We start from the raw sequence: 45,240 nt of genomic DNA, 5'->3' as shown, positions 1-45,240 counted from the left end.
GTTTATAAGGGAGGATTAGCTCAGCTGGGAGAGCACTTGCCTTACAAGCAAGGGGTCGGCGGTTCGATCCCGTCATCCTCCACCACGGTTGTATATAGAAACACCAAGCGATGCCTCGACATATTGAATATCCATGAATCATCTGTCATGGGAAATACAGCAAGGTTTACATAAATTTGTTTATATGACTGATTCGGCTCGGTAGCTCAGTCGGTAGAGACAAGCATAAGCATCGATGGATTCGCTCCGAGTTGCCTCGACGCATCCAGCATCTCCGAAGTTGCTGGTAGAGGAAGAGGCAGAAGAATTCCTATTTATATGTTGAAATTGTAAAATTAGGGCTCGGTAGCTCAGTCGGTAGAGCAAAGGACTGAAAATCCTTGTGTCGGCGGTTCGATTCCGTCCCGAGCCACCACCTACTTCTTCTCATGTGCCGGCTTAGCTCAATTGGTAGAGACGAGCCTAAGCTTCTGTGAATTTGCTTCGAGTTGTCCCGACGCATCCAACATCATTGAATGAGCTAGAAGAGGAAGGGACACAAAAACTAAGCATGTATGTCATACTTCTCGTGCCGGCTTAGCTCAATTGGTAGAGCAACTGACTTGTAATCAGTAGGTTGCGGGTTCAAGTCCTGCAGCCGGCACTGCTACAACAATGCGCGACCCATTAACTCAGCAGGGAAGCGACGAGCTAAACATCCATGAATTCGCTCCAAAGTTGCCTCGACGCATCTAACATCATTGAATAAGCTAGAAGAGGAAGGGACAACGAAAATACGGAGTGTTTTGATTCATCGCACGAGCCATTAGCTCAGTAGGGGAGCAACGAGCTTAGACTTCGTCGAATAAGCTCCGAGTTGTCCCGACGCATCCAGCATCATTGAATAAGCTAGAAGAGGAAGGGACAACGAAAATACGGAGTGTTTTGATTCATCGCACGAGCCATTAGCTCAGTAGGTAGAGCATCTGACTTTTAATCAGAGGGTCGGAGGTTCGAGTCCTCCATGGCTCACCACCTTGCGGGTGTGGCGGAATTGGCAGACGCACCAGACTTAGGATCTGGCGCCTCACGGCGTGGGGGTTCAAGTCCCTCCACCCGCATGCATAAGTGTACGCGGAAGTAGTTCAGTGGTAGAACACCACCTTGCCAAGGTGGGGGTCGCGGGTTCGAACCCCGTCTTCCGCTCCACCATTCGCCGGGGTGGCGGAATTGGCAGACGCACAGGACTTAAAATCCTGGGGTAGGTAACTACCGTGCCGGTTCGAGTCCGGCCCTCGGCACGTGCGCTCGTAGCTCAATTGGATAGAGCATCTGACTACGGATCAGAAGGTTAGGGGTTCGAATCCTCTCGAGCGCGCCATAGCGGGAAGTAGCTCAGCTTGGTAGAGCACATGGTTTGGGACCATGGGGTCGCAGGTTCGAATCCTGTCTTCCCGATTTTGGTCATATGGGGCCTTAGCTCAGCTGGGAGAGCGCCTGCTTTGCACGCAGGAGGTCATCGGTTCGATCCCGATAGGCTCCACCATCTGGTTTAAATGATTTGTAATTCATGGCGGCGTAGCTCAGCTGGCTAGAGCGTACGGTTCATACCCGTGAGGTCGGGGGTTCGATCCCCTCCGCCGCCATTGTAATGGACCTTTAGCTCAGCTGGTTAGAGCAGACGGCTCATAACCGTCCGGTCGTAGGTTCGAGTCCTACAAGGTCCACCATATTTTCAATTTGCTGGAGGAGTACCCAAGTCTGGCTGAAGGGGTCGGTCTTGAAAACCGAGAGGCGCCGCAAGGCGCGCGGGGGTTCGAATCCCTCCTCCTCCGCCATAGAGTTTGTCAATTATTCCTTTTTATCGTCGCGGGGTGGAGCAGTCCGGTAGCTCGTCGGGCTCATAACCCGAAGGTCGCAGGTTCAAATCCTGCCCCCGCAATCTGTATAGGTCCCGTAGTGTAGTGGTTAACATGCCTGCCTGTCACGCAGGAGATCGCGGGTTCGAGTCCCGTCGGGACCGCCATTCCTAAAAATTAAGCAACGAAATAATTGAAGTATAGACAAATTCCCTATGTCGGTGGTTTAGCTCAATTGGTAGAGACGAGCCTAAGCTTCTGTGAATTTGCTTCGAGTTGTCCCGACGCATCCAACATCATTGAATGGGCTAGAAGAGGAAGGGACACAAAAACTAATCATGTATGTCATACTTCTCGTGCCGGCTTAGCTCAATTGGTAGAGCAACTGACTTGTAATCAGTAGGTTGCGGGTTCAAGTCCTGCAGCCGGCACCAGACTAGATTGTGGCGACTATGGCGAAGTGGTTAACGCACCAGATTGTGGCTCTGGCATGCGTGGGTTCGATTCCCACTAGTCGCCCCATGCTATGCGGGTGTAGTTTAGTGGTAAAACCTCAGCCTTCCAAGCTGATGTCGTGGGTTCGATTCCCATCACCCGCTTCTCGGGCCTATAGCTCAGCTGGTTAGAGCGCACGCCTGATAAGCGTGAGGTCGGTGGTTCAAGTCCACTTAGGCCCACCATTATTGCATTTTATCTTATCATGAGTTAAACTATAATTAGACTGACTTTATCTTGCAATTGTTTCTCGACGAGGAATACATCAATAAATCCATTTCAAATTGCTTCAACGCATCTAGCTTCCTGAGACGGCTGATAGAGGAAGAGGCAGTAAGCATACCGAAAGACGGCTTTTTATTAGGTTTTATTGTTCCGCAATAGCTCAGCGGTAGAGCAACCGGCTGTTAACCGGTAGGTCGTAGGTTCGAATCCTACTTGCGGAGCCATACGGAGAAGTACCCAAGTGGCTGAAGGGGACGGTTTGCTAAACCGTTAGGTCGCAGTTTTGCGGCGCGCGGGTTCAAATCCCGCCTTCTCCGCCATTGAATATGGCCCGTTGGTCAAGTGGTTAAGACACCGCCCTTTCACGGCGGTAACACGGGTTCGAATCCCGTACGGGTCATCAAAAGCACCGGAATAACTGGTGCTTTTCTTCTTTTATGCACAAAAAATATTGATAACAGAGAAAAACGAAATTTGTCGAATTTTGCGTTTTATCGTTGCAATATCATATATTGTCTGCTATAATTAATACTGTTAGTTCCATTTGGCAAGAAAAAAAGTATAAGCTGTACGCAATGGGATTTATTATCATTACTCGCTTCATTGTCAATAACGGTTATGGGGACAACGCAGTGTTTCGTTTCTAGGAAGAACGAGGCATTGCGTTTTTATTTTTTATGTTAATAATTGAAACGCTGCCTCTCCTCCATGAATTTGGAAAAACATGTTTTTCATTGATTCCAATATTTTTTCACACTGTTCTCGTTGCATGGAAGGCAGTAAATAGACAATTTGTATGGCGTTTTTGGTTTCTTTGGTGACAGCAGTTCGCTTGGAATCGACAATTGGACTGCCGAAAGGTCCATGCATATCTTTCGACACAAGCTTTTGGGCAAAATTAACGGTACGCCCGTTGATTGCCATATATTCGTCTTGTTCGGTTCCGATATCAATCGTAATCGGTTCCTCCAGTTTATCGAGATCATAAATACCGATTGGAATTTTATAATACAGTGAAAAGAAATTATTGACGTCAGCTGCGGAATGAATCGTTGAGATAAAACTTTTCTTCTGAATCCGCCGGTACAAACTCTCAGAGGAAGGGCGGTATCTGCTTGGATCTGTTCCTATGGTTTTAAAGATTTTGCGCCATTCTGCCAGTTCAGGAATATCGGCAATGGCAGTTTCCTGAAGGTCAAAGTAAATCGATTCTTGAAATAATTGGAGTCTTCCTTTTAGCATTTGCGGAGAATCGTCGACAACGATATGATGATAAAGGATAATTCCTAATTTAAATGAAGGGATCATTTGTTTAAGAGCGTCGGCAACAATCGCTTCCATGTATTTCTCACCTCGGATTTTTTCTTTCATTGTAACATATATTGCGAAATTTGAGGAAAGGAGGGATTGCGATGGATGTGATGGCACTTAAACAGGAAATTATTGAATATAGCAAAACAATCGGAATTGATAAAATTGGCTTTGCCAGCGCGGATCCGTTTGTGGAGCTAAAGGAGCGATTACGTCGGCAGCAGGAGTTAGGATATCAATCGGGGTTTGAAGAACCGGATATTGAAAAGAGAACAACCCCTTCCCTGCTTTTGCCGGAAGCAAAATCGATCATTGCGATTGCTTTAGCATACCCGTCGAAAATGAGAAACGCTCCCCGCGGTACGAAAACGGAACGAAGAGGGATTTTCTGCCGAGCGTCATGGGGCAAGGACTATCACGATATTTTGCGCGAGCGCCTGGAGAAATTAGAAGCGTTTATTTTGGAAAAAGTGCCGCAAGCCCGTGTCAAATCGATGGTAGATACTGGGGAGCTGGCGGACCGTGCTGTTGCCGAGCGCGCAGGAATCGGCTGGAGTGGTAAAAACTGCTCCATTATTACTCCTGAGTTTGGCTCTTTTGTTTATTTAGGAGAGATGATTACCAATATTCCATTTCCTCCCGATGAACCGATTGAGAGCCGCTGTGGTACGTGCACGAAGTGTATTGATGCCTGCCCAACAGGAGCGCTTGTGCAAGGTGGACAGTTAAATGCGCAGCGATGTATCTCATTGTTGACACAAACGAAAGGCTTTTTAGCCGATGAGTTTCGCGATAAAATCGGAAACCGCTTATATGGCTGTGATACGTGCCAAATGGTTTGTCCAGAAAATAAGGGGAAAGATTTTCACTTACACCCAGAGATGGAACCAGATCCGGAAGTGGCAAAGCCAAAGCTGATTCCGCTTTTGCATATCAGCAACCGCGAATTTAAAGAGAAATTCGGCCCGGTGGCGGGATCGTGGCGCGGGAAAAAACCGATTCAGCGCAACGCCATTTTAGCTTTGGCACACTATAAGGATAAAACAGCGATCCCTCATTTGTTAAAGTTATTAAAAGAAGACAGACGTCCAGTCATTCGCGGTACAGCGGCATGGGCGCTCGGAAAAATCGGTGATACAAGTGTAATTACGGATTTACAAAAAGCGAGCCAAACAGAAAAAGACCCGGAAGTTCTTGCTGAAATAGAAAAAGGCCTGCAATTGTTGCAAGCATCGAAAGAATAGGGAAAGTTTCGCTCTTTGCCACATAAGGTAGTAACAAAAAAGAAAGTGGGGAGCGACGTGAAAAAGCAACTGCAACATTTGCTGAAAACGCAGGCGCAACTATTTGTTTCTACCAGGGACGATATGATGGAGGAAGCGGTAGAGAGAAAAAGGCGGCTGTGCGAAAAACGCGGGGCGGAAATAGTTCGTTGCACGATCCATTGCCAAGTTGTAGGCAAGCATGTAATGGAAAACGAAGCAAGGCTTTCTTATTGCGCTCATTATCAGTTTTTGATCAAGCATGGCCGTGAGATGTACGTCGAGGAGCAAATAGAGGAAAGACAGGCGTATTTTTTGGATGGAGAGTTAGTAAAAGATGAAAAGGTAAGCAAAACGGATGGGGAAATGGATTCCCCGCGTTTAGAACGCGAGATGCCAGTCGATGAGCGAATTTCCTATGAATATAATCGGGCAAAGGCGGTGCGTTATGCGGAAATATGGTGGAACAGCTATAATCCGGCGTTTCCGAAGTTTGATGTCGATTGCACTAATTTTGTATCACAATGTTTATATGCCGGCGGAGCGCCGATGACCGGATATCCGAACCGCGCTAAAGGATGGTGGTGCAAAAACAACAGTTGGAGCTATAGCTGGGCGGTGGCACATTCGTTCCGCTGGTATTTAAGCGGATCGCGCGTTGGATTGCAGACTGTGGAAGTATCATCGCCAGAACAATTGATGGCTGGGGATGTTATTTGTTATGATTTTCAAGGGAACGGCCGTTTTGACCATTCGACGATCGTCGTGGCGAAGGATAAAGATGGGATGCCGCTCGTAAACGCGCATACTACCAACAGCCGCATGCGTTACTGGTCGTACGAAGATTCTAGTGCGTACACGCCGAATATCCGTTATAAGTTTTTTCATATTATCGACCGAAAATAATGCTATCGTTTGGGGTGAAGCAATTATGCCATTACATGTCGTATTGTACCAACCAGAAATTCCAGCAAATACAGGAAACATCGCCCGCACTTGCGCGGCGACCGATACGGCGCTCCATTTGATTCGTCCACTTGGCTTTTCTACAGATGATAAAATGTTAAAGCGCGCGGGGCTGGACTACTGGCCGTATGTCAATATTTCTTATTATGACTCGCTAGACGAGTTATTTGAGCAGTACCCGCACGGAGAGTTTTACTTTATCACGAAGTTTGGCAAAAAATATTATGATTCCTTTGATTTTAGCGATACCGAAAAAGACCTTTTTTTTGTGTTTGGCCGGGAAACAACGGGATTGCCGAAAGATTTGCTCGAGGCAAATATGGACCGTTGCCTGCGCATCCCAATGAACGACAAAGTCCGCTCCTTAAATTTATCGAATACGGCGGCGATTTTGGTGTATGAAGCGCTGCGCCAGCAAAAATTTAATGGTTTATCTTAATAAAAAACGACCTTCTGAAAAGGAGGTCGTTTTTTTGGCATTAATTTTTCACGCCCGGTTTATCTTCATAACCAGCTGTAAAGATCGCGCTTAAAAAAGCGATGATCACGCCTAATACAAGCAATGTACGCATCGCGATTCCTCCTTTACGAAATGATGGCTCTGTCTCCTTCATTATAGCGAATATGACAAGCCTTGTGAATGGAGGAGCGGTTGGAACAATGAGACAAAATTTTTTTTGCAACGAATGATACAGGACATCCTTGCATACATTGTAATAATCTTGCTGTTAGACATCAAGGATAAGGAGGTCCTTTATGGATATTTTAAAGAAAATTGCACAATATCGTGAAGAAGAAGAACGGTTAAGATGGGAAGGAACGTTTGCGGAGTATTTAGAGATTTTGAAAGAAAAACCGTGGGTTGCTCAGTCCGCACATTCACGTGTTTATAATATGATTAAAGATGCAGGAGTAGAGGAGGTAAACGGAAGAAAACGGTATAAGTTTTTTAGTGATCACTTGTTTGGATTAGAAGAAGCGCTTGAACGCCTGGTGGAAGAATATTTCCACCCAGCGGCAAAACGTCTCGATGTACGCAAACGGATTTTGTTGTTAATGGGACCTGTTGGCGGCGGAAAATCAACGCTTGTTACATTGCTAAAACGGGGGCTAGAAGAATATTCGAAGACAGAACGGGGCGCCGTGTATGCGATTAAAGGCTGCCCGATGCATGAGGATCCGCTTCATTTAATTCCCCATCATTTACGTGACGATTTTTATAAGGAATATGGCATCCGCATTGAAGGAGAACTTTCGCCGCTGAACATGATGCGATTGGAAAAAGAATATGGCGGGCGCATTGAAGATGTAATGGTGGAGAGAATTTTCTTCTCGGAAAATAAACGCGTCGGCATTGGGACGTTCAGCCCGTCGGATCCGAAATCGCAGGATATTGCGGATCTTACAGGAAGCATCGATTTTTCCACCATTGCTGAATACGGTTCAGAATCAGATCCAAGGGCTTACCGATTTGACGGAGAGCTAAATAAAGCGAATCGCGGAATTATGGAATTCCAAGAAATGCTAAAATGTGATGAAAAGTTTCTCTGGCACTTGCTTTCTTTAACGCAGGAAGGCAATTTCAAAGCAGGACGGTTTGCGTTAATAAGCGCTGACGAATTAATTGTCGCCCATACGAACGAAACGGAATACCGCTCGTTTATCGCCAATAAAAAGAATGAAGCGCTTCATTCGCGGATTATTGTCATGCCGATTCCGTATAACTTGCGCGTTTCGGAAGAAGAACGCATTTATGAAAAAATGATTCGCGAAAGCGATGTCGCCGATGTGCATATTGCCCCGCATACGCTGCGAATTGCCGCTATGTTTACGATTTTGACAAGATTAAAAGAATCGAAACGGCCAGATGTGGATCTTATCAAGAAAATGCGCCTGTATGACGGGGAAATGATCGAAGGCTTTAATGAGGTCGATGTCGAGGAGTTGAAAAAGGAACACCCGGATGAAGGAATGAGCGGCATCGACCCACGCTACGTTATTAACCGGATTTCCGCGTGCATTATTCGCAAGGAAGTTCCATCGATTAATGCGCTCGATGTACTGCGTTCGTTAAAAGAAGGGCTTGATCAGCATCCATCTATTTCCAAAGAAGATAAAGAGCGGTATTTGAACTTTATTTCCCTTGCGCGAAAGGAATATGACGAAATCGCGAAGCAAGAAGTGCAAAAAGCATTCGTCTATTCGTATGAAGAATCAGCGAAAACATTGATGGACAATTACTTGGATAACGTAGAGGCATATTGCAATAAAACGAAGCTGCGCGACCCACTGACAGGCGAGGAAATGAATCCAGATGAAAAGCTGATGCGTTCCATTGAAGAGCAAATCGGCATTTCGGAAAATGCAAAAAAGGCATTCCGAGAAGAAATTTTGATTCGTATTTCCGCCTATGCACGGAAAGGACAAAAATTTGATTACAATTCACATGAGCGGCTGCGGGAGGCGATTCAGAAGAAATTATTTGCTGATTTAAAAGACATTGTAAAAATCACCACTTCCACCAAAACTCCGGATGAGCAGCAGTTAAAGAAAATTAATGAGGTTGTGGCACGCTTGATTGACGAATACGGTTATAATTCCACGTCTGCCAATGAACTGCTCCGCTATGTCGGCAGCCTATTAAACCGCTAGCATGCCTAAAGCCGTTAGGCATGCTTTTTTACTCCTCATTTGGGCACAAACGCAGAAGAAATCAGGCTTGTCCACTTAAAATTGAGTTTGTAACTCTCGTAATAATTTGTCAATTATTTTGATTTTTTGCATAGGATAGAGTAAACAAACTGTCATTTATATAAATATGTTTTTTGACGCCAACATAAGTATATGCTGAAAAGAAAAAAGTGTGAAAATTATTTTAGATGAGGAGGGGAAAAATGAAAGGAAACTTTGTTATATCGAAAGAAGACTGGTCCCTCCATCGGAAAGGACATGACGACCAAAAACGTCACCAGGAAAAAGTAAAGGAAGCGATTAAAAATAATTTGCCGGATTTAATTACCGAAGAAAGCATTATTATGTCAAACGGACGCGATGTGATTAAAATTCCGATCCGTTCTTTAGATGAATATAAAATTCGTTATAACTATGAGAAAAATAAACATGTCGGCCAAGGGGATGGAGACAGCCAAGTTGGCGATGTGGTGGCAAGAGAAGGAGCTGGGGAGGGACAGGGACCTGGAAAAGGGCAAGGAGCCGGTGACTTGCCTGGCCAAGACTATTATGAAGCAGAAGTATCGTTGATGGAATTGGAAGAAGCACTATTCAGCCAATTGGAGCTGCCGAATTTACAAAGAAAAGAAGCAGACCAAAATGTTGTGCAACATATCGAATTTAATGATATTCGCCGTACTGGTTTAACGGGGAATATTGACAAAAAACGAACGATGCTCGCCGCATTTAAGAGAAATGCGATGAATGGAAATCCAAGTTTTTATCCGATTTATCGCGAAGATTTAAGATTTAGAACGTGGAATGAAGTAGTCAAGCCAGAGTCAAAAGCCGTGGTACTGGCCATGATGGATACGAGCGGTTCTATGGGATTATGGGAAAAATATATGGCTCGCAGCTTCTTCTTTTGGATGACACGTTTTTTACGTACAAAATATGAAACGGTGGAAATCGCCTTTATTGCTCATCATACGGAGGCAAAAGTAGTTTCCGAAGATGAATTTTTCACCAAAGGGGAAAGCGGCGGCACGATTTGTTCCTCTGCCTATCGAAAAGCGTTGGAGCTGATTGAAACGCAATATTCACCATCGCGCTATAATATTTATCCGTTCCACTTCTCTGACGGCGATAACTTGACATCGGACAATGCTCGCTGCGTAAAGCTTGTTCAAGAACTAATGAAAGTGTCGAACATGTTTGGATATGGAGAAGTCAATCAATACAATCGCCATTCTACACTGATGTCCGCTTACAAAAATATTAAAGATGAAAAGTTCCGTTATTACATTTTAAAACAAAAGTCTGATGTGTTTCATGCGATGAAAACATTTTTTCGGAAAGAAGAAAATAAGGCATACGTATAACCCTTTGTTTCAAATAGGGTTTTTTTTTGTTTGCTGACATAAGAAAAGGTCCCGTTTGCGTGCAGAAACAGGACCAATTTTCTTCTTCAAATGGATAGATGATGAAGAAAGTATTCTAATTGGAGGAGCTGACAGATTCATTCGGGTCTGCCGCTTCTTTGTCCAGCTTTGCCGAATCCGTTTTTCGTATCGTTTCAATCATTGCTAAAATAGGAGCAAGCTCTTCCTTATCTTTTGGCGTTTGAATTATCACCAGCATAGGAACAGGGCTGCTTGTACCGATGACATGAACCGTCATGTTTTCCGAGTGTGCGGTATACCAAGCGGCTCCTTTCAATGATTCTGGAAGATTTGTGCTGTCCTGGCGAACAGCGTCGGAAGACACTGCTTGTGCGTGTTCTTCAGCTAGTTTCCCATAATCTGTTCCGTTTCCTTCCACATGAAGGAGGCGGATTCTGACGAAGCTGTTATCGTGCAGCAACACATCGGAATGAGGCTCTTCGGCATCAAGATTCCAGCCTTTTAGTACATATAAGGAAAAACCTTGGTTGTCGCTTGTTTTTAAAGAAGCAGTTTCTTTCACTTCTTTTCCATCGGCCATATAAGGTAATTGAATTTCGGAAGGACGCGTTTCTTGTTGGTTGTTTTCTTCTGCGCTAGTGGTGCCGTTTTCTGAGACGCCGCTCGAAGGTTGCGATGCCTCTGATTGCCCTGTATGATCCGATTGCGTCGTTTCCGTTTGGTTTGTGTCGTTATTAGAAGAATTCGGTTGTTTTCCTCCGTTTGTTTCTTTCGTTCCGCACCCTGAAACCAGAGCGATGACCATGATGGCAGTTATCAATGGCTTCCAAGCTAATTGCATCACCATTCCTCCTTAAGTTTATACACTTTATTATATCAGTTGAAACATGAAGGAGAAATGTTTCGATGATAAATGTTTTTGTTACAATAGTTACTGGACGATTAGCAGCGTAAAGGGAGAACATGTTTGTGGCAAGAAATAATTTTTGAAAAGTCATGATCTCCCAACATCACTTCTTTTATTTCATACGTCTGTCAATCGTTTTTTGCGAAGTTCTACCGTTGCATGAACGGTCGTTTTTATGATAATCTTCCCGCTTTGCTTGGGGATTGGCTTCTAAAGCTATATAAGCTCCAATCCATTCAACCGCACATAGAAACAAAATCAACAATATTCCGCTTATCATCGATTTATTCCTCCTTTATGTTGTTTGAGGATACAATAATGTATGAAACGCGTTTCAATGCAATAGTTTTTTGAAAAAAGGTGATACGATGGCAAATATCCGTGAAATCGCCAAAGAAGCAGGGGTCTCCGTGGCAACGGTGTCAAGGGTGCTAAACGGCTATCCTTACGTGCGAGAAGAGAAAAGAAATGCAGTATGGGAAGCGGTAGAAAAATTAAATTACACGAAAAACATTAATGCAGTTCATTTAGCAAAAGGAAAAACGTCGATTATCGGGGTCATGCTTCCCTACGTGAATCACCCATATTTCGGCGCCATATTGGAAGGGATATCAAAAGAGGCGCTTCGCCACCGGTACCATCTTTTGCTATTTCAAACGAATTACGATGTGGAAAAGGAATTAGAAGCGTTGGAAATGATGCGAATGAAACAAGTCGACGGGCTTATTATTTGTTCGCATGTGGCGGGCTGGAATGTAATCGAGGAGTACAAGGAAGATGGGCCAATCGTGTTATGCGAGAATGTCGGGGATAAAGATTTTTTATCTGTCTACATTGACCATTACGAATCGTTTGCTAAGGCGTTGCGCTATTTAATTCGGAAAGGGCATCGGCACATTGGTTATTGCATCGGAAGAACGACAGGGACAAATAGCAAAGCGCGGGAAACGGCCTATTATGACACGCTGCGGCAAATTGGTGTTGAACCGCGAAAAGAGTGGATTTTTGACCATTGTTTATACGTCGAAGACGGAAAGCGGGTGATCCATCAATGGATGGATCTGTCCGAAAAGCCGAGCGCGCTGCTTGTATCGAGCGATCAAGTGGCGGCGGGCATCGTGTTGTGGGGGAGAAAAGAAGGGGTGAAGATCCCTGACGATCTTGCGATTGTCAGTTTCGATAATCACCCGATTTCAGAACCGCTGCAAATTACGACGATGGAGCTGCCGCTTGCGCTGATGGGAACGAAGGCCTTTCGTCTTATCTATCATTACATCGAAACGGGGAATATCGTGAAGAAAAAGGAAAAACTGCCTGTTCGTTTCATGGAACGCTCATCGGTATAAGAACATGGCAGCTGTTTTTCTTATATGTGTTTCATCATGTACCGGTTTACCGGGCGCCCGATTCCGCCGTATTGAACGTCGAGAGTGACTTCCCCTTTCTTTTCTAAGTATTCTAAATAGCGGCGGGCAGTTACCCGGGCGATGCCGACCCCTTCGGCAACTTCTTCGGCGGAAACGGGGCTTGCCTGTTTCCGGAGATAATGTACGATTTTTTGCAATGTCACTTCGTTTAATCCTTTTGGTAGCCCGTCATGCGACAATGTTTGCTGTTCCGGCGTTTGCAAAAGAGCATCTAGTTCTTTTTGTGTTAGCGTTTCTTTTTCGGCTAACGTTTGGCGAAATGCATGGTAATTTTCGAGAGCCTGTTTGAGGCGTTCAAATTTAAAGGGTTTCATAATGTAATCAAACGCGCCGTTTTGCAGTACACGGCGTACGGTATCGATGTCGCTTGCTGCGGTGATGGCGATGACATCGACTTCATACCCTTTTGAGCGAATTTCTTTTAATGTTTCCAAGCCGTCCTGCTCGGGCATATAAATATCGATAATGGCTAAATCGGGATGAAGTTCGCGGATCAGTTGTATTCCTTCGATCCCGTTTCCGGCAACGCCGATTACTGTAAATCCTTCTACTTGTTCGATGAACTGGCGGTTCACCTCCTGTACCATCGGATCGTCTTCAATGAGCAGTACGCGGTACAATCTTCTTCCTCCTTACATGTCAAAAGTAATCGTAAATATTGTTCCTTTTCCTTTTTCCGACTTTACATCCATATGCCCTTTTCCTTTTTCCACAATGTGCTTGACTAAGTACAAACCGATGCCTCGTCCATTTTTGCCTTTGGTGGAGAACCCCTCCTCGAAAATGCGGTCGAGATGCTCCGGATCAATGCCTTGGCCGTTGTCTTCCACCGAGAGAGAACAAATTTCCTCATTTTGCTCGATGCTTACATATATTTCTTTTTCCCGATCCGTAATGCCTTGAAAGGAGTCAAAAGCGTTTTCAATCAAATTTCCAAGAATGACGACGAAATCATGATGGTCCAATGCAGGCGGAAAAGCATGCAGACGACTATGACGGTCGATAATCACATGAATGCCCAGCTCTTTGCCGCGACGGACTTTACTTAGAAGCAGACCGGAAATGCTTTCGTCTTTAATATGTTTGCTTAAAAAACGGGTTAACCCTTTTTGTTCTTCCGTCACTTGAAAGACGTATTCAAGCGCTTTTTCTTGGTGCCCTAATTGAATTAATCCGGCGATCGTATGAAGTTTATTCATATATTCATGATTTTGCACACGCAAAGCGCTGACGAAAGCTTTAACACCTGTCAGCTCTTCGGCCAGCTTCTTTATCTCTGTGCGATCTTGGAAAATAGCGATGGCACCGACGATTTTGCCATTGACTTTAATCGGAATGCGATTGCTCCAAATCGTCAAGTTTCCTATCTGCAATTCTTTATTATAAATAGGCTGGTTAATTTCTAATATTTCCGGCAGGTGCGTGTCAGGAATAACAGAACGAATCGGTTTGCCGATCACATCCCCTTTAACGCCGAGCATCTGTTTTGCCCGGTTATTAAAAATGGTGATTTTTTCATCACTGTCAATCGCAATGACCCCTTCGTGCATCGCGTTAAAGGCTTCGGTACGTTCGACAAGCAGTTTGGCAATTTCATGAGGCTCAAGCTGAAACATTTGCCGTTTAATATGGGAAGCAAGCAGCCAAGCCCCGATTCCGCCGATGAGTAAAGAAAGACTTATGGCAATCAAAATTTCTTCTTTTAAAGCATCGATCACTTCGAAAAAAGTTGGCAATCGATATGCCGCGATAACGACGCCGATTTGTTGGTGGTCTTGGTTCATAATTGGAACGAATGCGCGAATGACAGTGCCAATTTCGCCGCGCGCTTTCGACGTGTAAGTATGTTCCGCAAAGGCCGGACCTTCATCGGCGCCGCGGGAAACACTCCCAATCATGGATGGGACCGGATGGGAAAGGCGAATTTTATTCATGTCAAGAACAACAACATAGTCGGCGTTATGAATAATGCGAACACGTTCGACAATGATGTTGATGGAAGATCGTTCTTTTTGGGTTCCGACAATATGTGATTTGATTTCAGGAAGCTCGGATACCGTCCGTGCCGTCAACAATGCCCGCTGCCGCAATTCCTCTTCTTTTGTGTGAAAAAAGTCGCCGATGACAAACATTCCGCTTAACAATAAGGAGAAGCTAACGATAAAAAAAATTAAGATGGTGATTTTCCAGCGAATGGATAGCCGATGCATCACAACGAATACCTCGTCTTCATGAAAAATAATATAATTTTGTTGATTATTTTAGCATTTTTCGACAATATGATAAAATTTGATTAAAAAACTTATTCATAAATGGTGTGGAACATGAAAAAGCAATGGTGGGTGTTATCTCTTGTTTTGCTTATTTGTTTAGGATGTGCAGCGTTTTTACTAAAACAGCATTTTCGCAATGAAAATATGGTATATGATGATGAGCAACAAGGGCTAAAAAAGCAAATTGTTATCTATTTTAGCCATGTAGTAGCGGAAAATACGCCAAAAGGATTGGCGGCGCAAAAGTTTGCCGATCTTGTCGAAAAAAAAACAAATGGCCGTGTAAAAGTAGAAGTATTTTCGAACGGTTCTTTATATTCCGATGGCGAGGAAATGGATGCACTATTGCGTGGTGACGTGCAAATGATTGCGCCGACGTTTTCCAAAGTGACGGAATTAATTCCTGAATGGCAAGTATTAGATTTGCCCTATCTATTTCAAGACTACCACGATGTGGAGCGGACGTTTACAGGAAGTGTAGGCAAACAGCTTTTAGCGATGTTAGATTCAAAAGGAATTAAGGGATTGGCTTTGTGGAGCAACGGTTTTAAACAAATGACGAGCACAACTCGTTTGCTGGTCCGCCCTGATGATTTTCGCGGATTGCGCTTTCGTATTATGCCAAGCGAAGTGATTGAAGAGCAATTTCGCTTGCTGGGCGGCGAACCGATTGTCGTTTCGTTTGATCATGTATATCGTTCCTTAGAAAAGCATGAATTTGATGGACAGGAAAATACGATTTCTAATATTTACTCGAAAGGCTTTTACAAATTTCAGCCATATATAACGATCAGCAACCACGGATATCTTGGCTATGCGGTGATGATGAACAAATCGTTTTGGGAGAGTTTGCCGAGAGATATCCAGCAAAAAATAACGGAAGCGATTCAGGAAACAACCATGTGGAATTTACAGCAATCGAAAAATCAAAATGAACAGGAATTAGAAGAAATAAAGCAAAACGAAAATATTCATATTTATGAACTATCTGAAGAAGAAAAAAAGCGATGGGAACAGAAATTTGCGCCTTTGTATGACCAGTTTGCAAAAGAGTTTGGCGACAAACTGCTGCGCGAAATCAAACAAAGATAAAACAGAAAGCGGCCTTAAAATAAGGCCGTTTTTTCTTTGCAAGACCAAAAAGAACAAAAAGACCATTATTAACATAATATTTTTATTTTCTGAACATTGCGGTAACATGGTGATTGAAAGCGTTATCAGGACGACGAAAGGAGAGGGGAGAAATGCGGAGCAAGTTTAAAAGCTTAACCGTGCAAGTAATTATTGGAATTATATTAGGAATTATCGTTGGTTTTTTATTTCCTGAATTTGGCTCGAAATTGAAAGTGCTTGCTGATGCATTTATTAAGTTAATCAAAATGGTGATTGCACCGATTATTTTTTTCACGGTTGTGATTGGAATCGGAAACATGGGGGATTTGAAAAAAGTTGGCCGCATCGGAGGAAAAGCGCTTATTTACTTTGAAATTGTTACTACATTTGCCTTAGCAATCGGAATTATTGTCGTTAATTTGGTCAAACCAGGGGTAGGGTTTAATACTGATGCCGTAAAAGGCGGCGATGTGTCGCAATATACGAAACAGGCAGAAGAAGTAAATCACGGTGTCATTGAGTTTTTACTTAGCATTATTCCAGATAATGTTGTTGGGGCGCTTGCGAAAGGCGAATTGCTGCCGATTTTATTCTTTGCCGTGTTATTCGGACTTGCTGCGGCAGGGTTAGGAGAAAAAGCAAAGCCGGTTATTACATTATTTGAACGTTTGGCGGACATTTTCTTCGGTGTTGTGAATATGGTTATGAAAGTATCGCCAATTGCTGCGTTTGGTGCGATGGCGTATACGATTGGCACGTTTGGAATCGGTTCATTATTGTCGCTAGGAAAATTAATGGCTTCTGTATATATTACGATGGCATTGTTTATTTTTGGTGTGTTAGGTGCGATCGCTAAGTTTTATGGATTTAATATTTTTAAATTTATTGCTTATATCAAAGAAGAAATTTTGCTTGTGCTTGGCACTTCTTCTTCAGAATCGGCGCTGCCAAAGTTGATGGAACGCCTTGAAAAATATGGATGCTCCAAATCGGTTGTCGGGCTTGTTGTGCCGACGGGATATTCATTTAACTTGGATGGAACGTCTATTTACCTTTCGATGGCAGCTATGTTTATTGCGCAAGCCTACGGCATTGATTTAAGCATTTGGCAAGAGCTTACGTTACTCGGCATTTTAATGCTCACTTCCAAAGGAGCAGCGGGAGTAACGGGTTCAGGATTTATTACACTGGCTGCCACGCTGGCCGCCTTCCCAATGATTCCAGTAGAAGGCATCGCTTTGTTGCTTGGCGTTGACCGTTTTATGTCGGAGGCGCGCGCCATTACGAACATCATTGGTAATGCAGTAGCAACGGTTGTTGTTTCCAAAATGGAAAATGAATTTCATCCTTCTGCAGAGCAAAATGTAGAAAAAACGAATATCAGTATTGCGAACTAAAATAGACGAGTAGGGAAGATGCTTTTCTGCCGGCGTATTATTTTCTCCGCTGCCATGTCATAGCGGGGAATAGAAGGCGGGGGGGTTTTTCCCGCCAAATGGCAGGAAAGCATTTTTTTGTTGACAATGAAAGCCAATGTTTTATATAATAAATCTTGAATTCGAGATTTAAGAATTAAATATTTTGGCAGCCTTAAAGGAAGTAATGAATGAAAGAAAAAAATCGGACAAATTACCATTTGGGGAGTTCTGGGAATACTGTCAAAATGAACATGGAAAAATTTGTGCAAAGGAGAGAAGAATCATGGCAAATGTAAAATTGGCGATCATTTATTACAGCTCTACAGGTACGAACTACCAATTAGCAAGATGGGCGGAAGAAGCAGCAAAAGAAGCAGGGGCGGAAGTAAAAGTAGTCAAAGTTCCTGAACTTGCGCCAAAAGAAGCAATTGAATCGAATCCGGCATGGAAAGCGCATGCAGAGGCAACGAAGGACGTTCCGACCGCTACGTTAGCGGATTTAGAATGGGCGGATGCCATTATTTTCAGCGTGCCGACTCGCTTTGGCAATATACCTTCCCAATTAAAGCAATTTTTAGATACAACTGGCGGATTATGGGCGCAAGGAAAGCTTGCTAATAAAGTGGTTAGCGCCATGGCATCTGCAGGAAACGCACATGGCGGTCAAGAACAAACCATTTTGCAACTATATACAACCATGTACCATTGGGGTGCCATTGTCGTAGCGCCTGGATATACGGATCCATCTATTTTTGCCGCAGGAGGAAATCCGTACGGAACGAGTGTAACGGTGGATCAAAATGGAAAAATAGTGGAAAATGCAGAGGCAGCCGTGAAACACCAAGCGCGCCGTACCGTTCAAGTCGCACAATGGGTGAAAAACGGAATGCAACAATAAAAGATGAGGCTTTTCCTCATCTTTTTTATGCATATGCTTTGCTTTTTTCTCTTTGCGCCAACATAATAAAAGTGGAAAAATTTTAGAAAAGGAGAGAAAATATGAAACATTTACAAGATCGGGTGACATTACATAATGGGGTGCAAATGCCGTGGCTTGGACTTGGAGTCTATAAAGTAAAAGAGGGAGAGGAAGTAATCAACGCGGTGCGTACTGCGTTGGAAATCGGCTACCGCCATGTAGATACAGCAGCTTTTTATCAAAACGAAGAAGGGGTAGGAAAAGCGGTTCGTGAATCAGGAATTCCGCGTGAAGAAATATTTATTACAACAAAAGTGTGGAACTCTGATCAAGGATACGAAACAACGTTGAAAGCGTTCGAAACAAGCCTGAAAAAGTTAGGTCTTGACTATGTTGACTTATATTTAGTACACTGGCCGGTCAAAGGGAAGTATAAAGAAACGTATAAGGCGTTGGAAAAGCTGTATAAAGACGGTCTTGTGCGGGCGATCGGCGTCAGCAACTTCCAAATCCATCATTTAGAAGACTTAATGGCCGATTGCGAAATTAAACCGATGGTCAACCAAGTGGAATATCATCCGCGGTTGACGCAAAAAGAGCTCCATGCATTTTGCAAGCAGCATGACATTCAGCTTGAAGCATGGTCGCCGCTGATGAGAGGGGAAATTTTACAGGAGCCGACGATTGTTGAAATTGGCAAAAAGTACGGAAAAACGCCTGCTCAAGTCGTGCTGCGCTGGGATTTGCAAAACGAAGTCGTCACGATTCCAAAATCCGTAACCCCGGCGCGTATTAAAGAAAACGCCGATATTTTTGATTTTGAACTAACGCCGGAAGAAATGGCAAAAATTGATGCGCTTAATTTAAATAAACGAATTGGGCCAGATCCAGATAATTTCAATTTTTGATGGCATAAAATAAAGGGGCCTTTCCGTCGGGAAGGGCCCCTTTTTGCCAAAATAAAGTTTGCATTTGTGATTTCGCTTTTTTGTATCCAACGAAGACCATTGCTTTCTTTCGGCAAAAGGATGGTCGTCCACGTAATGACAAATTGTATGATTTGACGTATGAAATAACCATAAAGTACAATAAATATTAGTATACACATTTCTTAATATGGCGCAGAAATAACGGAGGGAGCTGTCATGCTGCTATTCCATCCGATGGATTTTCTTATTATCATCGCCTTTGGCATTGCGCTATGGGCGCAATTGAAAGTGTCAAGCAACTTCAATACTTGGTCGCAAGTTCCTGCTTCTTCCGGCTTATCAGGCGCGGAAGTGGCGCGGATGATTTTAGATCGCAACGGTCTTTATGATGTACCGGTCGAAGTGATTCCAGGAAGATTAACGGATCACTATGATCCGATCTCGCGTGTGGTCCGCTTGTCGGAACCGGTATATTATGGCCGGTCGATTGCTGCCATATCGGTAGCCGCACACGAAGTCGGACATGCGGTGCAGCATCAGCAAGCATACGGCGCGCTAGTGCTCCGTCATCGCATGTTTCCAATCGTAAACTTCACATCAGGAGTGGCGCCGTTTTTATTGCTGATCGGATTTTTGCTTCACCAACTTTCGCTGATTGGTTTAGGGATTATTTTCTTCTCCTTTGCCGTTGCTTTTCAAGTCATTACGCTGCCGGTAGAGTTTAACGCCAGCTCGCGGGCGAAAAAATTTATGCTGGCGGAAGGGCTTATTTATCCGGATGAAAAGCGCGGCGTCAACAAAGTGTTAGGAGCGGCTGCATTGACATATGTAGCAGCGACGCTCATTTCCGTATTAGAATTGTTAAAATACGTGTTAATTTTTACGCAAAATAATAATGAAGAATAACGGCATAAACTTAAACTTATCTGTAGGAGGTGTGATCCGGGCGCATGACCCGCGCCCGGAAACCAGTTGGACATAGCCAGTTTATTTTTAGTGGCAGTGCTTATTGCATGTACCGCTTTTTTTGTAGCTTCAGAATTTGCGATTGTCAAAGTTCGCAGCTCGCGCATTGATCAGCTAGTGAGTGAAGGAAATAAACGAGCGATTGCTGCCAAAAAGGTTATTTCCAACCTTGACGGTTATTTATCTGCTACTCAATTAGGTATTACCATTACTTCATTAGCTCTTGGTTGGCTTGGTGAACCAACTGTAGAGCATATATTAACGCCGCTGTTTGAACGTCTCCATTTGTCGGATTCGATTGCGCAAGTGTTATCTTTTGTGATCGCATTTTCGTTGATTACTTTTCTTGAAGTAGTACTTGGAGAGTTGGCTCCGAAAACGTTCGCTATTCATAAAGCGGAGTCGCTTGCGTTATTCACGGCGCAGCCGCTCATTTTCTTTTATAAGGTGATGTATCCAATTATTTGGACATTAAACTCCGCATCCCGCTTCGTCACGAAACTGTTTGGGCTGCAACCCGCATCAGAGCACGACCTCGCTCATTCTCAAGAAGAGCTGCGCCTGATTTTATCGGAAAGTTATAAAAGTGGCGAAATTAACCAGTCGGAGTACCGCTATGTCAATAATATTTTTCGCTTTGACGATCGCGTGGCGAAAGAAATTATGGTGCCGCGCAAGGAAATAGTCGCCTTGGATATCAACAAAAGCGTAAAAGAGAATTTGGAAATCATCAAGGAAGAAAAATATACGCGCTACCCGGTTATTGATGGCGATAAAGACCATGTGTTAGGGCTGATTAACGTTAAAGAAGTGTTTACGGACTTGGTGACAAATCCGTCAGAAGAAAAACAGATGAAAGACTATATCCGCCCCATTATTCAAGTGATCGAATCGATTGCTATTCATGATTTACTGGTCAAAATGCAGAAAGAGCGCATCCATATGGCGATTTTAGTCGATGAATACGGTGGTACATCAGGGCTTGTCACGGTCGAGGATATTTTAGAAGAAATCGTCGGCGAAATTCAAGACGAATTTGATGTGGATGAAATTCCATTGATTCAAAAGATAGATGAAACGCATACGATTATTGATGGAAAAGTGCTGATCAGCGAGGTAAATGATTTGTTTGGTCTTTCGATTGATGATGATGATGTCGATACGATCGGCGGCTGGATTTTAACGAAGCATTATGATATTAAAGCAGGCGACAGCGTGGAAATTGATGATTATTTGTTTACCGTAAAGGAAATGGATGGACACCATGTGAAGACGGTAGAAGTGGTGAAACAGAAGAAAGAAGAGCAGGCGGCAGATGAGGAATTGAATGAAAAAGAGGAATTGCATTTGTAAGGCAGACGTCAGGTGCAGGACGTCTGCCTTTTTTCTAATGATGATAAAACGGTGTGAGATCAACGGGAAAGTCATCAGCAGGGGCGAGGCAGGAAACCGGTTCATTGATAAAAGGATGGAAAAACGATAATTTCACCGCATGCAGAGCTTGGCGATGGAATGTCTCCCTTCCGCCGTACAACACATCTCCGACCAGCGGATGACCAATGTAACTCATATGGACGCGAATTTGATGGGTGCGTCCGGTATCCAGGGAAAGCTCTACGAGCGATGTTTGTTCATTAGGAAACGTATGTAAGACGCGGTAGTGCGTTACCGCTTTTGCCCCTGTTTTAGAGACGCGCCGTCTTGTCGGGTGATGGCGGTCGCGCCCGATCGGCGCGGATATCGTGCCGATTCGCTTTTTTATGATCCCATGGACGAGCGCTACGTATGTCCGTTTAATTTCTCGTTTTGCCAACATGCGATCAAGCGTTGTTCCGGCAAGCATATGTTTGGCAAACAAAATCGTTCCTGATGTATCGCGGTCAAGCCGATGAATGTGCCGGATTTTTGTTAAAATTCCTTGCGATTGTAAATGAAAGGCCACAGCATTCGCTAATGTCCCGGTTTGCGAAGGTTCGGAGGGATGGATGTCGATGCCGGCGTCTTTATTAATAATGAGCAGATGCTCATCTTCCCATAAAACAGAAAGTTCCCGATACTCAGGAAGAATGGTGGAAGGTTCAGGATTATAAAGATGCAGCTGAAGGCGGTCCTTTTCTTGTAATGGCGTTTGCCATGATACTTCTTTTCCGTTGAGCTTGATTCCTTTTTCCATGCGTAGCTGGTGGGCAAATTTTTTCGATGCATACCAGACTTCTTTTAGCAGCATTTCAATGGTGAGTCCCTGCCAAAAAGACGGAATGACACATTCCAGCCAGTCACCTTTTTTCGACCACATCATGACTTCACTCCAAATTTTCAATAGCGGTGGAAACACTTTCTATCTCTATGGATGCATTCTATATGATACACTCATAGTATCGTTTTATGTGTATAGAACGCAAGTGTTATGGTGAGAAAAGGTGGTATGAACATTGAAAGTCGTTTACGCCGTAACAGAGGAACAGGAAGAATATATGAATTATTTAGTTCGTTATTTTTACACAAACATTTTTCCATATTATTTTGCCGACGAACAGATTCAAGAGTTTGAAAAATTGCGAATTCTTTTGCTTGATGGAGAACATGTTACATATAATGGAACGATGAAGGAAGCGTTTCAAATCATTTCAGCTCTGCAATCATTGATTACGATCATTGAATATATAGGGGAAAACGGCGATTATGAGCGGTACCGTTACTTATTTGAACGAAATATCGACATTCTTAGGCGGTACGGCATTACATTTCCGTTTATGATTGAGCAGTTTGCGAACAAAAGACGCTATCCGTGCAGTGCGTATTTTCCTTCATCGAGCAAATGGTTAATGTAAATGGAAAAGGAGCTTGCCGTTTGCTGGCCAAGTTCCTTTATTTTTTGTGATGGGGAAGGGAAGAAAACCAGTCTTGGAAAACTGCTTTTTCATGATAGCCGTCAATTCGTTTTACTTCTTTTCCGTTTTCATAGTGAACAATCGTTGGTGTTCCGTCAATATGATACTTATCCCATCCCTCTTCGAATTCCAGCAAATTAAACATTTTTAAGTCGATCCCCATTTGTTTTGCCAAAGGGACAAGGAATACGGCCACAGGAAATGGAATGACTTTGGAAAAACGGAACTTTTTGCAAAAGATAGTGGTACAGGGAAATCGTCCCGCCAATGACCGACAGCGCCAGGCTATAGCGAGCGATGCCGTATTCTTTGCGAATCACAGCGATCCCTAATAAAACCACCTGAGGATACATAAAAATACGCTGAAACCAGCAAAGATCGCAAGGAATAAATTTTAAAATTTCCGAAAAGTAAAGGCTGCCTAATGTGGCGATCAATGAAATAACCCATGCGCTAACTAGAACATTTTCCAAGTTTTTGTTATCCTTCATTTCTAGGACTCCTTATTGCTCCATGTTTACTTATCAGTTTCATTATATTGAACAGAAGAGGGAATGTAAAATTTAAAATGAATCGCTGCTCCGTTTATTTTGTAGTACAATATGAATGTGCAATCGTTTTCGCAAACTGATATAGGAGTGAGAGAATTGGAACGTGCATGGTGGAAAGAAGCGGTCGTATATCAAATCTATCCGCGCAGTTTTTACGATTCCAACGGGGATGGCATTGGCGATATCCGTGGCATTATCGATAAACTTGATTATTTAAAAGAACTTGGTGTGGATGTGGTATGGCTATCTCCGGTATATAAATCGCCAAATGATGATAACGGTTACGATATAAGCGATTATCGGGACATTATGGACGAATTTGGCATGATGGAAGATTGGGAAGAAATGCTTGAGGAAATGCACAAACGCGGGATTAAGCTAGTGATGGATTTAGTCGTCAATCATACCTCAGATGAGCACCCGTGGTTTATCGAAGCAAGAAAGTCAAAAGACAATCCGTATCGCGATTATTATATTTGGCGGCCTGGGAAAAATGGAAAGGAACCGAATAATTGGGAGTCGTGTTTTGGCGGTTCCGCCTGGGAGTATGATGACACGACAGGAGAATATTATTTGCACCTTTTTTCCAAAAAACAGCCTGATTTAAACTGGGAAAATCCGAAAGTGCGCCGCGAAGTGTATGAGATGATGAAGTTTTGGCTCGACAAAGGCGTCGATGGCTTCCGAATGGATGTCATTAACATGATTTCCAAAGTGCCAGGATTACCGGACGGCGAACCGCAAAAAGGGAAAAAATACGCTTCGGGAAGCCGATATTATATGAACGGTCCGCGCGTTCATGAATTTTTGCAGGAGATGAATCGGGAAGTGTTGTCAAAGTACGATATTATGACGGTGGGAGAAACGCCAGGGGTGACCCCGAAAGAAGGCATTTTATATACTGATCCATCCCGCCATGAATTAAACATGGTGTTTCAATTCGAGCATGTTGGTTTAGATTCAGGACCTGGAGGAAAATGGGATATTCGTCCATGGTCGTTGGCCGATTTGAAAAAAACGATGACAAAATGGCAAAAAGAACTAGAAGGAAGAGGATGGAACAGCCTTTACTTAAACAATCACGATCAGCCGCGCGCTGTTTCGCGTTTTGGCGATGACGGCAAATATCGGGTGGAATCCGCAAAAATGCTGGCTACGTTTCTCCATATGATGCAAGGAACCCCGTATATTTACCAAGGAGAAGAGATCGGAATGACAAATGTGCGCTTCCCGTCGATTGAAGACTATCGGGATATTGAAACGTTAAACATGTATAAAGAGCATGTGGAAGAATACGGCGAAGATCCGCAAAAAGTAATGGAAAAAATTTATTATAAAGGACGCGATAACGCGCGCACGCCGATGCAGTGGGATGACAGCGGACATGCAGGATTTACGACGGGAACGCCATGGATTCGCGTGAATCCAAATTATAAGGAAATTAATGTGAAGGCGGCCCTTGCTGATCCAAACTCAGTATTTCACTATTATAAAAAGTTAATTCAACTTCGCAAGCAACATGACATTATTGTCTATGGAACATATGACTTAATTTTAGAAGATGACCCGTATATTTACGCATATACACGTACACTGGGAAATGAAAAACTGATTGTGATTACGAATTTTTCTGGGAAAAATCCTGTTTTCCGGCTTCCGGATGATATTACCTACAAAACAAAAGAACTGCTCATCAGCAATTACGATGTAGACGAAACAGAAGGGCTGAAAAAAATTCATTTGCGCCCATGGGAAGCGCGCGTGTATAAACTCCGTTTGTCATAAAAACATTTCTTTTTTTCGATGCCAATACAAAGCGATGCAAACATTATTTTCTACCTATATCCTCCAAAAAGTCGGCCACAATAATCGGTGAAAGGGGAGGATCACATTGAACAACAATAATAGCGGAAACAAAGTTCAACACATTATGACGAAAAACGTGGCAACTGTTTCTCCAAACCAAACGGTGCAAGAAGCTGCGCAAATCATGAGCCAAAAAAATATTGGTGCGCTTCCAGTAGTGGAAAACGGGCAAGTAAAAGGGATGATTACCGACCGTGACATTACGTTGCGTACGTCGGCGCAAGGAAAAGACCCAGCTTCCACTCCTGTATCGGAAGTAATGACCAATCGCGTGATTACCGGGACACCGGATATGAGCGTGCAAGAGGCAGCAAACGTGATGGCGCAGCATCAGGTCCGCCGTTTGCCGATTGTGGAAAACAATCAGCTTCAAGGAATGGTCGCTTTAGGTGACATTGCGACAAACAGCGCTTCTGATGAGGCGGCAGGACAAGCATTGACAAACATTTCTGAGCCGTCGCAGCCGCAAGGATAAAGAAAAGGAAGGATGTCTCTTTTTTCGGGACATCCTTTTTCTTTTTGGAAGTATATTGTATGATGATAACGAATACATAAAAATGAACGTATTAATATCGGAGGGATGTCGGGTGGATTGGAAAAGCAAATATGAGCAATGGATGGCATACGAGCAGCTAGACGGAGAATTAAAGCGTTTATTACAAGACCGCCAAGACGATCTAAAGTGGGTTGAGGATGGTTTTTATAAAAATTTAGAATTTGGCACCGGTGGCATGCGCGGAGAAATCGGTCCCGGAACAAATCGGATGAACATATATACCGTAAGGAAAGCATCGGAAGGGTTGGCGCGATACATAGAGTCCTTTGGCGAAGAAGCGAAAAAACGCGGTGTGGTCATTGCTTATGATTCGCGGCATAAGTCTCGGGATTTTGCAATGGAAGCGGCGAAAACGTTGGCCACTCATGGCATTCAAACGTATGTATTTGATGAACTGCGGCCGACGCCGGAGCTTTCGTTTGCTGTTCGCTATTTGCAAGCATTTTCCGGCATTGTCATTACCGCCAGCCATAATCCACCGGAATATAATGGATATAAAGTGTACGGCGAAGACGGGGGACAACTTCCTCCGGATACGGCAGATGCGGTAATTCGATACGTCAATGAAGTGGCAAATGAACTTGATATCCACGTTGAGGACGAAGCGATTTTAAAAGAAAAAGGGCTCATTCAAATCATCGGCGAAGAAGTGGACAATGCTTATATTGATGCTGTAAAAACAATCTCTCTTCAACCGAAGCTGGCGGAAGAAGTCGATATTAACATTGTTTTTACACCGCTTCACGGCACATCCAACAAACCGGTCCGTCGTGCCTTAAAGGAACTTGGATACCGTAATGTGTTTGTCGTCAAAGAGCAAGAACAGCCTGATCCGAATTTCTCTACTGTAGCCTCGCCAAATCCGGAAGAACACGCAGCATTTGCCTTAGCAATAGAGCTCGGCAAAAAAGTTAATGCTGACTTGTTAATTGCGACAGATCCTGACGCCGACCGGTTGGGAGTTGCCGTCAAAAATGATCAAGGCGAATATGTAGTGCTTACCGGAAACCAAACGGGCGCTTTGCTGTTGCACTATTTACTATCGCAAAGAAAAGAAAAAGAAATATTGCCGGAAAACGGCGTGGTGCTAAAAACGATTGTCACCTCGGAATTCGGACGCGCGATTGCGCAATCGTTTGGCCTAGAGACGGTGGATACATTAACCGGATTTAAATTTATCGGCGAAAAAATCAAAGAATATGAGCAAACGGGGCAATATACGTTCCAATTTGGTTATGAGGAAAGCTACGGCTATTTAATCGGCGATTTTGTCCGCGACAAGGATGCGGTGCAAGCAGCCGTATTGGCCGCGGAAGTATGCGCATTTTATAAAAAACAGGGTATGTCTTTATATGAAGGATTAATACACTTGTTTGACCGATACGGCTATTATCGCGAAGGACAGCAGTCATTAACGTTAAAAGGAAAAGAAGGAGCAGAAACCATTCAAGCGATTTTAACATCATTCCGCAATGAACCTCCGACAGAAGTAGACGGAAAAAGAGTAACCGTGATCGAGGATTATAAAACGAAAGAACGGATCCATACATTGACGGGTGAAAAAACAGTGATTACGCTTCCAACTTCCAACGTATTAAAGTATGTATTGGAGGACGATTCATGGTTTTGCTTGCGTCCTTCGGGAACGGAGCCAAAAATTAAAGTGTATTTTGGCGTGAAAGGAAAGTCATTAGCTGATAGTGAAGAAAAATTAAATCGCCTTTCTAACGAAGTGATGAAACGAGTTCATGACCTTCTTCGCACTGCTTCGCTATCTTAATCATAAACGAACAGACACATACAGAAAGGATAATTCTACATGTTAACAAACCAAGTAGCGATTGTCACAGGAGCTTCTCGCGGAATCGGAAAAGCCGTTGCGTTTCAATTAGCGGAGCAAGGAGCAAAATTGGCGCTGGCGGGAAGTTCTGAAGGGGTTTATGAAACGGAAAAAGAGCTAAAAGAGAAAGGATTTTCTTATGTGAAGGCGTTCCAAGTGGACGTTGCCAATGAACAACAAATGCAAAAGATGGTTACAGAAGTATTAGAAGCATTTGGGCAAATCGATATTCTCGTCAACAACGCAGGAATCGGATTTTTTAAGGAAGTGGAAGAGACGACCGTGGAAGAATGGGAGCGCATCTTTGCCATCAATGTTCAAGGCGTGTTTATCGGGGTAAAAGCCGTGCTTCCGCATATGAAAGAAAGAAAATCAGGAACGATTATTACCGTTTCTTCCGATGTCGGCCGTTACACGATTCCGAACGGTGCGGCATACACCGCGACCAAATACGCTGTTCAAGGATTTTCCGGTTCGCTTGCGCAGGAAGTAAGAAAGTACGGCATTCGCGTTGGTACGATTAACCCAGGAATGGTTGATACGTACTTTGCTAATTCCATCCAAGGCGTTCCAGAAAAACGCGATTGGCTAAAAGCCGAAGATGTCGCTCAAGCAATCGTGTATATGGCAAGCGCTCCAAAACATATGCTTATTGATGAGATTATCCTTCATCCGCTAATTCAACAATATCCTATTGCATAAGACGAAAAAAAGACAATGCCGATGTCGGCGTTGTCTTTTTCTATACAATTTGGGCGAGGAGGAAATTCGATGGACAGAGAGAAGCAGGATATTCAAGAATTGCTGACGCTAAAATCTATTGCGGAAACGTTGAATCAGTGCAATGATGTAAAGGAAATGCTGCAGACCGTATTAAAGGAATTAATACAAGTGATGAAATTGCAATGTGGCTGGATTTTTTTCGTTGATTCTAGAGAAGGATACTCTCTTGTTGCCGACTATCAATTGCCTTCAGCCCTGGCAAGAGAGAACAAAAAGCTGATGTGCGAAGGGGATTGTTGGTGTTTGGAACGGTACAGAGATGGGCGGCTGCAACGGGCTGCGAACGTTATTGAATGCAAACGGCTTGGAAAGGCAATCGAAGAGAAATGGGGAGATACCAATGGCGTCACCCACCATGCGAGCATTCCCCTTCGTGCAGGGGACGAAAAATTTGGGGTGCTCAATGTAGCCGCTCCGCATAAAACGAGCTTTTCCAATAAGGAACTGGCATTATTAGAAGCGGTTGCTTATCAAATCGGGACAGCAATAAAGCGAATCAAGCTTGCTGAAAATGAACAAAAACTCGCGTTAATTGCAGAACGTAACCGCTTAGCGAGAGATTTGCACGATTCAGTGAGCCAATTATTATTTTCGCTGCAGTTGACGGCACGCGGCGCAAAGGAAATGACGAAAGATGAAACGATAAAAGATATGTTCGCATACATTCAACAATTAGCGCAGGAAGCCCTTCAGGAAATGCGGGCGCTTATTTGGCAGCTTCGTCCGTACGGTTTGGAACATGGACTAGCCAATGCTTTTCAGCATTACGGAGATATGCTCGGATTAAAAGTAAACGTGAAGATTAACGGACTAATGGATTTACCTAACGAAGTCGAAGAGTGTTTATGGCGCGTGGGGCAAGAAGCATTGAATAACTGCAAAAAACATGCGGGAGTGTCCGAGGTGGATATTGCCATCCACGTCCAAAAGCACCATATCCATATGAAGGTCCATGATGAGGGATGCGGATTTTCCAAGGCTGATGGCCAGCCTTTTTCTCTCGGCTTAAATAGCATGAAAGAAAGGGCCGCATCATTAAATGGCGAAATTCATATCGAAAGTTCTGTCGGAGAAGGAACGACGATTGATGTCATCATTCCGTTGAAAAAGGGGAGAGGATAATGGGGATCAAAGTGCTTATTGTGGATGACCATCATGTTGTTCGGCGAGGATTAGTTTTTTTCCTCAACACGCAAAAGGAAATCAATGTAGTCGGTGAAGCAGCCAATGGCGAAGAAGCGGTGAAACAGGTGAAAGAGCTGCAGCCAGATGTCGTGTTAATGGATTTGGTCATGCCGGTTATGGATGGGGTGGAAGCCACGAAAAAAATAAAGGAAATATTTCCGCACGTGAAAATTCTCATTTTAACTAGCTTTTCCGATGTTGACCATGTTATTCCCGCCATTCGTGCCGGCGCGTCGGGGTATCAATTGAAGGATGTGGAACCAGATCAGTTAGTACAAGCGATTATATCTGTGTACCGAGGTGAAAATCAGCTTCATCCGAAAATCACTGCTCATTTAATGACTCACTTATCAAAAGGTGGAGGTCGTGAGGAGCAACTTATTGAAACGTTGACGAAGCGGGAAAAAGAAGTGCTTGCTGAAATCGCGAAAGGAAAAAGCAATAAAGAGATTGCCGCAGCATTGATGATTACGGAAAAAACGGTCAAAACGCATGTATCCAATATACTTGCGAAGTTAAATCTTGCGGATCGTACGCAAGCGGCACTCTATGCCGTAAAACATCTCAGACTTTAGTTGTATCGCGGCTCCTGCTATTTTCGGACGCAACGCTCCCCCGATTTGCCGACGAAAGAAACCTTTTCTTTGATTACATTATAATTAGAAACACAAAGGAGCAAAGGAGAGAAATGATATGCATATCGTGGTCGTAAACGGGAGCCCACGCAAATCGGGGAGAACGGGAATCGTCGCCAGACATATTGCAAGGCAATACAGGGCTCAGCTTATTGATTTGAGCAAAGAAGTGATCCCGCTATATAACGGGGAGGCCAGCCAAGAAGAATTGCCCAGTGTCCTTCATCTGCGTCAGCAAATGCAAAAAGCAGCTGGCATTATACTTTGCTCGCCTGAGTATCACGGCGCCATGAGTGGAGCGTTAAAAAACGCTCTTGATTTTTTAAACAGCGACCAATTTGAACACAAGCCAGTTGCTCTTATTGCGGTAGCAGGGGGAGGAAAAGGTGGTATCAATGCGTTAAACAATATGCGGACGGTGATGCGCAGCCTGCATGCGAATGCCATTCCTAAGCAGCTGGTTTTAGATCCTCCTGGTTTTGCTGGTGATCATTTAACGAAGTCGGCGGCTTTACAGGTGGATGCTATCTTTTCCGAACTGCAGCGTTATATCAACGCAGCCAAGTGGTGGAGGGAGAAGCTATGAGCAGCCTGTATCGCGACCGCCAGTTATATTTGTTGCTCGTTGCTAATCTGTTCTCTTCCGTTGGAACAGGAATCACGATGACGGCGGTTCCTTGGATGCTCGTGCAAAAACCTGATGGAGCAACGTGGTTTGGCTACATGTCCACAGCGATGACGATCATTATGTTTTTATTGACACCGTATGTCGGAATGTGGATTGATCAAATTTCCCGCAAAGTCATGTTGATGTTCGGTGAGGCGATAGGATTGGTGATCGCCGCTATGTTTGCCCTGTACGGAATGGCAGAAATGAAGTATCATGTATGGCATTTAGTGTTTTTATTTGCCAGCGGCTCTCTATATTATTTTCTCTTTTATCCGACGCTATTTGCATTTAGCCAGGAAGTATTTCACCCTGATCAATATAAAATGTTGAATGGGATTATGGAGATTCAAGGGCAATTGGCCACCGTCATTTCCGGCGGAGCGGCAAGCCTGCTTCTTGCGAAAGTGCCGCTTTACTGGATTTTATGGCTAGATGCGTGCACGTATGCAGTAGCGATTATTTGCTTTTTCTTTATCCCATATCAACGTTCTTTCAGAAATGGAAAAACATATTCATTTTGGACGAAAATGACCGAAGGATACCATTATATGAAAGCTCGGCCGCTGCTATTTTGGTTTTTGCTCGCTTCGCTCATGCCCTTCATTGGTGTGATGATGACCAATTATCTTCACCCGATTTATATTGTCGATGTCTTAAAGGAAGATAGTTCGGTATACGGAATCCAAAGCATGGTATACGGAATCGGGGCCGCACTCGCAGGGGCGGTAGTGCCGTTGTGGCTAAGGAAAGTCGGAACCGAAGTAAGCATCACCATCACCGTCTTTATGTATGCGATGGCGATGACCATGTTTCTATTTGTAAAAAACATGTGGATATTTTATGTGCTTGTAAGCCTTACGGCGTTTGGTAATGCGGGTACAAGGGTGGCTCGTAGTTCACTAATGATGGAACGAATTCCTAATGAGAAAATCGGAAGGGTGGATGGTTTATTTCGAGCGCTCGGTTTTCTTATTCGTTCCGCTTTGTTAAGCGTATTTACTGGTCTTGTGTCATTACAGCATGTCCTGATTCCATATGCCGTATTAAGCGGATTGCTTATCATTTCCGGGGTATTGGTGCTAAGGACAGGGGAATCAGTGAAAAAAGAACAAGTTCATCTAACATCCATGGGATAAAAGGGATTTTTTATACATTGGCGGGAGGCCGATATGATATGTAATGGGGAATTGGACCGGACCAATTCCCCGTTTTTTATTTACGAATAGAAGCATGCGTACTGCTCTGCTTCTGTTTTTGGTTCGCTTACTTCAAGAGCATGGTCGATGTAGCGGAGCAAAGACGTCAATCGCTCCTGAATCACGGAGTAATCATGTTCGAAGTTGTAAGCGTGAAGAAACTTCTCGATTTTTTTCGAAAGCAAGTCATCTTGCGTGCGCACCATTAAAATAAGCAAGTTATCCCATTCGGAACGGTGCGTGTAATACAACGCTTTATCATAATCAATCGTGTTCAATAAGCATGCCTCCTTTAGCGAAGGAGTTATTGTTAGTGTATGATGCTCGAACTTTTTTTACACTGTCAATGTTACGCAGGTAGGTAAAAAATAAATTATAACTGAAATAAGCGGGGAAAAGTAAAAATAAATGTTGCAATTTTATGACAAAAACAGTATCCTCAAAGTAAGGGGATGGTGAAATGAAAGAACGGCATGAGGGGAAAGAGATTACGCAAATGTGTAAAATGATCGCTGCTGTGGGATTGATTGTCGGATTTTCCTTGTTTTTGTTAAGTTTTGTTGCAAGCGGTTACAACAAAGACTTTTTCCTTACTATTGTAAGTTTAGGAATTATTGGCGCTTCGATGTTTATGTTCGGCTTTGGAACGTTTATGGGGATTTTAACGGAAACATATAGAAATACGAAAAAAAGTATGTAAAAACACCGGCTGCTAAACGCCGGTGTTTTATTTCTTTTTTTGCTGGTAGTACCAGTACAACGTCAGCAGGACAACGAGAAAAATAAAGAAAAGGGCGAAAAAAGAGCGGTACGAATCCATATATTGTTTAATTTTGATCCAGTTTTCCCCCAAATAATTGCCAATGGCAAGAAAGGTAAAAATCCATACAAATGCTCCGCTATAAGCATACACCATAAATTTTTTCCAGTCATATGCGTTCGCGCCAGCTAAAAAGGCGGCAACATGGCGGATGCCAGGGATAAAGTAGCAAATAAACAGCACGGAAGGTCCTAGTTTGGCAAATAATGTTTTTGTTTGCTCCATTCGTTTTTCCGTAATATGTATTTTTGGGCCAAATTTTCGCAAAAATGGCAAACCTAATACGACTCCTAAGCAGTAGCTAATGGAAATACCGATAGTAGCGCCAAAAAAGCTGCAAATAAAAGCAATAGGATAGGACAGAGAACCGACAGAAATGCGGTAACCGACATAGGTGAGCAGAAGTTCGTCGGGAATGGGCATGCCGACAATACCTAACATAAGTACAATCATGATGCCAATATAGCCAAAATGGTTGATAAAATAATGCAAATAATGCTCCACTGTACCACCACGCTTTAATGAATTTAGTCGCGAGCAAAGCGAATAAGCAGAAAATGAAAGGGCTTCATTATTCGCTAATGTTCATTATAAAACAATGCATGTGTTGAAGGGAAATTGCATTTTTGACCATCCAAAGAAAATGAATGATATATGTTTTGTTCGAGTATCAATAATAATGCCTAGCTCTTTCATTTTGCGTGCTGCAGCTAAAATACCGCAATATACCCTGTATTGTTTTCCTTTTACTACCTCGTCATAGTCTCCAGGAGTATGTTCCATCTAAATCAGATTTACCGGCAATATGGATTTCCCATGAGGCAAGATATAGAAATATGAAATGGACTTATACGTATCAAAACTCCTGTTTTCTCATACATTGTGATAAGAGGAAAAGGGGAGGAGATGTGCATGCGACAAGATGAGTTAAAGGAGTTGGAACGGGCGATTGCTGAGATTACGGAAATTGCCGAAGGATTTGGGTTGGACTTTTATCCGATGCGTTATGAAATTTGCCCAGCGGATATTATTTATACGTTTGGTGCGTATGGCATGCCCACAAGGTTTTCCCACTGGAGCTTTGGCAAGCAGTTTTATAAAATGAAGCTGCATTACGATTTGGGGTTAAGCAAAATTTATGAGTTGGTGATTAATTCTGACCCGTGTTATGCGTTTTTGTTAGATACGAATACGTTAATCCAAAACAAACTAATTGTCGCTCATGTGCTGGCGCATAGCGACTTTTTTAAAAATAACGTGCGCTTTAGCAATACAAAGCGCGATATGGTCGAAAGCATGGCAGCCACCGCCGAGAGAATCAAACATTACGAACACCAATATGGAAAATTGGAAGTAGAAAAGTTTTTAGATGCGGTATTGGCGATTCAAGAGCATATCGACCCGTCACTGCTTCGTCCAAAACTATCGTGGACGTGGGAAGATACGGAAGTATATGAAGAGGAAGAACCGCCAAAAAGAGCGACGCCATATGACGATTTATGGAGTCTTGATGAAAAAGATCGCCCAGCTCCGCCTCCGCGCAAAAAGCGCAGGAAGTTTCCGCCGCAGCCGGAAAAAGACGTATTGTTGTTTATTGAGGAGTATAGCCGTGAACTGGAAGACTGGCAGCGCGATATTTTAACGATGATGCGCGAAGAGATGCTCTATTTCTGGCCGCAACTTGAGACGAAAATCATGAATGAAGGCTGGGCAACGTATTGGCATCAGCGCATTTTGCGGGAAATGGACTTAACAAGCGACGAGGCGATTGAATTTGCGAAATTAAACGCGAATGTTGTACAGCCGTCGCGCACAGGAATTAATCCGTACTATTTAGGATTGAAAATTTTTGAAGACATTGAAGAGCGTTGGAACAACCCGACGGAGGAAATGAAAAAACGTGGGGTGAAGCCGGGATCGGGCCGCGAAAAAATTTTCGAAGTGCGCGAATTGGAATCCGATATTTCGTTTTTGCGCAATTATTTAACGAAAGAGTTAGTAATGCGCGAAGATATGTATTTATTCCAAAAGCAAGGAAAAGAGTATAAAATTGTTGATAAAAGCTGGGAGCACGTTCGCGATCAGCTCGTGAGCATGCGGGTCAATGGCGGGTTTCCGTACATTACGGTCAATGACGGGGATTATATGCGCAATGGCGAACTATATTTAAAGCATTGGTATGAAGGGATTGAATTAGACATTAAATATTTAGAAAAAGTGCTTCCGTATATTTATCAGCTATGGGGGCGTCCTGTTCATATGGAAACGGTGGTGGAAGAGAAGCCGATTTTGTTTACGTATGACGGGAAAATGGTGCATCGGAAATATATATGATCCGTGACATAAAGCTGCTCTGATGGCAGCTTTTTTTATTTGTTTACAGTTGCGTTCGCTTGTATAACCATAAAAAACAGTAACAGTGGCTAGGAACGGAAAAAAGGAAATGGTTCCATTAGACAATCAAACTGCGAATCGGAACGGATGAAGCGATCAAAGCATGGAGGGAAGTTTAGGCAAAGAGGGATTTGGCGTGTTACGGAAATTTAGCAAACGGAAAAATTACAAAAAAAGGATTCGATTTTTCTCATCCATTCGTTATTTTGGAAGTATGTAATCCAAAAGAAGCCGCACGTGTTCTTTCAGAAAATAGATTAGTTGGATACTTTTTGCCATGTAAAATAGTCGTTTATAAAGAGAATGGGACACCAAAAATTGGCATGCGAAAACCTACCTTGTTCATGAACATGGCAAATGATAAATCATTAAAAAGTTTAGCCGAAGATATCGAAAAAAGGCTAATAGCTTGCCTCAACGAATGTCGATTATCATTGACTCCCATCCTCTTATAGTAGACAGCTTGACGGAAAGGCTAGTATACTATAGGGGGTTTTTATTTGTCAACAATGTTTATGGAAGAAAGGTGTGTGGGAAATGAAGGAGAAAGCGCAAGCACCAACGGAGGACTCCAAATATATTCAACAGCATCTCGCCAATGAGCGTACGTTTTTAGCGTGGATTCGAACGGCTATCGCTATAACAGGAATTGGATTTCTTATCATTAACTTGCATATCAAATCGTCCCATCATTCTTTATCCAACATGGCAGTGCAAATGATTGGAACGTTGTCTGTCGTAACGGGAGTGTGTACGGTTGTTTTTGCCACTATTAGCTATTTCCAAAAAGCAAGACAAATTAATGAACAAACATTTCGTACCGCTCGTTTTCTTATTTGGTTTTTAGCACTTTTAGTGTTATTTGTCACGCTGTTGTTTGGTTATTATTTTTTTGTTTCTTTGTATAAAGTATAAGGGAATGGTTATCATCATTATCGGTGGTAACCATTTTATTTTTGGGATCCATAAGCATAATGGATAAAAAATTGTATGGTATAAAACATTTTTACATTTATAACCCTATTAATCATGACAAATTTGTGAAAAACATCACAATTTCGGTATCTTGTCAAAGTTTTTTTGTTATAATTGTTGACAAAATAAATAAGAGCAAGAGGAATCAAAGGAGGAAAAAATGTGTGGAAACGCCAAGAAAAATGGCTTGTGATGGTTAGTTTTTTTGTTGCAGTGATTATGCTTCTGTCGATGGTTGGCAGATTGTTTTCATAAAGGGAGGATATTGCGATGTGGAAATATGATCCAGTTCTGTTTAGCCGAGTACTTACGGAACTGACGCTGACGTTCCATATTATTTATGCAACGATCGGTGTCGGCGTCCCGTTAATGATTGCGATTGCTCAATGGGTAGGCATCCGCAAAAACGATGAACATTACATTTTGCTGGCGCGGAGATGGACGCGCGGCTTCGTCGTTACGGTAGCCGTCGGCGTTGTGACGGGAACGGCGATCGGATTGCAGCTGTCGTTATTATGGCCGAACTTTATGCAACTTGCAGGTCAAGTTATCAGTCTGCCGCTGTTTATGGAGACGTTTGCCTTCTTTCTTGAAGCGATTTTCCTTGGCATTTATTTATATACGTGGGATCGATTTGAAAATCAGAAAAAACATTTGTTGCTGCTTATTCCGGTTGCCATTGGTTCTTCGGCATCAGCAATGTTTATTACGATGGTAAACGCGTTTATGAATACTCCGCAAGGTTTTGAATTGAAAAACGGAGTCATCACAAATATCGAGCCGCTTGTGGCAATGTTTAATCCAGCGACGCCGACAAAAGTAGCGCACGTATTAGCGACAGCCTATATGACTTGTGCTTTTGTCTTGGCGTCCATCGCCGCTTGGCATTTAATGCGAGGCAACCGGCATATTTATCACAAAAAAGCACTGTATTTAACGATGAAAACAGCTTTGATTTTTTCACTTGCAAGTGCACTTGTCGGTGATTTATCAGGAAAATTTTTAGCTGAATATCAGCCGGAAAAATTAGCGGCGGCGGAATGGCACTTTGAAACGAGCACCCATGCGCCGCTTGTCTTGTTCGGGATGCTTGATGAAAACAATAATATAAAAAATGCGCTTATTATTCCAAACGCATTAAGCATTTTGGCGCATAATCATCCTGCCGCGGAAGTAAAAGGATTAAACGAATTTCCGAAGGAGGAAACGCCCCCGCTTTACATTCACTATTTATTTGATTTAATGGTGACGCTTGGCGTGTTTCTTACCGTTGTAGCGGCGGTTTATTGGCTTGGAAAAATATTTAAGTGGAAGTTTGTCGCGAAAAAATGGTTTTTCGGCCTGTTGGTAGCCTCCGGTCCACTTTCCATGCTGGCGATTGAAGCGGGATGGTATCTTGCCGAAGTCGGCCGGCAGCCGTGGATTTTGCGCGGTTATATGAAAACGGCGGAAGCGGCGACATCGTCAGCGCATGTCGATACGATGCTCATTTTATTTTCGATCTTGTATCTTATTTTAGGAATCGCGAGTGCGGCGGTGCTGATTAACATGTTCCGCAAAAACCCAGTCGAACGGGAGTTGGCGGAACGTTCAGGCCAGCAGGAGGTGATGGCGGAATGACGTTGGAGATTGTTGGCATTTCTGTTTTATGGCTGTTTTTGTTCGGATACGTTATAGTCGCCTCGATTGACTTTGGTGCTGGATTTTTCAGCGCATACAGCGATTTTGCCAAGAAAAAGCATATTTTGCATAAAATTATCCAGCGCTATCTTTCCCCGGTATGGGAAGTGACGAACGTGTTTCTCGTCTTTTTCTTCGTCGGCATCGTCGGCTTTTTCCCGAAAACTGCCTATTATTACGGCTCGATTTTGCTCGTTCCTGCCAGCATTGCCATTGTGCTTTTGGCGATCCGCGGGTCGTATTATGCGTTTCATACGTATGGCGGGACGGAAAGAAATTGGTATTTGCTTGCCTACGGGCTAACAGGGCTGTTTATTCCGGCGTCACTGTCGATTGTGCTGACGATTTCGGAAGGAGGATTTGTGGAGAAAAGCGGGGAAACACTCACTTTATTATATAAAGAGCTGTTTGTCAGCCCGCTTACTTGGAGTATTGTGTTGTTAAGCATTACGAGCGTTCTCTATATTTCCGCTACATTTCTAACGTATTACGCCAATGAAGCGGGGGATATGCAGGCGCGCGAATTGCTGCGGAAATATGCGCTAAGTTGGAGCGGGCCAACGATTTTATCGGCGCTCCTCATCATTTATCAGCTGCGGCATCATAATCCGGAGCATTATAGCAACATGTTCAACATTGCTTGGATGTTTGCCATATCATGTCTGTTTTTTGTATTGACCGTTTATTTGCTTTGGAAAAAGAGACATTTCGGCTGGGCGTTTATTAGCTTGCTGCTGCAATATGCGTTCGCGTTTTACGCATACGGCATTTCTCACTATCCATATTTGTTGTACCCATACTTAACGATTTACGACGGATTTACGAATCAAGCGATGGCGATCGCGCTTATTATCGCGTTTATCGCCGGTTTCTTGTTATTAATTCCATCGCTGTATTTGTTAATGCGATTGTTTTTATTCAACAAAAAATATGTAAAAGGACAATTATAGGGGGAGCATAACATGCAAACATTTCTTATTATGTATGCACCAATTCTTATTGTGGCGTTGTCTGTGGTTGCCGCGTTTTGGGCTGGATTGAAAGACAAACAGGTCGAGTAGGACTTCCTGCTCGACATTTTTTATATTTGTTAGTTGACATTTATGGAAAAATCGATTACTATAAGGACTAGGTTATATACCCATACATGTATATGTAAATAAAATATTTTATTTTGTAAAAACTATGATCGAGAAAAAACGAGGAGGAATTCTTGATGAAAGTAGCGATTATCGCAGCTAACGGTAGTTTATTTGACGCATACAAAGTATTCAATATTGCCACAGCGGCAGCGGCATCAGAGGCAGAAGTAGGCATTTTCTTCACATTTGAAGGGTTGAATCTCATTCATAAAGAAGCACATAAAAACTTACCGCTTCCAGAAGGAAAAGAGCATTTTCAAGAAGGATTTCAAAAAGCGAATGTTCCGTCAATCGAAGAGCTTGTAAAAATGGCGCAAGAATTAGGTGTGAAACTGGTTGCATGCCAAATGACGATGGACGTCATGGGTCTTGACAAAGATCAATTTGTCGATGGAATTGAAGTCGCTGGAGCGGCCACATTTTTAAACTTTGCGAAAGACGCCGACATTACGTTGACGTTCTAGTGGAGGGATGAAAATGAAACGAGTTACGGTATATACAACAACGACATGTCCGTATTGTGTAATGGTGAAAAACTTTTTACGTGAACAAGGCGTTCCGTTTGAAGAAGTAAACGTGCAGCAGGATCCTGCCGCGGCGCGGAAACTTGTTGAAACAACGGGGCAAATCGGAGTTCCGCAAATCGAAATTGATGGCCAATGGGTAATTGGCTTTGACCCGGACGCCATCATGCAATTGTTGCAGCGCTAATGAGGCACGGGACGTAATTCCTGTAAAAGAACCCGTTTCCAAGCGGTGTGAAACGATTCATTTTGGATGTACGCAACAAAGAGGAATTCGATGATTGGAAACGGAAGGAAAGAAGCATATACGATTGAAAGTGCGTCAAACGAATATAGAAAAATTTCAACCAGATAAAGAACAACGGGGAATGGAAAGCGATCCAAACCGTTGTGTGGTTTGCTAAAAATGCATCAGCAAGAAAAAGCTTCGGATTATGGATTCCGAAGCTTTTTGATTATAATAACCATTAAAAAAAGAATACAGGAGGATTTATGAATGGCAGGGCATCGTTTTCATCCAGAAAAGGCGGAAAAATTATTAGATCCGAAGCGAAAAGAAATCATTGATCCAGAAAGGGTGATAGAGATATTGCAAATCGGAACACAAGATGTCATTGCTGATTTAGGAGCCGGCAATGGGTATTTTACCGTGCCAATGGCGAAAAAGACGAAAGAAAAAGTATATGCGGTGGATGTACAACGAGAAATGTTGGAATTTTTAAAGAAACACGCAGAAAAAGAACAAGTGGATAATATCGAATATATACTTGGAGATGTATCTAATACATCTTTGCCTGCACAATCAGTGGACAAAGGACTCATGTCGTTTGTGTTTCATGAAATAGATGATCATGACGCAGTGCTTGCTGAGATCGAACGGGTAATGAAACCGAACGGAAAATTTCTGATCATTGAATGGGAAGCGGTGGAAAGCGAAATGGGGCCGCCGCTTCATGAGAGAATTCCTTCTCAACAATTGTTGGAATATATGAAAACAAAACACCAGAATGTGGAATTTTTCTCCTTTCATCCAACCGTATACGGCATATTGCTAACGTATTGAGGCAACAGCGGTTGTCTCAATACATGTCGGGATGATGAACGATACATCATTCATCCATATATTGTTAAAATAAAACAGTTGCTAATATACCTATTAGGGTATATAATAAGCGGGGATAACAGTAATGGATCGAGGTGATCGCCGTTTGTATATCATTAGCCTGATTATTTTCGGTTTATTATTTATGGCATTGTATCGCCGTTATTATCCGGTAAACAATGTTCCATGTATAGATATAGCCGATGAACGAATCAAGGATATGATTGTTTTAGATATTCGTGATTATAATGAAGCGACAGAACCGCCTATTGCTAATTCGCTTCATATTCCGTATGCTTATTTAAAACGGCATTTTTCTAATATTCCGAGTAAATCGATTCATATTATTGCAAACGATGAAATCGAAAAAAATTTAGGCATACGTTTTTTACGCCGTCACGGTTTTGACGTACAAAGCTATTCAATCATCCATTGTCCTTGTCGAGAAAGGGGAAATGAAAAATGGAATACAATAAAGAAATCAAAAACCGCTTAAGACGGATTGAAGGACAAATAAAAGGTGTTCTTAGCATGATGGAACAAGGAAAAGACTGCAAAAGCGTTGTCGCGCAGTTATCGGCGGCACGCAATGCGATCGATCGCGCCATTGCGGTCATTGTAAGCACCAATTTAGAAAATTGTCTCCGCGAAAGCATGGAAAAAGGGGAAAAAACGGAACATTTAGTCAAAGAGGCAGTAGAGCTATTAGTAAAAAGCAGATAAGTCAACTCTTCAAAAAGGGTTGACACACTCTTTTATCCATACTAATATACCTATAGGGGTAATAGTAAGATAACAAGGAGGTTATCCATCATGAATGTAAATAAAGTATTAGATGCGAAGGGATTAGCTTGTCCAATGCCGGTTGTAAAAGCGAAAAAAGCGATGGATGAATTAACATCAGGACAAGTGCTCGAAATTCAAACGACCGACAAAGGATCGAAAAGCGACTTGCCGGCATGGGCGAAAGCAAGCGGCCATACGGTTATTGACATGAAAGAAGAAAATGGCGTATTGACGTTTTGGATTCAAAAAGGGTAATTTTTTAGCTGTCCATATACCTATATAAGTATATGTATATGGAAGGAGGGGACTTAATGTCGCAACAAAAGAAAAAAACAACGATTATTTTATTTAGCGGCGACTACGATAAAGCGATGGCAGCTTACATCATCGCGAACGGTGCCGCCGCTTATGACCATGACGTCACGATTTTCCATACGTTTTGGGGATTAAACGCATTGCGAAAAGACGGGCATATTTCGGTGAAAAAAGGGTTTTTGGAAAAAATGTTTGCCAAAATGATGCCGCGTGGAGCGGATCGCATGGGGCTTTCCCGCATGAACTTTGGCGGCATCGGACCAAAATTAATCAAACACGTTATAAAAAAGCATAACGCGATGCCGCTGCCACAATTAATCGAAATGGCAAAAGAACAGGGGGTTAAATTAGTCGCGTGTCAAATGACCGTTGATTTATTAGGATTAAAGCCAGAAGAATTGATTGATGGCATTGAGTTTGCTGGAGTGGCAACGTATTTGGCGGATGCGTCAGAAGGGAACATAAACTTATTCATTTAAAGGTGATTACGAATGGCACAAACAGTAATAAATATCGTTTTATTCCTGTTGCTCGCTTGGTTTATTGCAAGCCGCGTCATTCCACCGCGCGGAGTACGGATGATGACGACAGCAGAGCTAAAGAAAGAATTAGGAAAAAAAGATGTGCAGTATGTGGATGTACGTACTCCCGCGGAATTTCGTGCGAACCATATTCGCGGATTTAAAAATATTCCGCTTCATGAATTGCCAAAACGCGCGAATGAATTATCCAAAGAAAAAGAAGTGATTGTAATTTGCCAAAGCGGAATGCGAAGCACAAAAGCCAGCAGACTATTGAAGAAACTTGGATTCCAATACGTAACAAACGTAAAAGGCGGAATGAACGCTTGGTCATAAAAAAAGGAGGGGATCGTTGATGAAACAATTAACGGCAAAAGAAGTAGAAAAACTTCTTCAAGAAGGAAAACAGCTGAACATTATCGATGTTCGTGAAGCAGATGAAGTGGCGGCCGGGAAAATCCCTGGTGCGATCAATATTCCGTTAGGATTGCTCGAATTTCGCATGAATGAGCTGGATAAAAACAAGGAATATATCCTTGTTTGCCGTTCGGGAGGAAGAAGCGGACGCGCAGCACAGCTGTTAGAAAGTCATGGATATCATGTGATCAATATGACTGGCGGCATGTTGGAATGGGAAGGACCTGTGGAATAAATAAAACGGCAAAAGGAGGAATGCAGCATGATTCGAGTAAATATGACCATTGATGCAAAAGGATTATCTTGCCCAATGCCAATTGTAAAAACAAAAAAAGCGATCAATGAGTTACAACCGGGACAAGTCCTTGAAGTACAGGCAACCGATAAAGGTTCGAAAGCCGATATCAAAGCATGGGCGGAAAGTACCGGCCATCAATATTTGGGAACGATCGAGGAAGGAAACGTGTTAAAACATTATATTCGTAAAGCAAGTGACCATGAGACAAAAGACGAAGCAACATATCCTCATGTGATTTCCAACGAGCAGCTGGCGGAAAAAATAAATGATGACTCTGTGGTCATTGTAGATGTCCGCGAACCGGCGGAGTATGCGTTCGGACATATACCAGGCGCTGTGTCAATTCCGCTTGGAGAATTAGAAGACCGCATCAATGAGCTGCCGAAGGATAAAACGATTTATGTGGTTTGCCGTACTGGAACGCGCAGCGATTTAGCGGCACAAAAATTAACCGAAAAAGGATTTGCTAATGTATGGAATGTCGTCCCAGGCATGTCGAAATGGGAAGGACCGCTCGATACAGCTCAATCCTGATTGAGCGGTTTTTTTAAAAAATAAAATATACTATAGGGGGTATGAAAATGGCAGTAAAAGAAATGACGGTGCAAACATTGACAGAAAAAGTATTAAATAAAGAACATCTCGTTATTTTCGACGTACGCAACGAAAGCGATTTTCATGATTGGAAAATTGAAGGGGAGAATTTTGAATATATTAATGTTCCATACTTTGAGTTGATTGATGGTGTAGATTCGGTTATTGACCGCCTCCCAAAAGACAAAGATGTTGTCGTCGTTTGCGCCAAGGGCGGTTCAGCGGCGTTTGTGGCAGAACAATTAGTAGAAGCAGGATTTGACAACATTTATACGCTCGTTGGCGGCATGAAAGCGTGGAGCGAACATCTTCACAGAGCAAAAGTATATGAAGATGACAAGATGAAAGTATATCAATTCATTCGTGTCGGAAAAGGGTGCCTCTCTTACATGGTGATTTCCGGAAAAGAAGCGCTTGTCGTTGATCCATCGCGGTTTATTGATGTATATGAACAAGTCGCGCAAGAAGAAGGAGCAGCGATTACGCATATCGTCGATTCCCATTTACATGCAGATCATATTTCCGGCGGAAAAGCGTTGGCGGAACGTACAGGTGCGACATATTACTTGATGAAAAGCGAAGGAGCGGTGTTTGATTTCGAACCGCTGGAAAAACATGACCGCATTGATTTTGCGCAAGTACAATTAGAAGTATTGGCGGTGAAAACGCCAGGACATACGCCGGGAAGTGTTTCCTTCTTCGTAAACAATCAACTGCTTTTCTCTGGAGATACGATTTTTGTCGGCGGACTCGGACGCCCGGATTTAGGCGGAAAAGCGGCGGAATGGGCCGCGGATTTGTATGACACGGTATACGAAAAAGTGGCTGCGATTGCGGATGATGTAATCGTTCTGCCTGCCCATTACGCTAATTTGGATGAAGAAATGAACAAAGCGGGATATATCGGCGACACATTAGGCAATATTCGCGCCCGCAACGAAATGATGCAGCATAAGCAAAAACAAGAATTTATCGATATTGTTGTTCAAAACGCAAACACAGAGACACCGCCAAACTTTGAAGACATCGTAGCGATTAACCGCGGGCTGAAAGCGGTCGACATGGAACAACAGCAAGAACTCGAAATCGGTCCAAACCGTTGCGCGCTGCATCATACCCGTTAATTTGAAGGGAGTTGAGAAAATGAATGGGAATAAGGTCGTCGATACAAAAGGATTATCTTGTGCCATGATCGTTGTGAAGGCAAAAAAGGCTATCGATGAATTGCCACCGGGTCAAATACTTGAAATCGAAACGACGGATCAAGGAGCAAAAAATGATCTAACTGCTTGGATAAACGTGAGCGGTCATGAGCTAGTCGATTATAAAGAAGAAAATGGTGTATGGAAATTTTGGGTTAAAAGAAAATAATCGTTC

At 43.0% G+C, this 45,240-nt stretch carries 47 protein-coding genes, 22 tRNA genes and 3 pseudogenes; 62 read left to right on the top strand and 10 right to left on the bottom strand.

Features of this window, described 5'->3' with window-relative positions; translation table 11 throughout:
* Window positions 1–9: 9 nt before the first annotated feature.
* From GCA01S_RS14505 to GCA01S_RS14400, 22 genes are all read left to right on the top strand, one after another.
* Window positions 10–85: transfer RNA gene (locus GCA01S_RS14505), tRNA-Val, on the top strand.
* Between the two features lie 254 nt (window positions 86–339).
* Window positions 340–415 (top strand) — tRNA-Phe (locus GCA01S_RS14500).
* 155 nt (window positions 416–570) lie between these two features.
* A tRNA-Thr gene (locus GCA01S_RS14495) sits at window positions 571–643 on the top strand.
* A gap of 295 nt (window positions 644–938) precedes the next feature.
* Window positions 939–1,014: transfer RNA gene (locus GCA01S_RS14490), tRNA-Lys, on the top strand.
* A 4-nt stretch (window positions 1,015–1,018) separates the two neighbouring features.
* Window positions 1,019–1,100: transfer RNA gene (locus GCA01S_RS14485), tRNA-Leu, on the top strand.
* Window positions 1,101–1,113: 13 nt separating this feature from the next.
* Window positions 1,114–1,188: transfer RNA gene (locus tag GCA01S_RS14480), tRNA-Gly, on the top strand.
* A gap of 6 nt (window positions 1,189–1,194) precedes the next feature.
* Window positions 1,195–1,280: transfer RNA gene (locus GCA01S_RS14475), tRNA-Leu, on the top strand.
* Between the two features lie 3 nt (window positions 1,281–1,283).
* A tRNA-Arg gene (locus tag GCA01S_RS14470) sits at window positions 1,284–1,360 on the top strand.
* Window positions 1,361–1,363: 3 nt separating this feature from the next.
* Window positions 1,364–1,437, top strand: a tRNA-Pro gene (locus tag GCA01S_RS14465).
* Between the two features lie 12 nt (window positions 1,438–1,449).
* Window positions 1,450–1,525: transfer RNA gene (locus GCA01S_RS14460), tRNA-Ala, on the top strand.
* 26 nt (window positions 1,526–1,551) lie between these two features.
* Window positions 1,552–1,625 (top strand) — tRNA-Met (locus GCA01S_RS14455).
* 7 nt (window positions 1,626–1,632) lie between these two features.
* Window positions 1,633–1,709 (top strand) — tRNA-Ile (locus tag GCA01S_RS14450).
* A gap of 15 nt (window positions 1,710–1,724) precedes the next feature.
* Window positions 1,725–1,817, top strand: a tRNA-Ser gene (locus GCA01S_RS14445).
* Between the two features lie 30 nt (window positions 1,818–1,847).
* Window positions 1,848–1,921, top strand: a tRNA-Met gene (locus GCA01S_RS14440).
* Window positions 1,922–1,929: 8 nt separating this feature from the next.
* Window positions 1,930–2,005: transfer RNA gene (locus tag GCA01S_RS14435), tRNA-Asp, on the top strand.
* 191 nt (window positions 2,006–2,196) lie between these two features.
* Window positions 2,197–2,272, top strand: a tRNA-Thr gene (locus GCA01S_RS14430).
* 12 nt (window positions 2,273–2,284) lie between these two features.
* Window positions 2,285–2,360: transfer RNA gene (locus GCA01S_RS14425), tRNA-His, on the top strand.
* 6 nt (window positions 2,361–2,366) lie between these two features.
* Window positions 2,367–2,437 (top strand) — tRNA-Gly (locus GCA01S_RS14420).
* 4 nt (window positions 2,438–2,441) lie between these two features.
* Window positions 2,442–2,518 (top strand) — tRNA-Ile (locus tag GCA01S_RS14415).
* A gap of 189 nt (window positions 2,519–2,707) precedes the next feature.
* Window positions 2,708–2,782: transfer RNA gene (locus GCA01S_RS14410), tRNA-Asn, on the top strand.
* Window positions 2,783–2,785: 3 nt separating this feature from the next.
* A tRNA-Ser gene (locus tag GCA01S_RS14405) sits at window positions 2,786–2,878 on the top strand.
* Between the two features lie 8 nt (window positions 2,879–2,886).
* Window positions 2,887–2,958 (top strand) — tRNA-Glu (locus GCA01S_RS14400).
* 275 nt (window positions 2,959–3,233) lie between these two features.
* On the opposite strand, the gene GCA01S_RS14395 is transcribed toward GCA01S_RS14400, so the two are convergent.
* A complete protein-coding gene (locus tag GCA01S_RS14395; RefSeq protein WP_042410917.1) occupies window positions 3,234–3,899 on the bottom strand; it encodes a B3/B4 domain-containing protein in 666 nt (221 codons plus the stop codon).
* Window positions 3,900–3,970: 71 nt separating this feature from the next.
* On the opposite strand from GCA01S_RS14395, the gene queG reads away from it, so the two are divergent.
* The 5 genes from queG to yhbH all read left to right on the top strand — a co-directional run bounded on the left by queG (window position 3,971) and on the right by yhbH (window position 10,149).
* On the top strand, window positions 3,971–5,113 hold the full coding sequence (gene queG, locus GCA01S_RS14390; protein WP_042410915.1) for a tRNA epoxyqueuosine(34) reductase QueG: 1,143 nt from the start codon (window positions 3,971–3,973) through the stop codon (window positions 5,111–5,113).
* A gap of 57 nt (window positions 5,114–5,170) precedes the next feature.
* Complete coding sequence (locus GCA01S_RS14385) at window positions 5,171–6,037, top strand: amidase domain-containing protein (RefSeq protein ID WP_017436592.1); 867 nt, start codon at window positions 5,171–5,173, stop codon at window positions 6,035–6,037.
* A 25-nt stretch (window positions 6,038–6,062) separates the two neighbouring features.
* Window positions 6,063–6,536, top strand: a complete 474-nt coding sequence (gene trmL, locus GCA01S_RS14380; protein ID WP_017436593.1) for a tRNA (uridine(34)/cytosine(34)/5-carboxymethylaminomethyluridine(34)-2'-O)-methyltransferase TrmL — start codon at window positions 6,063–6,065, stop codon at window positions 6,534–6,536.
* Window positions 6,537–6,853: 317 nt separating this feature from the next.
* On the top strand, window positions 6,854–8,749 hold the full coding sequence (locus tag GCA01S_RS14375) for a PrkA family serine protein kinase (protein ID WP_017436595.1): 1,896 nt from the start codon (window positions 6,854–6,856) through the stop codon (window positions 8,747–8,749).
* Window positions 8,750–8,991: 242 nt separating this feature from the next.
* Window positions 8,992–10,149: a sporulation protein YhbH gene (yhbH, locus tag GCA01S_RS14370; protein WP_042410914.1), complete on the top strand. Its 1,158-nt coding sequence runs from the start codon at window positions 8,992–8,994 to the stop codon at window positions 10,147–10,149.
* A gap of 115 nt (window positions 10,150–10,264) precedes the next feature.
* Here the strand turns inward: yhbH and GCA01S_RS14365 are convergent, their stop codons facing one another.
* Window positions 10,265–11,011 (bottom strand): hypothetical protein, encoded by a 747-nt coding sequence (locus GCA01S_RS14365; RefSeq protein ID WP_042410913.1) that lies wholly within the window; start codon window positions 11,009–11,011, stop codon window positions 10,265–10,267.
* Window positions 11,012–11,189: 178 nt separating this feature from the next.
* Window positions 11,190–11,357, bottom strand: a complete 168-nt coding sequence (locus GCA01S_RS20575) for a hypothetical protein (protein ID WP_169735614.1) — start codon at window positions 11,355–11,357, stop codon at window positions 11,190–11,192.
* An 88-nt stretch (window positions 11,358–11,445) separates the two neighbouring features.
* Here GCA01S_RS20575 and GCA01S_RS14360 point away from each other — a divergent pair, with 88 nt between their 5' ends.
* Window positions 11,446–12,423: a LacI family DNA-binding transcriptional regulator gene (locus tag GCA01S_RS14360; protein ID WP_042410911.1), complete on the top strand. Its 978-nt coding sequence runs from the start codon at window positions 11,446–11,448 to the stop codon at window positions 12,421–12,423.
* Between the two features lie 20 nt (window positions 12,424–12,443).
* Here GCA01S_RS14360 and GCA01S_RS14355 read toward each other — a convergent pair whose 3' ends face one another.
* Together GCA01S_RS14355 and GCA01S_RS14350 are read right to left on the bottom strand one after the other, a co-directional pair.
* On the bottom strand, window positions 12,444–13,124 hold the full coding sequence (locus GCA01S_RS14355; RefSeq protein WP_042410909.1) for a response regulator: 681 nt from the start codon (window positions 13,122–13,124) through the stop codon (window positions 12,444–12,446).
* 12 nt (window positions 13,125–13,136) lie between these two features.
* Window positions 13,137–14,714: an ATP-binding protein gene (locus tag GCA01S_RS14350; protein WP_042410929.1), complete on the bottom strand. Its 1,578-nt coding sequence runs from the start codon at window positions 14,712–14,714 to the stop codon at window positions 13,137–13,139.
* Window positions 14,715–14,828: 114 nt separating this feature from the next.
* On the opposite strand from GCA01S_RS14350, the gene GCA01S_RS14345 reads away from it, so the two are divergent.
* The 6 genes from GCA01S_RS14345 to GCA01S_RS14320 all read left to right on the top strand — a co-directional run bounded on the left by GCA01S_RS14345 (window position 14,829) and on the right by GCA01S_RS14320 (window position 21,475).
* Window positions 14,829–15,869: a TRAP transporter substrate-binding protein gene (locus GCA01S_RS14345; RefSeq protein WP_017436602.1), complete on the top strand. Its 1,041-nt coding sequence runs from the start codon at window positions 14,829–14,831 to the stop codon at window positions 15,867–15,869.
* Between the two features lie 152 nt (window positions 15,870–16,021).
* Window positions 16,022–17,287 (top strand): dicarboxylate/amino acid:cation symporter, encoded by a 1,266-nt coding sequence (locus GCA01S_RS14340; RefSeq protein WP_042410907.1) that lies wholly within the window; start codon window positions 16,022–16,024, stop codon window positions 17,285–17,287.
* Window positions 17,288–17,591: 304 nt separating this feature from the next.
* Window positions 17,592–18,206: an NAD(P)H:quinone oxidoreductase gene (gene wrbA / locus GCA01S_RS14335; RefSeq protein WP_017436605.1), complete on the top strand. Its 615-nt coding sequence runs from the start codon at window positions 17,592–17,594 to the stop codon at window positions 18,204–18,206.
* Between the two features lie 101 nt (window positions 18,207–18,307).
* Window positions 18,308–19,135: an aldo/keto reductase gene (locus GCA01S_RS14330; RefSeq protein WP_042410905.1), complete on the top strand. Its 828-nt coding sequence runs from the start codon at window positions 18,308–18,310 to the stop codon at window positions 19,133–19,135.
* Between the two features lie 240 nt (window positions 19,136–19,375).
* Entirely contained in the window at window positions 19,376–20,062 is a 687-nt protein-coding gene (locus GCA01S_RS14325; protein ID WP_026078591.1) for a zinc metallopeptidase, read from the top strand.
* 66 nt (window positions 20,063–20,128) lie between these two features.
* Window positions 20,129–21,475 carry a hemolysin family protein gene (locus GCA01S_RS14320; protein ID WP_017436608.1) on the top strand — a complete coding sequence of 449 codons (1,347 nt, stop codon included), beginning with the start codon at window positions 20,129–20,131 and terminating at the stop codon, window positions 21,473–21,475.
* 34 nt (window positions 21,476–21,509) lie between these two features.
* Here GCA01S_RS14320 and GCA01S_RS14315 read toward each other — a convergent pair whose 3' ends face one another.
* A complete protein-coding gene (locus GCA01S_RS14315) occupies window positions 21,510–22,418 on the bottom strand; it encodes an RluA family pseudouridine synthase (protein ID WP_017436609.1) in 909 nt (302 codons plus the stop codon).
* Between the two features lie 136 nt (window positions 22,419–22,554).
* On the opposite strand from GCA01S_RS14315, the gene GCA01S_RS14310 reads away from it, so the two are divergent.
* The gene (locus tag GCA01S_RS14310; protein WP_042410903.1) at window positions 22,555–22,953 is read left to right on the top strand and encodes a YhcU family protein; all 399 of its coding nucleotides are present in this window, start codon (window positions 22,555–22,557) and stop codon (window positions 22,951–22,953) included.
* Window positions 22,954–22,990: 37 nt separating this feature from the next.
* Here GCA01S_RS14310 and GCA01S_RS14305 read toward each other — a convergent pair.
* Both GCA01S_RS14305 and GCA01S_RS14300 read right to left on the bottom strand, forming a co-directional pair.
* Window positions 22,991–23,197, bottom strand: a pseudogene (locus GCA01S_RS14305) (thiol reductase thioredoxin); the annotation flags it as partial.
* Window positions 23,193–23,504 (bottom strand): annotated as a pseudogene (locus tag GCA01S_RS14300) (disulfide oxidoreductase); the annotation flags it as partial. The pseudogenes GCA01S_RS14300 and GCA01S_RS14305, both read right to left, overlap by 5 nt.
* Window positions 23,505–23,660: 156 nt before the next feature.
* Between GCA01S_RS14300 and GCA01S_RS14295 the strand changes: the two are divergent.
* The 8 genes from GCA01S_RS14295 to GCA01S_RS14260 all read left to right on the top strand — a co-directional run bounded on the left by GCA01S_RS14295 (window position 23,661) and on the right by GCA01S_RS14260 (window position 32,235).
* On the top strand, window positions 23,661–25,349 hold the full coding sequence (locus tag GCA01S_RS14295) for a glycoside hydrolase family 13 protein (protein ID WP_017436613.1): 1,689 nt from the start codon (window positions 23,661–23,663) through the stop codon (window positions 25,347–25,349).
* A 145-nt stretch (window positions 25,350–25,494) separates the two neighbouring features.
* Window positions 25,495–25,905, top strand: a complete 411-nt coding sequence (locus GCA01S_RS14290; RefSeq protein ID WP_042410924.1) for a CBS domain-containing protein — start codon at window positions 25,495–25,497, stop codon at window positions 25,903–25,905.
* A gap of 112 nt (window positions 25,906–26,017) precedes the next feature.
* Window positions 26,018–27,766: a phospho-sugar mutase gene (locus tag GCA01S_RS14285; protein WP_042410901.1), complete on the top strand. Its 1,749-nt coding sequence runs from the start codon at window positions 26,018–26,020 to the stop codon at window positions 27,764–27,766.
* Window positions 27,767–27,805: 39 nt separating this feature from the next.
* The gene (locus GCA01S_RS14280; protein WP_042410899.1) at window positions 27,806–28,528 is read left to right on the top strand and encodes an SDR family oxidoreductase; all 723 of its coding nucleotides are present in this window, start codon (window positions 27,806–27,808) and stop codon (window positions 28,526–28,528) included.
* A 69-nt stretch (window positions 28,529–28,597) separates the two neighbouring features.
* Entirely contained in the window at window positions 28,598–29,731 is a 1,134-nt protein-coding gene (locus tag GCA01S_RS14275) for a GAF domain-containing sensor histidine kinase (RefSeq protein ID WP_042410897.1), read from the top strand.
* On the top strand, window positions 29,731–30,369 hold the full coding sequence (locus GCA01S_RS14270) for a response regulator (RefSeq protein ID WP_042410895.1): 639 nt from the start codon (window positions 29,731–29,733) through the stop codon (window positions 30,367–30,369). The genes GCA01S_RS14275 and GCA01S_RS14270 overlap by 1 nt, the downstream gene beginning before the upstream one ends.
* A gap of 118 nt (window positions 30,370–30,487) precedes the next feature.
* Window positions 30,488–31,015, top strand: coding sequence for an NADPH-dependent FMN reductase (locus tag GCA01S_RS14265; protein ID WP_042410893.1), 528 nt, complete (start codon window positions 30,488–30,490; stop codon window positions 31,013–31,015).
* Window positions 31,012–32,235 carry an MFS transporter gene (locus GCA01S_RS14260; protein ID WP_042410890.1) on the top strand — a complete coding sequence of 408 codons (1,224 nt, stop codon included), beginning with the start codon at window positions 31,012–31,014 and terminating at the stop codon, window positions 32,233–32,235. Before GCA01S_RS14265 ends, GCA01S_RS14260 begins: the two co-directional genes overlap by 4 nt.
* A gap of 80 nt (window positions 32,236–32,315) precedes the next feature.
* Here GCA01S_RS14260 and GCA01S_RS14255 read toward each other — a convergent pair whose 3' ends face one another.
* Window positions 32,316–32,573, bottom strand: coding sequence for a YhdB family protein (locus GCA01S_RS14255; RefSeq protein ID WP_017436621.1), 258 nt, complete (start codon window positions 32,571–32,573; stop codon window positions 32,316–32,318).
* Window positions 32,574–32,755: 182 nt separating this feature from the next.
* Between GCA01S_RS14255 and GCA01S_RS14250 the strand changes: the two genes are divergently transcribed.
* Window positions 32,756–32,995, top strand: coding sequence for a hypothetical protein (locus tag GCA01S_RS14250; protein ID WP_017436622.1), 240 nt, complete (start codon window positions 32,756–32,758; stop codon window positions 32,993–32,995).
* A gap of 27 nt (window positions 32,996–33,022) precedes the next feature.
* Here the strand turns inward: GCA01S_RS14250 and GCA01S_RS14245 are convergent, their stop codons facing one another.
* On the bottom strand, window positions 33,023–33,619 hold the full coding sequence (locus tag GCA01S_RS14245; protein ID WP_017436623.1) for a DedA family protein: 597 nt from the start codon (window positions 33,617–33,619) through the stop codon (window positions 33,023–33,025).
* A gap of 408 nt (window positions 33,620–34,027) precedes the next feature.
* Here GCA01S_RS14245 and GCA01S_RS14240 point away from each other — a divergent pair, with 408 nt between their 5' ends.
* The 18 genes and pseudogenes from GCA01S_RS14240 (at window position 34,028) to GCA01S_RS14160 (ending at window position 45,234) form a co-directional block, all read left to right on the top strand.
* Complete coding sequence (locus GCA01S_RS14240; protein ID WP_017436624.1) at window positions 34,028–35,449, top strand: SpoVR family protein; 1,422 nt, start codon at window positions 34,028–34,030, stop codon at window positions 35,447–35,449.
* 163 nt (window positions 35,450–35,612) lie between these two features.
* A pseudogene (locus GCA01S_RS14235) lies at window positions 35,613–35,964 on the top strand (DUF302 domain-containing protein).
* A gap of 82 nt (window positions 35,965–36,046) precedes the next feature.
* Window positions 36,047–36,424 carry a YidH family protein gene (locus GCA01S_RS14230; RefSeq protein WP_017436625.1) on the top strand — a complete coding sequence of 126 codons (378 nt, stop codon included), beginning with the start codon at window positions 36,047–36,049 and terminating at the stop codon, window positions 36,422–36,424.
* 330 nt (window positions 36,425–36,754) lie between these two features.
* Window positions 36,755–38,104, top strand: a complete 1,350-nt coding sequence (locus GCA01S_RS14225) for a cytochrome ubiquinol oxidase subunit I (RefSeq protein WP_042410888.1) — start codon at window positions 36,755–36,757, stop codon at window positions 38,102–38,104.
* Window positions 38,101–39,114 (top strand): cytochrome d ubiquinol oxidase subunit II, encoded by a 1,014-nt coding sequence (locus GCA01S_RS14220; RefSeq protein ID WP_042410886.1) that lies wholly within the window; start codon window positions 38,101–38,103, stop codon window positions 39,112–39,114. The genes GCA01S_RS14225 and GCA01S_RS14220 overlap by 4 nt, the downstream gene beginning before the upstream one ends.
* Window positions 39,115–39,126: 12 nt before the next feature.
* Entirely contained in the window at window positions 39,127–39,225 is a 99-nt protein-coding gene (cydS, locus tag GCA01S_RS21465; protein ID WP_017436629.1) for a cytochrome bd oxidase small subunit CydS, read from the top strand.
* Between the two features lie 155 nt (window positions 39,226–39,380).
* Window positions 39,381–39,770 carry a DsrE/DsrF/DrsH-like family protein gene (locus GCA01S_RS14215; RefSeq protein WP_017436630.1) on the top strand — a complete coding sequence of 130 codons (390 nt, stop codon included), beginning with the start codon at window positions 39,381–39,383 and terminating at the stop codon, window positions 39,768–39,770.
* A gap of 13 nt (window positions 39,771–39,783) precedes the next feature.
* Entirely contained in the window at window positions 39,784–40,017 is a 234-nt protein-coding gene (locus GCA01S_RS14210; RefSeq protein ID WP_042410884.1) for a glutaredoxin family protein, read from the top strand.
* A 309-nt stretch (window positions 40,018–40,326) separates the two neighbouring features.
* Complete coding sequence (locus GCA01S_RS14205; RefSeq protein WP_042410883.1) at window positions 40,327–40,893, top strand: class I SAM-dependent methyltransferase; 567 nt, start codon at window positions 40,327–40,329, stop codon at window positions 40,891–40,893.
* A gap of 124 nt (window positions 40,894–41,017) precedes the next feature.
* On the top strand, window positions 41,018–41,428 hold the full coding sequence (locus GCA01S_RS14200) for a rhodanese-like domain-containing protein (protein ID WP_042410881.1): 411 nt from the start codon (window positions 41,018–41,020) through the stop codon (window positions 41,426–41,428).
* Window positions 41,395–41,655: a metal-sensitive transcriptional regulator gene (locus GCA01S_RS14195; protein ID WP_017436635.1), complete on the top strand. Its 261-nt coding sequence runs from the start codon at window positions 41,395–41,397 to the stop codon at window positions 41,653–41,655. Before GCA01S_RS14200 ends, GCA01S_RS14195 begins: the two co-directional genes overlap by 34 nt.
* Before the next feature lie 90 nt (window positions 41,656–41,745).
* The gene (locus tag GCA01S_RS14190) at window positions 41,746–41,973 is read left to right on the top strand and encodes a sulfurtransferase TusA family protein (RefSeq protein ID WP_017436636.1); all 228 of its coding nucleotides are present in this window, start codon (window positions 41,746–41,748) and stop codon (window positions 41,971–41,973) included.
* 56 nt (window positions 41,974–42,029) lie between these two features.
* Window positions 42,030–42,512 (top strand): DsrE/DsrF/DrsH-like family protein, encoded by a 483-nt coding sequence (locus tag GCA01S_RS14185; protein WP_012749267.1) that lies wholly within the window; start codon window positions 42,030–42,032, stop codon window positions 42,510–42,512.
* Between the two features lie 12 nt (window positions 42,513–42,524).
* Window positions 42,525–42,890, top strand: a complete 366-nt coding sequence (locus tag GCA01S_RS14180; RefSeq protein ID WP_017436638.1) for a rhodanese-like domain-containing protein — start codon at window positions 42,525–42,527, stop codon at window positions 42,888–42,890.
* Between the two features lie 19 nt (window positions 42,891–42,909).
* Complete coding sequence (locus GCA01S_RS14175) at window positions 42,910–43,206, top strand: rhodanese-like domain-containing protein (protein ID WP_017436639.1); 297 nt, start codon at window positions 42,910–42,912, stop codon at window positions 43,204–43,206.
* Between the two features lie 27 nt (window positions 43,207–43,233).
* The gene (locus tag GCA01S_RS14170; RefSeq protein ID WP_017436640.1) at window positions 43,234–43,803 is read left to right on the top strand and encodes a sulfurtransferase TusA family protein; all 570 of its coding nucleotides are present in this window, start codon (window positions 43,234–43,236) and stop codon (window positions 43,801–43,803) included.
* A 47-nt stretch (window positions 43,804–43,850) separates the two neighbouring features.
* Window positions 43,851–44,987 carry an MBL fold metallo-hydrolase gene (locus GCA01S_RS14165; protein ID WP_017436641.1) on the top strand — a complete coding sequence of 379 codons (1,137 nt, stop codon included), beginning with the start codon at window positions 43,851–43,853 and terminating at the stop codon, window positions 44,985–44,987.
* A 19-nt stretch (window positions 44,988–45,006) separates the two neighbouring features.
* Window positions 45,007–45,234: a sulfurtransferase TusA family protein gene (locus tag GCA01S_RS14160; RefSeq protein WP_042410879.1), complete on the top strand. Its 228-nt coding sequence runs from the start codon at window positions 45,007–45,009 to the stop codon at window positions 45,232–45,234.
* The last annotated feature ends 6 nt before the right edge of the window (window positions 45,235–45,240 follow it).

Source organism: Parageobacillus caldoxylosilyticus NBRC 107762 (genome assembly GCF_000632715.1).
GTDB lineage: Bacteria > Bacillota > Bacilli > Bacillales > Anoxybacillaceae > Saccharococcus > Saccharococcus caldoxylosilyticus.
The sequence above is the reverse complement of the archived record's forward strand: the minus strand, read 5'-3'. Positions and strand labels throughout refer to the sequence as shown.

Coding starts and splice junctions, on each gene's coding strand:
- GCA01S_RS14395 (WP_042410917.1), bottom strand. CDS start 3,899: ATGGAAGCGATTGTTGCCGACGCTCTTAAACAAATGATCCCTTCATTT.
- GCA01S_RS14240 (WP_017436624.1), top strand. CDS start 34,028: ATGCGACAAGATGAGTTAAAGGAGTTGGAACGGGCGATTGCTGAGATT.
- GCA01S_RS14275 (WP_042410897.1), top strand. CDS start 28,598: ATGGACAGAGAGAAGCAGGATATTCAAGAATTGCTGACGCTAAAATCT.
- GCA01S_RS14315 (WP_017436609.1), bottom strand. CDS start 22,418: ATGTGGTCGAAAAAAGGTGACTGGCTGGAATGTGTCATTCCGTCTTTT.
- yhbH (WP_042410914.1), top strand. CDS start 8,992: ATGAAAGGAAACTTTGTTATATCGAAAGAAGACTGGTCCCTCCATCGG.
- GCA01S_RS14265 (WP_042410893.1), top strand. CDS start 30,488: ATGCATATCGTGGTCGTAAACGGGAGCCCACGCAAATCGGGGAGAACG.
- GCA01S_RS14215 (WP_017436630.1), top strand. CDS start 39,381: ATGAAAGTAGCGATTATCGCAGCTAACGGTAGTTTATTTGACGCATAC.
- GCA01S_RS14230 (WP_017436625.1), top strand. CDS start 36,047: ATGAAGGAGAAAGCGCAAGCACCAACGGAGGACTCCAAATATATTCAA.
- trmL (WP_017436593.1), top strand. CDS start 6,063: ATGCCATTACATGTCGTATTGTACCAACCAGAAATTCCAGCAAATACA.
- GCA01S_RS14185 (WP_012749267.1), top strand. CDS start 42,030: ATGTCGCAACAAAAGAAAAAAACAACGATTATTTTATTTAGCGGCGAC.
- cydS (WP_017436629.1), top strand. CDS start 39,127: ATGCAAACATTTCTTATTATGTATGCACCAATTCTTATTGTGGCGTTG.
- GCA01S_RS14330 (WP_042410905.1), top strand. CDS start 18,308: ATGAAACATTTACAAGATCGGGTGACATTACATAATGGGGTGCAAATG.
- GCA01S_RS14220 (WP_042410886.1), top strand. CDS start 38,101: ATGACGTTGGAGATTGTTGGCATTTCTGTTTTATGGCTGTTTTTGTTC.
- GCA01S_RS20575 (WP_169735614.1), bottom strand. CDS start 11,357: ATGATAAGCGGAATATTGTTGATTTTGTTTCTATGTGCGGTTGAATGG.
- GCA01S_RS14210 (WP_042410884.1), top strand. CDS start 39,784: ATGAAACGAGTTACGGTATATACAACAACGACATGTCCGTATTGTGTA.
- GCA01S_RS14190 (WP_017436636.1), top strand. CDS start 41,746: ATGAATGTAAATAAAGTATTAGATGCGAAGGGATTAGCTTGTCCAATG.
- GCA01S_RS14165 (WP_017436641.1), top strand. CDS start 43,851: ATGGCAGTAAAAGAAATGACGGTGCAAACATTGACAGAAAAAGTATTA.
- GCA01S_RS14250 (WP_017436622.1), top strand. CDS start 32,756: ATGAAAGAACGGCATGAGGGGAAAGAGATTACGCAAATGTGTAAAATG.
- wrbA (WP_017436605.1), top strand. CDS start 17,592: ATGGCAAATGTAAAATTGGCGATCATTTATTACAGCTCTACAGGTACG.
- GCA01S_RS14195 (WP_017436635.1), top strand. CDS start 41,395: ATGGAATACAATAAAGAAATCAAAAACCGCTTAAGACGGATTGAAGGA.
- GCA01S_RS14160 (WP_042410879.1), top strand. CDS start 45,007: ATGAATGGGAATAAGGTCGTCGATACAAAAGGATTATCTTGTGCCATG.
- GCA01S_RS14350 (WP_042410929.1), bottom strand. CDS start 14,714: ATGCATCGGCTATCCATTCGCTGGAAAATCACCATCTTAATTTTTTTT.
- GCA01S_RS14180 (WP_017436638.1), top strand. CDS start 42,525: ATGGCACAAACAGTAATAAATATCGTTTTATTCCTGTTGCTCGCTTGG.
- GCA01S_RS14280 (WP_042410899.1), top strand. CDS start 27,806: ATGTTAACAAACCAAGTAGCGATTGTCACAGGAGCTTCTCGCGGAATC.
- GCA01S_RS14225 (WP_042410888.1), top strand. CDS start 36,755: ATGTGGAAATATGATCCAGTTCTGTTTAGCCGAGTACTTACGGAACTG.
- GCA01S_RS14360 (WP_042410911.1), top strand. CDS start 11,446: ATGGCAAATATCCGTGAAATCGCCAAAGAAGCAGGGGTCTCCGTGGCA.
- GCA01S_RS14365 (WP_042410913.1), bottom strand. CDS start 11,011: ATGCAATTAGCTTGGAAGCCATTGATAACTGCCATCATGGTCATCGCT.
- GCA01S_RS14205 (WP_042410883.1), top strand. CDS start 40,327: ATGGCAGGGCATCGTTTTCATCCAGAAAAGGCGGAAAAATTATTAGAT.
- GCA01S_RS14175 (WP_017436639.1), top strand. CDS start 42,910: ATGAAACAATTAACGGCAAAAGAAGTAGAAAAACTTCTTCAAGAAGGA.
- GCA01S_RS14340 (WP_042410907.1), top strand. CDS start 16,022: ATGCGGAGCAAGTTTAAAAGCTTAACCGTGCAAGTAATTATTGGAATT.
- GCA01S_RS14290 (WP_042410924.1), top strand. CDS start 25,495: ATGACGAAAAACGTGGCAACTGTTTCTCCAAACCAAACGGTGCAAGAA.
- GCA01S_RS14270 (WP_042410895.1), top strand. CDS start 29,731: ATGGGGATCAAAGTGCTTATTGTGGATGACCATCATGTTGTTCGGCGA.
- queG (WP_042410915.1), top strand. CDS start 3,971: ATGGATGTGATGGCACTTAAACAGGAAATTATTGAATATAGCAAAACA.
- GCA01S_RS14170 (WP_017436640.1), top strand. CDS start 43,234: ATGATTCGAGTAAATATGACCATTGATGCAAAAGGATTATCTTGCCCA.
- GCA01S_RS14345 (WP_017436602.1), top strand. CDS start 14,829: ATGAAAAAGCAATGGTGGGTGTTATCTCTTGTTTTGCTTATTTGTTTA.
- GCA01S_RS14375 (WP_017436595.1), top strand. CDS start 6,854: ATGGATATTTTAAAGAAAATTGCACAATATCGTGAAGAAGAAGAACGG.
- GCA01S_RS14260 (WP_042410890.1), top strand. CDS start 31,012: ATGAGCAGCCTGTATCGCGACCGCCAGTTATATTTGTTGCTCGTTGCT.
- GCA01S_RS14200 (WP_042410881.1), top strand. CDS start 41,018: ATGGATCGAGGTGATCGCCGTTTGTATATCATTAGCCTGATTATTTTC.